Origin of the sequence: Frankia sp. R43 (genome assembly GCF_001306465.1) — a bacterium.
Classification (GTDB): domain Bacteria; phylum Actinomycetota; class Actinomycetes; order Frankiales; family Frankiaceae; genus Parafrankia; species Parafrankia irregularis.
On record NZ_LFCW01000001.1, the window covers coordinates 1671718 to 1729388 of the forward strand.

The 57671-nt window shown below is 72.0% G+C and carries 43 protein-coding genes (2 of these 43 only partly in view); 25 read left to right on the plus strand and 18 right to left on the minus strand.

Annotated elements, in window-relative coordinates; all coding sequences use genetic code 11:
• On the minus strand, positions 1-423 hold the beginning of the coding sequence (locus tag ACG83_RS06350; RefSeq protein ID WP_054565100.1) for a DNA methyltransferase. The gene continues 825 nt to the left of window position 1, outside the view; only the first 423 of its 1248 coding nucleotides appear in the window; the start codon lies at positions 421-423; the stop codon falls past the left edge of the window.
• A gap of 406 nt (positions 424-829) precedes the next feature.
• Between ACG83_RS06350 and ACG83_RS06355 the strand changes: the two genes are divergently transcribed.
• A complete protein-coding gene (locus ACG83_RS06355) occupies positions 830-1660 on the plus strand; it encodes a patatin-like phospholipase family protein (protein ID WP_054565101.1) in 831 nt (276 codons plus the stop codon).
• Between the two features lie 61 nt (positions 1661-1721).
• Here the strand turns inward: ACG83_RS06355 and ACG83_RS06360 are convergent, their stop codons facing one another.
• Complete coding sequence (locus ACG83_RS06360; protein ID WP_054565102.1) at positions 1722-2594, minus strand: LLM class F420-dependent oxidoreductase; 873 nt, start codon at positions 2592-2594, stop codon at positions 1722-1724.
• A 280-nt stretch (positions 2595-2874) separates the two neighbouring features.
• Between ACG83_RS06360 and ACG83_RS06365 the strand changes: the two genes are divergently transcribed.
• The 3 genes from ACG83_RS06365 to ACG83_RS06375 all read left to right on the plus strand — a co-directional run bounded on the left by ACG83_RS06365 (position 2875) and on the right by ACG83_RS06375 (position 7990).
• The gene (locus ACG83_RS06365; protein ID WP_369812865.1) at positions 2875-5172 is read left to right on the plus strand and encodes a putative bifunctional diguanylate cyclase/phosphodiesterase; all 2298 of its coding nucleotides are present in this window, start codon (positions 2875-2877) and stop codon (positions 5170-5172) included.
• A complete protein-coding gene (aat, locus tag ACG83_RS06370; RefSeq protein ID WP_054565103.1) occupies positions 5166-6044 on the plus strand; it encodes a leucyl/phenylalanyl-tRNA--protein transferase in 879 nt (292 codons plus the stop codon). Before ACG83_RS06365 ends, aat begins: the two co-directional genes overlap by 7 nt.
• A 668-nt stretch (positions 6045-6712) precedes the next feature.
• Positions 6713-7990 carry an ABC transporter substrate-binding protein gene (locus tag ACG83_RS06375; protein ID WP_054565104.1) on the plus strand — a complete coding sequence of 426 codons (1278 nt, stop codon included), beginning with the start codon at positions 6713-6715 and terminating at the stop codon, positions 7988-7990.
• 170 nt (positions 7991-8160) lie between these two features.
• Here the strand turns inward: ACG83_RS06375 and ACG83_RS06380 are convergent, their stop codons facing one another.
• Complete coding sequence (locus ACG83_RS06380; RefSeq protein WP_198955705.1) at positions 8161-8982, minus strand: class I SAM-dependent methyltransferase; 822 nt, start codon at positions 8980-8982, stop codon at positions 8161-8163.
• 592 nt (positions 8983-9574) lie between these two features.
• On the opposite strand from ACG83_RS06380, the gene ACG83_RS06385 reads away from it, so the two are divergent.
• The 4 genes from ACG83_RS06385 to ACG83_RS06400 are packed head-to-tail and all read left to right on the plus strand — an operon-like array spanning position 9575 to position 13557.
• On the plus strand, positions 9575-10936 hold the full coding sequence (locus ACG83_RS06385) for a pyridoxal phosphate-dependent aminotransferase family protein (RefSeq protein WP_054565105.1): 1362 nt from the start codon (positions 9575-9577) through the stop codon (positions 10934-10936).
• 57 nt (positions 10937-10993) lie between these two features.
• On the plus strand, positions 10994-11953 hold the full coding sequence (locus ACG83_RS06390) for an ABC transporter ATP-binding protein (RefSeq protein WP_054565106.1): 960 nt from the start codon (positions 10994-10996) through the stop codon (positions 11951-11953).
• Positions 11950-12771, plus strand: coding sequence for an ABC transporter permease (locus ACG83_RS06395; RefSeq protein ID WP_054565107.1), 822 nt, complete (start codon positions 11950-11952; stop codon positions 12769-12771). Before ACG83_RS06390 ends, ACG83_RS06395 begins: the two co-directional genes overlap by 4 nt.
• 12 nt (positions 12772-12783) lie before the next feature.
• On the plus strand, positions 12784-13557 hold the full coding sequence (locus tag ACG83_RS06400) for a MerR family transcriptional regulator (RefSeq protein WP_054565473.1): 774 nt from the start codon (positions 12784-12786) through the stop codon (positions 13555-13557).
• A gap of 788 nt (positions 13558-14345) precedes the next feature.
• Here the strand turns inward: ACG83_RS06400 and ACG83_RS06405 are convergent.
• A complete protein-coding gene (locus ACG83_RS06405; RefSeq protein ID WP_054565108.1) occupies positions 14346-17834 on the minus strand; it encodes a UvrD-helicase domain-containing protein in 3489 nt (1162 codons plus the stop codon).
• 379 nt (positions 17835-18213) lie between these two features.
• Here ACG83_RS06405 and ACG83_RS06410 point away from each other — a divergent pair, with 379 nt between their 5' ends.
• Positions 18214-25101: an AAA domain-containing protein gene (locus ACG83_RS06410; RefSeq protein ID WP_054565109.1), complete on the plus strand. Its 6888-nt coding sequence runs from the start codon at positions 18214-18216 to the stop codon at positions 25099-25101.
• Positions 25102-25403: 302 nt separating this feature from the next.
• Here the strand turns inward: ACG83_RS06410 and ACG83_RS06415 are convergent, their stop codons facing one another.
• Positions 25404-26738: an acetamidase/formamidase family protein gene (locus ACG83_RS06415; protein WP_054565110.1), complete on the minus strand. Its 1335-nt coding sequence runs from the start codon at positions 26736-26738 to the stop codon at positions 25404-25406.
• 342 nt (positions 26739-27080) lie between these two features.
• Between ACG83_RS06415 and ACG83_RS06420 the strand changes: the two genes are divergently transcribed.
• Entirely contained in the window at positions 27081-28292 is a 1212-nt protein-coding gene (locus ACG83_RS06420; protein WP_063792980.1) for a thiamine-monophosphate kinase, read from the plus strand.
• A 28-nt stretch (positions 28293-28320) separates the two neighbouring features.
• Here the strand turns inward: ACG83_RS06420 and ACG83_RS06425 are convergent, their stop codons facing one another.
• Together ACG83_RS06425 and ACG83_RS06430 are read right to left on the minus strand one after the other, a co-directional pair.
• A complete protein-coding gene (locus ACG83_RS06425) occupies positions 28321-28935 on the minus strand; it encodes a thymidylate kinase (RefSeq protein ID WP_054565111.1) in 615 nt (204 codons plus the stop codon).
• A gap of 590 nt (positions 28936-29525) precedes the next feature.
• On the minus strand, positions 29526-31685 hold the full coding sequence (locus tag ACG83_RS06430; protein WP_369812855.1) for a hydantoinase/oxoprolinase family protein: 2160 nt from the start codon (positions 31683-31685) through the stop codon (positions 29526-29528).
• Between the two features lie 406 nt (positions 31686-32091).
• On the opposite strand from ACG83_RS06430, the gene ACG83_RS06435 reads away from it, so the two are divergent.
• A complete protein-coding gene (locus tag ACG83_RS06435) occupies positions 32092-35844 on the plus strand; it encodes a multifunctional oxoglutarate decarboxylase/oxoglutarate dehydrogenase thiamine pyrophosphate-binding subunit/dihydrolipoyllysine-residue succinyltransferase subunit (protein ID WP_054565113.1) in 3753 nt (1250 codons plus the stop codon).
• A 295-nt stretch (positions 35845-36139) separates the two neighbouring features.
• A complete protein-coding gene (locus tag ACG83_RS06440; RefSeq protein WP_054565114.1) occupies positions 36140-36319 on the plus strand; it encodes a DUF6104 family protein in 180 nt (59 codons plus the stop codon).
• 49 nt (positions 36320-36368) lie between these two features.
• On the opposite strand, the gene ACG83_RS06445 is transcribed toward ACG83_RS06440, so the two are convergent.
• Positions 36369-37343, minus strand: coding sequence for a quinone oxidoreductase (locus ACG83_RS06445; protein ID WP_054565115.1), 975 nt, complete (start codon positions 37341-37343; stop codon positions 36369-36371).
• 297 nt (positions 37344-37640) lie between these two features.
• Between ACG83_RS06445 and ACG83_RS46500 the strand changes: the two genes are divergently transcribed.
• A complete protein-coding gene (locus tag ACG83_RS46500; protein WP_193209816.1) occupies positions 37641-37784 on the plus strand; it encodes a hypothetical protein in 144 nt (47 codons plus the stop codon).
• Between the two features lie 199 nt (positions 37785-37983).
• On the opposite strand, the gene ACG83_RS06455 is transcribed toward ACG83_RS46500, so the two are convergent.
• Positions 37984-39258, minus strand: a complete 1275-nt coding sequence (locus ACG83_RS06455; RefSeq protein ID WP_054565117.1) for an NADP-dependent malic enzyme — start codon at positions 39256-39258, stop codon at positions 37984-37986.
• A 1235-nt stretch (positions 39259-40493) separates the two neighbouring features.
• Between ACG83_RS06455 and ACG83_RS06460 the strand changes: the two genes are divergently transcribed.
• Positions 40494-41117, plus strand: coding sequence for a dTDP-4-dehydrorhamnose 3,5-epimerase family protein (locus ACG83_RS06460; protein ID WP_054565118.1), 624 nt, complete (start codon positions 40494-40496; stop codon positions 41115-41117).
• A 187-nt stretch (positions 41118-41304) separates the two neighbouring features.
• Here the strand turns inward: ACG83_RS06460 and ACG83_RS06465 are convergent, their stop codons facing one another.
• The gene (locus tag ACG83_RS06465) at positions 41305-41691 is read right to left on the minus strand and encodes a S24/S26 family peptidase (RefSeq protein ID WP_235497695.1); all 387 of its coding nucleotides are present in this window, start codon (positions 41689-41691) and stop codon (positions 41305-41307) included.
• Between the two features lie 112 nt (positions 41692-41803).
• Between ACG83_RS06465 and sodN the strand changes: the two genes are divergently transcribed.
• From sodN to ACG83_RS42060, 4 genes are all read left to right on the plus strand, one after another.
• Complete coding sequence (gene sodN, locus ACG83_RS06470) at positions 41804-42202, plus strand: superoxide dismutase, Ni (protein ID WP_054565120.1); 399 nt, start codon at positions 41804-41806, stop codon at positions 42200-42202.
• Between the two features lie 179 nt (positions 42203-42381).
• A complete protein-coding gene (locus ACG83_RS06475; RefSeq protein ID WP_054565121.1) occupies positions 42382-42873 on the plus strand; it encodes a GNAT family N-acetyltransferase in 492 nt (163 codons plus the stop codon).
• Positions 42874-43328: 455 nt separating this feature from the next.
• Positions 43329-43865, plus strand: coding sequence for an anti-sigma factor (locus ACG83_RS06485; protein ID WP_054565123.1), 537 nt, complete (start codon positions 43329-43331; stop codon positions 43863-43865).
• The gene (locus ACG83_RS42060; protein WP_083473039.1) at positions 43862-45037 is read left to right on the plus strand and encodes an RNA polymerase sigma factor SigF; all 1176 of its coding nucleotides are present in this window, start codon (positions 43862-43864) and stop codon (positions 45035-45037) included. Before ACG83_RS06485 ends, ACG83_RS42060 begins: the two co-directional genes overlap by 4 nt.
• A 37-nt stretch (positions 45038-45074) precedes the next feature.
• On the opposite strand, the gene ACG83_RS06495 is transcribed toward ACG83_RS42060, so the two are convergent.
• Positions 45075-45575 carry a hypothetical protein gene (locus ACG83_RS06495; protein WP_054565124.1) on the minus strand — a complete coding sequence of 167 codons (501 nt, stop codon included), beginning with the start codon at positions 45573-45575 and terminating at the stop codon, positions 45075-45077.
• A gap of 121 nt (positions 45576-45696) precedes the next feature.
• On the opposite strand from ACG83_RS06495, the gene ACG83_RS06500 reads away from it, so the two are divergent.
• On the plus strand, positions 45697-46692 hold the full coding sequence (locus ACG83_RS06500) for a diacylglycerol kinase family protein (protein ID WP_054565125.1): 996 nt from the start codon (positions 45697-45699) through the stop codon (positions 46690-46692).
• Between the two features lie 7 nt (positions 46693-46699).
• Here ACG83_RS06500 and ACG83_RS06505 read toward each other — a convergent pair whose 3' ends face one another.
• Positions 46700-47518, minus strand: a complete 819-nt coding sequence (locus tag ACG83_RS06505; protein ID WP_083473041.1) for a glycerophosphodiester phosphodiesterase — start codon at positions 47516-47518, stop codon at positions 46700-46702.
• A 645-nt stretch (positions 47519-48163) separates the two neighbouring features.
• Between ACG83_RS06505 and ACG83_RS42065 the strand changes: the two genes are divergently transcribed.
• A complete protein-coding gene (locus tag ACG83_RS42065; protein WP_006539780.1) occupies positions 48164-48412 on the plus strand; it encodes a WhiB family transcriptional regulator in 249 nt (82 codons plus the stop codon).
• A 411-nt stretch (positions 48413-48823) separates the two neighbouring features.
• On the opposite strand, the gene ACG83_RS06510 is transcribed toward ACG83_RS42065, so the two are convergent.
• Positions 48824-50293 (minus strand): sensor histidine kinase, encoded by a 1470-nt coding sequence (locus ACG83_RS06510; RefSeq protein WP_006539779.1) that lies wholly within the window; start codon positions 50291-50293, stop codon positions 48824-48826.
• 52 nt (positions 50294-50345) lie between these two features.
• Between ACG83_RS06510 and ACG83_RS06515 the strand changes: the two genes are divergently transcribed.
• From ACG83_RS06515 to bioB, 3 genes are all read left to right on the plus strand, one after another.
• Positions 50346-51641 carry an 8-amino-7-oxononanoate synthase gene (locus ACG83_RS06515; RefSeq protein ID WP_083473078.1) on the plus strand — a complete coding sequence of 432 codons (1296 nt, stop codon included), beginning with the start codon at positions 50346-50348 and terminating at the stop codon, positions 51639-51641.
• Complete coding sequence (bioD, locus tag ACG83_RS06520) at positions 51638-52354, plus strand: dethiobiotin synthase (protein WP_054565126.1); 717 nt, start codon at positions 51638-51640, stop codon at positions 52352-52354. Before ACG83_RS06515 ends, bioD begins: the two co-directional genes overlap by 4 nt.
• Before the next feature lie 241 nt (positions 52355-52595).
• Entirely contained in the window at positions 52596-53654 is a 1059-nt protein-coding gene (gene bioB / locus ACG83_RS06525) for a biotin synthase BioB (RefSeq protein ID WP_054565127.1), read from the plus strand.
• Between the two features lie 88 nt (positions 53655-53742).
• On the opposite strand, the gene ACG83_RS06530 is transcribed toward bioB, so the two are convergent.
• Both ACG83_RS06530 and ACG83_RS06535 read right to left on the minus strand, forming a co-directional pair.
• Complete coding sequence (locus ACG83_RS06530; protein ID WP_054565128.1) at positions 53743-53931, minus strand: hypothetical protein; 189 nt, start codon at positions 53929-53931, stop codon at positions 53743-53745.
• A gap of 84 nt (positions 53932-54015) precedes the next feature.
• Positions 54016-54234 (minus strand): biotin/lipoyl-binding carrier protein, encoded by a 219-nt coding sequence (locus tag ACG83_RS06535; protein ID WP_006539775.1) that lies wholly within the window; start codon positions 54232-54234, stop codon positions 54016-54018.
• A gap of 290 nt (positions 54235-54524) precedes the next feature.
• Between ACG83_RS06535 and ACG83_RS06540 the strand changes: the two genes are divergently transcribed.
• Together ACG83_RS06540 and ACG83_RS47875 are read left to right on the plus strand one after the other, a co-directional pair.
• Positions 54525-55484 carry a DUF5317 domain-containing protein gene (locus ACG83_RS06540; RefSeq protein WP_235497697.1) on the plus strand — a complete coding sequence of 320 codons (960 nt, stop codon included), beginning with the start codon at positions 54525-54527 and terminating at the stop codon, positions 55482-55484.
• A gap of 76 nt (positions 55485-55560) precedes the next feature.
• The gene (locus tag ACG83_RS47875; RefSeq protein WP_369809780.1) at positions 55561-55635 is read left to right on the plus strand and encodes a 50S ribosomal protein bL37; all 75 of its coding nucleotides are present in this window, start codon (positions 55561-55563) and stop codon (positions 55633-55635) included.
• A 267-nt stretch (positions 55636-55902) separates the two neighbouring features.
• Here the strand turns inward: ACG83_RS47875 and ACG83_RS06545 are convergent, their stop codons facing one another.
• The 3 genes from ACG83_RS06545 to ACG83_RS06555 form a co-directional block, all read right to left on the minus strand.
• The gene (locus ACG83_RS06545; protein ID WP_054565130.1) at positions 55903-56871 is read right to left on the minus strand and encodes an NAD-dependent epimerase/dehydratase family protein; all 969 of its coding nucleotides are present in this window, start codon (positions 56869-56871) and stop codon (positions 55903-55905) included.
• Positions 56872-57104: 233 nt separating this feature from the next.
• On the minus strand, positions 57105-57392 hold the full coding sequence (rsrA, locus tag ACG83_RS06550) for a mycothiol system anti-sigma-R factor (protein WP_006539772.1): 288 nt from the start codon (positions 57390-57392) through the stop codon (positions 57105-57107).
• Positions 57389-57671, minus strand: partial view of a sigma-70 family RNA polymerase sigma factor gene (locus ACG83_RS06555; RefSeq protein ID WP_235497699.1) — the final stretch only. The gene runs 530 nt beyond the window's last position; only the last 283 of its 813 coding nucleotides appear in the window; the start codon falls outside the window, past its right edge; it ends in the stop codon at positions 57389-57391. Before ACG83_RS06555 ends, rsrA begins: the two co-directional genes overlap by 4 nt.

The window sequence follows — 57671 nt, forward strand, 5'->3', positions numbered from 1 at the left end:
CTGCAGCTCACCGGGTCCCCACCAGCGCTCGATCCGGTGGATGTCCGGCTGCCACAGCGCCTTGTCTCGATCGCTGCGGGTGGCGCCGGCCGCCACGTCCCGGGCCGCGGCACTGGCCTGCTCGAGGGTGTCGTGCGGGTAGTGGCGGACCTTCGCCCGGCCCAGCCAGACCAGGAACGGGTTGACGTCGGTGCTCTGGCCGAGATGCCCGAGCTCGGCCGCGGCCAGCGGCGTGGTTCCGGTCCCCGAGAAGGGGTCCGTGACGACCGATCCGGCGGGCAGCGCACGTAGCCGAGCCCGCACGAGCCGAACCCCGAACGCGGGGGTGAGGCGAAGCCAGCCGTGCCGCCCGACGCCATGGTTCGCCCGAAATGTGAAGTGTTCGTTTCGCGCCAGGGACGTCCGGTCAATGGCCGCGGTCATATGACCTCCCGAAGATGCTCCGATGTTCGGCATGGCGACCTGCCCCGGAATGTCACCCTGGCAATGTCACCCTGGCACTGCAGACCCGGATCGGCCATCCCGGGACGTGAACCCCGACACCCCCTCACGATGCGGATCCGGAGGCCGCGACACGATTCGCACCGAACCCGGCTGGAGAAGGCTCCCCCACTGCCGCCCGCCGCACTTGCTCTAAAGCACAGGCGGGCCGCTGTCGATCGAGCCTGGTCACCGCCCCTTTATCTACACCGCAGCGATCTCCATGCCGCAATGGCATGGCACTGTCGGGTGATTTCGGCGGTGGCTTGCCACCTCCGGTGCGTACTTCCCAAAAGCCCTTCTGAAAGCGACGCGCCCTGACGAGGGCCGTCGCGGAGAGGTGTGTTGGATGCGGCACGCGCTGGTCCTCGGCGGCGGAGGCGTGGCCGGCATCGCCTGGGAGATCGGCCTGCTGGTCGGTCTCGCGGAGGCGGGCATCGATGTGACCGATGCCGATCTGGTCGTCGGAACCTCGGCAGGCTCTGCCGTGGGCACGATGATCAGCAGTGGCGCGGACCTGGACCTGCTGTATTCACGGCAGCTGGCTCCCGCCGACCCGGACGCTGAACCGACCGTCGAATTCGACTACAGCGAACTCATGTCCACCCTTGCCCAGGTCACCGCGGGCTCTCGGGGCGCACGCGACGCCCGGGCCCGGATCGGTGCGTACGCGCTGACTGCCGCGGTCCCCTCAGAAGAGGATCGCTGGCAGATCGTGGCCGGCCGGCTGCCCGTGCGCGAATGGCCCCGCCGCCGCCTGATGGTGGTGGCGGTGGAGGCCGAAACGGGTGACTGGGTGGCGTTCGACCGCGACTCGGGAGTCCACCTGGTCGACGCGGTGGCGGCGAGCTCCGCACTGCCCGGCGTGTTTCCGCCGGTGACCGTGGACCACCGCCGGTATGTCGACGGCGGAATGCGATCCGTGATCAATGCCGATCTGGCGGAGGGCCATGAACGGGTGCTGATTCTCGCCCCGGTCAACGGCCTGGGCATTCCGACCGAGGTGCGGCGCCTCGAACGCGCGGGCAGCCGGGTGCTCGTGGTCGCCGCGGACGAGACGTCCCGGGCCGCGTTCGGCTCGAACATTCTCGACCCGGCGATCCGTGCCGACGCCGCCCGGGCGGGACGGGCGCAGGCCGCCGCGGTCGCGGACAGCGTCCGCGACCTGTGGAAGGGCTGACCCGCCGCTACCCCGGCCCGGCGCCGGCGGCTGGTCTCGGCCGCCGGCGCCCGGCCCCGGGTCAGAGCTTGGCGGCCGCGGGGACCACCTGCTCGCCCAGGATCCGCAGCGGTTCGACGTCCCAGATGTCGGCGACGCTCCCGAGCGCGACCGAGACACCGAGGTCGGCAAGCGTTCCGAGATCGTCCAGGATGCGCCCGACGTTCTCGCCGGAGGAACCCACGTCGAACGAGTAGTAGCAGGTCTTGGTGATCTCGTCGTAGTCGCGCCCCTCGGCGTCACAGTGCCGGCGCAGGACGTCCAGCTTGTGGCGCAGCTCCGGACCGAAGAAGAGATTGCAGGCCTGCCCGTACCTCGCCACCAGCCGCAGCGTCTTCTTCTCTCCCCCACCGCCGATCATGATCGGCGGGTGCGGGCGGGTGAGTGGCGCGGGAACGTTCAGCGGCCGGGCCAGCTGGTAGTGCTTCCCGGACCAGGGGCTCTCGTCCTCCGACCACATCCGCAGGCAGATCTGCAGAGTCTCCTCGAGTCGCTCGAACCGCTCGGCGACGGGCGGAAAGGGAATGCCCAGCCCGACCGATTCCTCCTCGTTCCAGGCCGCGCCGATGCCGAGCATCGCCCGGCCGCCGGAGAGCACGTCGAGGGTGCTGATGATTTTGGCCAGAACTCCCGGTTCCCGGTAAACGGTCCCCGTGACCAGGGTCAGGAGGGTGACCCGGCTCGTGTTCGCCGCCAGAAAGCCGAGTGTCGTGTAGGCCTCCAGCATGTCGTGCTCGGGTGGGCCGACGAAGGCGATCTGGAAGAAGTGGTCCATCACCGCCAGATAGTCGAACCCCGCCGCGTCCACCTCCCGGGCGACCTCGGCGAGCGCGGGCCCGAGGTCCGCGGGCCCAGCGGGACGGGTGAAGTCCGGAATCTGAACGCCAAGTCGCACGTCGTCTCCTCTCAGGCGGCGCGGCCGTCCGGGACTCGGTTTGTTCCCGTCACCAGACCACGCGGCGACGCTGTCGACACCAGCATCCGCCCGTGCGACGTCCACCCCGGACAACGTCCACCCAGACCTCCCGCCACGGACCACCACCCATTGCAGCTCACGGGGGCGCGTGCAGCAGAATTTGGCCTATGTCCAGGCCAGCCACCAGCCGTGCCGTTTGCGGAGATCGGGCGAGTGGCGGTTGAACATCTCCCCACCAGCGCCCCGCCGATTCCGTGTGATCCGGCTGGCGCAGCTTTCGCTGCTGCTCGCCGCCGGGCTGTACGCGGTGCTCACGCTGGCCGGCACCTCCGGCGACGAGCCGGCCGTCCTGGCGCTGCGGGCGTCCATCATCGTCGCGTCGGGTCTGCTGTGCATCCTGCGCGCGGTACTGCTGCGTGGTGCGCGGGCGCCGTGGGCGCTCTTCGGCGCCGGGATCATCAGCTACGGTCTCGCCGGCGTCTATTTCAACCTGGTGGTCGACGGACCCTCGGGCGGTGGGAGCAGCATCGTCTCCGCGGCCGACATCGGCTGGCTTCTCTTCTACCCCGCCTGTTACGTCGCGGTCATCCTTTTGCTGCGGCAGCGGATCCTTCGCTTTCACCCGAGCGTGTGGCTCGACGCCCTGGTCGGTGTTCTCGGGGTGGCCGCGCTGTGCAGCGGAATCACCCCGTGGATCTCGGAGTCGGAGACGGATCCCGGTGACACCGCGACCATCGTGTTCGGGCTCATCTACCCGCTCGCCGACCTGCTGCTGCTCCTGCTGGTCGTCACGGCCTTCGGGCTGATGGACTGGCGCCCCGGGCAGGTGTGGTGGCTGCTCGGCACCGGGCTCGGCGGCTTCGCGCTGGCCGACTCCTACTTCCTGTTCCTGATCGCGAACGGCGAGATGCAGGGCGGCGTGCTGGACATCGTCTGGGTGCTGTCGCTGCTCACCCCCTCGTTCGCGGCCTGGCAGCGCCAGCCCTGGCGCAGACCGGCACGGATGTCCGGCTGGAGCGTCATCACCGTCCCGCTGGTGCTCAGCGTCGTGGCGATCGCGCTGCTCGTGCTCGGGTCGACCGTGCACCTTCCGCTGGTCACGGTGATCCTGGCGGCGACGACCGTGCTCGCCGCGCTCGCCCGCGCCGCGCTGACCTTCATCGAGGTCCAGCAGCTCGCCGAGAGCAGGGCGCTGGCCCACACCGACGACCTCACCGGGCTGACGAACCGGCGGGGTTTCCTCGAACGGCTCTCCCAGATGGAGATGAACTCCGGGCAGGGCGACTCGTCCGCACTGCTGCTGCTCGACCTGGACCGCTTCAAGGAGATCAACGACTCGTTCGGCCACCACCTGGGCGACGCGCTGCTCATAGAGGTCGGCGCCCGCATCTCGGGCGCCCTGCGGCCTGGTGATCTACAGGCTCGCCTCGGCGGGGATGAGTTCGCCGTGCTGCTGGAGGACGCCGACGCCGACGCCGCCCGGCTGGTGGCCGAGCGGGTGCTGCAGGCGCTGTCGGGCCCGTTCGAGGTCGGCGGGATGACCCTGCACGTCGGCGCGAGCATCGGCGCGGCCCTCTACCCGGAACACGCACTCGACGCACAGACGTTGCTCCAGCGTGCGGATGTCGCCATGTACGGTGCGAAGGCCGGCCGGACCGGCGTCGGCTACTACCGGCCCGGCGCGGAGGTCGACACGCTGCTGCGCCTCGACATGATCGAGTCGCTGCGCGCGGCCCTGGGAACCGGCCAGATCGAGGTCCACTACCAGGTGAAGGTCGATCTCGGCTCCGGGAGCCCGCACGGTGTGGAGGCCCTCGTCCGCTGGCGGCACCCGACCCGGGGCCTGCTCGCACCGGACGCCTTCGTGCCGCTCGCCGAGCAGGCGGGGCTGATGCGCAAGCTCACCATCGAGGTGCTGGAGCTGGCGCTCGCCCAGTGCCGGCGCTGGCGGGACGGCGGTGTCGACATGACGGTCGCCGTCAACCTCGCCGCCTCGGACCTGCTCGACCGCGCCTTCCCGGAGCAGGTCCGCGGGCTGCTGCAGCAGTACGGTCTGCCGCCCTCGGCGCTGGAGGTGGAGATCACCGAGACGACGCTGATGCGCGACCTCGTGCGTTCCGCCGCGGTGCTGGACGAGCTGCGCGAACTCGGAGTGAAGATCGCCGTCGACGACTACGGCACGGGCTACTCATCGCTCGCGTACCTCCAGGAGCTTCCGGTCGACATCCTGAAGCTGGACAAGTCGTTCGTCACGCGGCTGGAGGACGGGTCCGAGCGGCGCCGGCAGAAGGCGGAGGCGATCGTCCGGTCGACGATCGGGCTCGCGCATGCGCTGGGCCTGCGGATCGTGGTGGAGGGTGTGGACAGTGCGAGCGTGCTCGCCAAGCTGCGCAGCTACGGGTGTGACCTGGCCCAGGGCTACTTCCTGGGCCAGCCGCGGCCCGCGACCGAGCTGACGGCGACCCTGTCCGCGCTCGGCCACCAGGACTGCGCGCAGCAGCTGACCCCGGCGGCGACGGCGACGGCCCCGACTCCGATGGGTCCGCTGCGATGCTGACCCCGCCGAGCCCCGAACCGCCCTCCTCGGGCTGGGACCATCCGATCCTGGCCCGGTACCTGGATCAGGCCCCGCCGTACGGGCCGGTCGCCGCCGGCGGCGGGATGACCCCGGCGACCCTGGTCGGGGCCTACCGCCAGGGGGTCTTCCCGTGGCCGACCGACGATCCCGCCGAAGCCGACGAGCTGCGCGCGGCACTGGGCGTGGCCGTCGCCCGCGGGGCGATCCCACGGATCCCGGCCGCGCGGACCGGTCGCCGCCGCCGGACCGCCGGTGGGAGCCCGGAGCTGCTGGACCCGCCCTGGTGGTGCCCCGATCCGCGGACCGTGCTCGCGCCCGGCACGATGCGGGTCCGCCGCTCGCTGGTCAAACGTCTGCGCAACAGCAGCTGGACCAGCACCATGAACGAATCCTTCGTGGACGTCGTCCGCCACTGCCGGCGGGACGGCCCGCACCAGTGGATAACCGAGGACCTCATCGAGGGCTTCGCCGAGCTGCATGCCTGCGGCTGGGCCCACAGCATCGAGATCTGGGACGATGACCGCCTGGTCGGCGGGATGTACGGCGTGCTGGTCGGGCGGATCTTCTGCGGTGAGTCCATGTTCCACCGCGCCTCGGACGCCTCGAAGGTCGCCCTGGTCGACTTCCTGGACCGCTTCGGGCAGGCCGGCGGGGTGCTCCTCGACACGCAGCTCACCACCGAGCACCTGATCACGCTCGGCGTGCAGGAGATTCCGCGCTCGGAGTTCCTCGCGACCCTGCGGGCCGTCCGTGATGACCGCATCCGCCTCGAATGCGACCGGCTTCCGGTCTCCCGCCTCGCGCCGCCGCGCAGGCCACCGCAGAACCGGCCCCGGCCAACCGACGCCTGAGCGAACCGGACGCATCCGACTCGCCAGCCCGGCCCTGCCCCACATGCCGAAACCCGAGACGCATCCATACCCCTGATTCCGCGGGACGCGTTCTGATTCCGGCCGTGAATCATCAGGTCCGTGCCGAAGTCGAGGCCGGAGTCGAGGTCGAACCCGAACCCGGAGTCGGAGTCGGAGTCGGAATGAGCCGATACATCCGGTGCGCCCCGAAATTCTTGGTCGATGTCAGCTTTGACGTAACAAGTACACCTGAAGCATTCCATGCACAATCCGACAGCCATCTGTATTGTGGTCGAAATCGTCGACCGCATTGATCTTCTTCCATCGTTGACTCGGACCCGCGGCATCCCGGCCCCGGACCGTGAGATGGAAGAGGAACTTTGAACGACAGTTCATCAAATGAACGCCGGTTCACCGCGAACCTGGCGACCGGCAGTCGCCCAACCAAACAGAAGACCCGGGCAGCTCCAGCATGCCCGTACCCGAAAAGACAACCAGGCCGCCCGCACCCACCCAGAACGAGAATCACGAAGCACCCGGCCAGAAACGTTGTTCTCATGCCCTGGATCGCGGTCGCCACGGGCTCGAAGACGCCCGTTCGACATCCGGATCCAGGTCCCCGCCCAGGCCACCGATCCCGACCAATCGCATCCTGCGGAGGAGCACAGATGGCCCGTCGTCACCACCGGAAGCTACGAGTGGCAGGCGGGCTCGTCACGTCCGCCGTGATCGCCCTCGCCGGATGCTCCCTGGTCGGGTCCGCCGACGACGGCGCCAGTTCACAGAAGGCCGGCTGTGTCGCACCCGGCGTGACCGACGACGAGATCCAGATCGGGTTCGTCGTCCCGGACACGGGCCCGCTGGCGAAACCCCTGGCGGCGATGCGCAGCGGCTTCGACGCACGCATCGGCCTGGCGAATGCCGACGGTGGGATCCACGGCCGGCGCATCGTCGCCACCGCGCGGGATGACGAGTCAAGCCCGGCCACGAATAATGAGGTCGTCCGTGACCTCATCGATCGGAAAAACGTTTTCGGCCTGGTGGAGGCGACAACAGCGGCCTCCGGCGGCGCTGACTACCTGCACGACCTCAATATTCCGGTTGCCGGGCTGCCGGCCGAGGGCGTGTGGTCCGAATACCAGAACATGTTCGCGTACTCCTACGTGTTCGGCGAAGGCCCGTCCGTCGACACCTTCGGCCAGTACGTGAAAGCACGGGGAGGTACCACCGCCGCCGTCATCAGGACCGATATCGGTGACGCCCCCCAGGACTTCAGCAGCAAGATCGTGGACAGTCTCGTCGCCACCGGAATCAGAATCCTGCCCGGCCCGTTCATCTGGAACCTGAACACGACCACGCCCGAGGCGATGGCCCAGCAGCTCAAGGCCTCGGGCGCGGACACGATCATCGCGCCCATCTCCAGTGACGAACTCGCCGACATCATGCGGGTGGGGCAGCGGATCGGCCTGAAGCCGAAAGTCATGCTCGCCGCCAACGGCTATGATCCGAGCCTGCTGGCCCGGCAGGGCAACGCGCTGGCCGGCCTGACCACCTTCGTCAACTACGTGCCCTTCGAGGCACGCACCCCGTCACAGCAGATCTACCTGAACGCGATGAGCGAGTTCGCGCCCCAGCTGAGCCGGCCCGACCAGGAGCTCGCGCTGGTGTCCTACATCCTCACGGACGTCTTCCTGCACGGGCTCCAGCTCGCCGGCCCCTGCCCGACCCGCGCCGGTTTCATCGACACCCTGCGCGGGTCCAAGGGCTACAACGCCTCCGGGCTGCTGGCCGGCGACGTGGACTTCCGCAACGACTTCGGCAGGATCAGCAGCTGCTACAGCTTCGTTCAGGTCAACGACGCGGGCACCGGCTACGACATCGTCCGCAACGAGGCACCCGGCGCCCAGAACGCCTCCCTCTGGTGCGGCCAGCGCCTCGACCACTGAGCTGGCCGCAGCCGCGGGTCGCCGCCACTCCCGGCATTGCGGTCAGACAACAGTGGAGGATCTCGGTCGTCGGAACGACCGAGATCCTCCACTGGTCGGGCTCTTCGGACGGGCACTGCTCCCGGTCGACGGCGAAGCCCTGCTGAGACGCCGCGCCGGACGACGCCGCGCTAGACCTTGCGCAGGACCATCGCGAGGTTCCAGGTGACGACCTCGCGGGCGCCGGGAACGCGGAGGACGACCTTCGCCCAGTCCGGCAGGTAGCGCGGCATCGCGTCGACGACCACGACATCGTTGCGCTGGCGTGCCCAGGCGAGGGTGCCGGCGACGGAAACCGGGAACAGGGTCTCGCCGAACCGGTTCTTCGGCGCCTTGCCCTCACGCTTGCGGAACCGCTCGGCGGCCCGGTGGCCCCCGAGGTAGTGCCACGGCGCGGTCTCGTGGCCGCCCCACGGGGAGAGCCAGTTGGTGTAGCTGAGGAAGATGAGGCCACCGGGCTGGGTGACCCGCACCAGCTCCGAGCACATCCGCCACGGGTCGGGCACGTGCTCAAGGACGTTCGAGCTGTAGCAGAGGTCGATCGAGTCGGAGCGGAACGGCAGTTCGAGCGCGCTGCCGCGGATTCGCCCCGGAACGTCGATGCCGCCGGCCTCCATCTCGGAGACGTCCGGCTCAACCCAGTAATACCGGGCGCCCGCGTCCAGGAAGGCGGACCGGAAGTAGCCCGGGCCGCCGCCGACGTCGAGCACCAGCTGGCCGGCCAGGGAGGTGTACCGCTCCAGCTGGCGGACGGAGTCGGCCGCGATGAGCGAATAGAACCCGGCCGGGTCGACCGGCTCCTTGCGGTGCGCCTTGAAGAGCGTGACCGACCGGTTCAGGCCGAAGCCCGCGTACGGGAGGTCACGGAGGGGCGGCGGGCCCTCATACGCGGGCCTGGCCGAAGCCGGCGCGCTCGACGACGGGCTGTTCGAAGCGGACACGGTCTCGGACATGCCGGGCACGATAACACCACTGCCGCGCCGGGTTGTTCCCTGTGGCCGCGACGAAAGGCCTGCTCCCGCGGCAGGCGCCGACGGGCCCGCCCGCGGGTCGCCGCGCGGCCCGATCCGGTGCCCTCGTTCGCCCTGCCGTTCGGCCGGTCGTTGCGCTGCCGCGGGCCAGCCGGACGAGTGCCTGCACGCCAGCCGGACGAGTGCCTCCGCACCAGCCGGACGAGTGCCCGCGGACCGGCCGGACGAGGTGGCGGGGCGGGCCCGGATGCCCGCGGGAGGCCACCCCACGGACACCCGGAGAGGGCCCGGAGACCGCCCGGAGCGCCGGTCGTCGTAGGACGCCCGGCGCCACCCCCGCGATAGCGCCCAAGAAAACTGAAAGTGGTGGAAGGCACCGGTTCAACCCGCTATGTTCTTCCTTGGCTCTTCGTCAAGCGTCACCCTCACCTGACTTCCCGACGACTCGGGCAGCCTTTCGTCGATTTTTCTCGTTTCCCATGCCCGGAGACCGGACTTTCGGGCGTCCCGAAAGGTCGGTGCCGGCGATGACCCCGACGGCTCTGCGCCACCCGCAGAACGAAAGCTGGCCCGAGTGACCCAGATCTCGGATTCCGCCCCGGCCGGCGCCGAGTCGATCCGCGCCACGGCCACCGCCGACGATCCGCGGCTCGCGGCGCCGGCCGTGGCGCCGGCCCGGCAGGCCGACGGCGCAGGTCTTCGCCACGTGCTGGCCCGTCCGTACGGTGTCATGGCGGAAATGGCCCGGATGCGCCGCCAGTCACCGTTCTATGACTCGCGGGTCGACGAGATCGCGGGGCGACGCATTCGCATCGACGGCCGATGGCTGATCGACTTCGCGTCCTGCAACTATCTGGGTTTCGATCTGGACCGCGAAATCATCGAAGCCGTGCCGGAGTATCTCGACCGTTGGGGAACCCACCCCAGCTGGTCCCGGATCATCGCCAATCCACGGCTGTTCACCGAGATCGAGCAGAGCCTCTCCGAGCTTCTCGGCGCGCCCGACACCCTGCTGCTGCCGACGATCAGCCACATACATCTGTCCGTGCTGCCCGCGCTTGTCGGCCAAGGCGCCCTCTTCGTCGAGGTGCATGCCCACAGCTCGGTGCACGACGGGGCGGCGATGGCGTTGGGCCGAGGCGCCACCGTGCGCCGGTTCCGAGAGGCCCGGCTCGACCGGCTGGACCGCGCGCTGCGCGCGTGCCGGCTCTTCCCCCGGGTCATCGCGATCGACGGCGTGAACAGCATGACGGGCAACGGGCCGCGGCTGGCCGAGATCCTCGCCGTCGCCCGGTCGCACGAAGCCGTCGTCTACATCGATGACGCGCACGGGTTCGGCGTCATCGGCGAGCGCTCCCCGGCGGAGCTCACTCCGTACGGGCTGCGCGGGAACGGCATCGTCCGCCATCTCGGGCAGTCCTACGACGACGTCGTCATGGTCGGCGGCTTCTCGAAGTCGTATTCCTCGCTGCTCGCGTTCGCGACCTGCCCGACCGAGCTGAAGGACTACCTCAAGACCATGGCCAACCCTTACATCTTCTCCGGCCCGCCGCCGGTCGCGTCGCTCGCGACCGCGCAGGTCGGGCTACGGGTCAACGCCGAGCGCGGCGAACAGGCCCGGCTGGCCCTGCACACCCTGACCGCCAGGGCGCTGGCCGGGATCCGCTCGCTCGGGCTGGCCACCCTGAACAGCTCCGGCCATCCGATCATCGAGATTCCGCTCACCGACCCCGGCCCCGACCACGCGGACGCACTCGGCGCGTTCCTCTTCGAGCGGGGCATCTACGTGACGGTGGCGCCGTTCCCGCTGGTGCCCCGGGACCAGGTCGGTGTGCGCGTCCAGGTGACCGCCGCGAACACCGAGGCCGAAATCGACACGCTCCTGGACGTCCTGAGCGACGCGGCCCGGCGTTTTCCCCTGCGCCGCCTGGACTGATTTCTTTTCGGGCGGCGGCTTGACCTTGACCCTGCGTCAGGCCTCCAGCATGGCCCCATGACCGCCATCAGGCCCGCGATCGAGGTTTCCGGGCTTACCAAGTCCTACGGGCGACACGCTGTGCTCAACGGCGTCGACCTGACCGTCCCGCAGGGCTCCGTCTACGCGCTCCTCGGGCCCAACGGTGCCGGTAAGACGACCATCGTCAACATCCTCTCCACCCTGCTGGCCCCCGATGGCGGCGAGATCCGCGTCGGCGGCTTCGACATCCGACGCGAGCCCGCCGGGGTGCGTGCCGCGATCGGTGTGACCGGGCAGTTCTCCGCGATCGACGAGCTGCTCACCGGGCGTGAGAACCTGCGGCTGATGGCCGAGCTCGCCCACCTGGAGCGGGCGACCGCGACCGCGGCGGTGACGGTGCTGCTGGAGCGGTTCGACCTCGTCGCCGCGGCCGACCGGCGGGCGCAGACCTACTCGGGCGGCATGAAGCGTCGCCTCGACCTGGCGATGACGCTCATCACCCGGCCCCGGCTGATCTTCCTCGACGAGCCGACAGCCGGCCTCGACCCACGCAGCCGTCGCGACCTGTGGGCGATCGTGCGCGAGCAGGTCGCCGACGGCGTGACGGTGCTGCTGACGACGCAGTACCTCGACGAGGCCGACCAGCTGGCCGACCGGATCGGAGTGCTCGACGGTGGCCGCCTCGTCGCCGAGGGTACGGCCGCCGAGCTGAAGCGGCGGGTACCCGGTGGGCACGTGACGGTGCAGTTCACCGACGCCGCGGGGCTGGCCGCCGCGGCGGCCGCGCATCCGCAGGCCTCGTCCAACGTCGAGGCGCTCACCCTGCAGGTGCCGGGCGACGGCAGCGTCGCCGGGCTGCGCCGCCTGCTCGCCGGCCTCGACGACGACGCCGTCGCCGGCCTCACGGTGCAGTCCGCCGACCTCGACGACGTGTTCCTCGCGCTCACCGGCCGCACGGCCGCAGCGGCGCCCACCGCAGAGGGGATCCCCGCATGAGCACCGCCTACGCCGTCCGGGACTCGGCGACGATGCTGCGGCGCAATCTGCTGCACATCCGCCGCTACCCCTCACTGTCGATCATGCTGGTCGCGCAGCCGATCGTGTTCCTGCTGCTGTTCGTGTACGTGTTCGGCGGGACCCTGGGCGCCGGCCTGCCGGGCCAGGAGGGCGTGACGGGCGCGGTGGGCCGGGCCGGCACCGGGGACCGCGGCGACTACCTGGAGTTCATCACGCCGGGGATCCTGTTCATGACCGTCACCAGCATCGCGCTCGGCACCGCGATCTCGACCGCGACCGACATGACCACCGGGATCATCGCCCGGTTCCGCACGATGAACATCGCCCGGGTCTCGGTGCTCACCGGCCACGTGCTGGGCGCCGTCATCAGGACCGGTTTCGCCGTGGTGATCGTGGCGGCGGTCGCGTTCGGGCTCGGATTCCGCTCCGACGCCGGCCCGCTCGACTGGCTCGGTGCGATCGGGCTGCTGGTCGGTGTCTCGTTCGCGCTCACCTGGCTGACCGTCGGCATGGGCCTGGCGGCGGACAGCGTCGAGACAGCCAGCAACACGCCGCTGTTCCTGGTGATCCTGCCGTTCATCAGCAGCGGCTTCGTGCCGACCGACGCGATGCCCACCGGGCTGCGCCAGTTCGCGGAGCACCAGCCGTTCACCCCGATGATCGACACCCTGCGGGCCCTGGTCACGGGTACGTCGGCAGGCGCCGACCTGTGGCTCGCGATCGGCTGGTGCGCCCTGATCGCGCTGCTCGGCTTCCTGTGGTCACGTCGGCTGTTCCTGCGCGTGCCCACGAAATAGGAGACTGGCATGGTGCTCACGATCAGCCAGCTGGCGGCGTACGCGGGCGTCACCGTACGCGCGGTGCGGCACTACCACGCCAAGGGTCTGCTGGCGGAGCCGGAGCGAGACCACTCCGGCTACCGGCGCTACGACGCCCGCGCCGTCGTCGAGCTGGTCAAGATCCGCACGCTCGCCGAGGCCGGCGTGCCGCTCGCGCAGGTCCGCGAGCTGCTGGACGCGGGCGAGGAGGAGTTCAGCACCGCCGTCGCCGACATCGACCGGCGCCTGCGCGCGGAGATCAGGCTGCGGCAGCGGCATCGCGAGCGGATCGCCCAGCTGGCGGCCGGTGACAGCCTCGCCCTGCCGCCGGAGGCGGTGGCCTACCTCGACCGGCTGCGCGAGCTCGGGCTCCCGGAGCTGATGATCGCGGGCGAGCGGGACGCCTGGATCCTGGTCGCCGCCCAGCTCCCGGAGCGCATGCCACTGCTCATGAAGCTGAAGCGGCAACAGCTCGACGACCCGGCGATCGTCACGCTCTACCGCGATCTCGCCACAGTGATCGAATGGGATGCCGACGACCCGCGGGTGGCGGCCCTGGGCGACCGGCTCGTCGCCTCCTTCGAGGCCGCCGACACCACGGAAACGGAAGCGGGGAACCGGGACTGGGAGATCACCGACGAGCTCGCGGAGCTCCTCGACTCCGTCTTCCTCGAGTCGGTGCCGATCGCACGCAGGCTCCTGAAGCAGCTCGAGGAACGCGGCTGGCACGGCTGGACCAAGATCGAGCGAATCCAGCCGAAATAGTGGCGCGGCCGCCAGCGCCCATGGCCGTTCAGATCCGTGGACGGACCGGCTCCCCAGCCCTCGGCCCTCATCAGGCAAAGTGACGGAGGCGCCAGAAACCCGAATCGCTCCAATCCGTTGGATGAATGACGGGACACCCGGCGATCGGCCATCGCGGACAAATCGCCGCCACGGGCAGCCCGCACATCCGACATCGCCGGTCCGGCACCGCGTCACAGCAGCCAGCGAGACCCGAAGAACCCCCGCGACCTGCGGCTTCAGGGGCCGCGGACGGCGCCAACGACTCCCTGGAGGGACGGAATCCCACCCCCGCAGCTCCCGGCGAGGCGCGCGGGATCGGCAGCTAAAGGGCTCTTCGTTGCCCTTCCGATAAACACCCCTCGAAGACTTGCAAAACCGGCGAAGAAATGGATGTAAAGAGACCCGAAGAAAGAGAAACGCGGAGCCCTTTAGGATCGCGAACGGAACAGCCGTGCACTCGCCGAAAGCTGACCAGCACTGTCAGAAACCCAGAGGCTCCAATCAAGATCGCCAGCCTGTGGGTGAGGGTGCCCTCCATCAACGTGTCCGGGCCTCCGAGGGTCCGGTAGCCCGGCTTGGCGAGTCGCAAACGTGAAGGATTCTGGTTGTTCCGACGACCGAAATCCTTCACCCTTGCGGTTCGCCAGGCAATCCGGCACCCCTTTTGCGCCTTTCGAGGACGAACTGCCGGTGCTGCGCGGGATCCTCGATGGCAGCCGTGCGGGTGCGGTTCGCCTTCCGTCAGCACGCCTCAGCCTCGTTAACCGTCAGATCAGCCGAAGTTGGCGACCCTCGGACCGGCGCCGGGTCTGCGCGGCGGAGGGCACTGATCCGATCCGTTTTTCCAGGTACCGACCGTCGATGGCGGAGAGGAACGGCGAAGGCCCGGTCTGGACGACCTCCCCGCCGCGGCGACGTCGCGTGGCATGGGTGAGAACGAGTCGGGTACGCGCCCGGGTGATTCCCACGAACAGCAGGCGCCGCTCTTCCGCTTCGGCGTCGGCGGCGGCCTCAGCGGCACCGGCAGGCCCGGCGGCAACACCGCCAGGCCCGGAAGCAGCGGCAGCCCCGGCGGGCGCCGATCTGCCCCAGCGCAACGGCAGCAGCCCGTCCTCGCAGCCGACGATGATGACGAGCCCGAACTCCAGCCCTTTGGACGCATGCAGCGTGAGCAGGGAGATCCGGTCCGCCCGGGGATCCAGGTCGTCGACCTCCGTCCCCAGCGCGACCGCGGTGAGGAAGGAGTCGAGATCTGTTCCCGCGGCGGCGGCCGCCGGGGCCAGGAGCTCCACCGCCCGGCGTAGCTCCGCCGCACCGGGCGACCGACCGCCGCCGTCGGCGGCTTCGGCGCGCAGAACCGCCCCCAGCGCGGTGTCCGAACCGGCCGCGAGATCGGTCAGCCGCGCGGCGGCGTCCCGCAGGGCGGCCGACACGGAGCGCGGCGGTTCGCCGGACCGTTCCCGCAGGTCCGCGAGCAGGGCCCCCACCGCGGGCAGCTCCGCGAGCGGGGTGTGGCCGTGCTGGCGGAACGGAAACCCCCGGCGCAGCAGCGCGTCGACCACGGGCTCGGCCTGGCGGGCCGTGCGGTACAGCACCGCGATGTCGGCGAAGGAGAGCCTGCCCCGCTCCGATCCGTCCACCGCACCGGAGTCGAGGGAGTGGAACGAGGTGCCGCCCAGCGCCTCCTCGATGAGGTCGACGACGGCGATCGCCTCCTCCGCCTCGCTCCCACACGGCCGGATCACGACCGGACCGTCGGCGTCCTGGCCGGTGACCGCGCGCAGCTCCCGGTCGGGGACGAACGTGCTCGGTGCGATCGCGTCCAGCGCGGCCCCGACGATCGTCGGCGTCGACCGGTAGTTGCGGGTCAGCGAGACCCGTCGAGCGCCCGGACGGTCCTGCTCGAACCGCAGGAAGAAGCCGACCTCGGCGCCGCGGAAGCTGTAGATGGCCTGGTCCGGGTCACCGATCGCGCACAGGTCCCCGTCGGGCGGGCACAGCTCCCGCAGCAGCCCGTACTGCACCTCGTCGATGTCCTGGAACTCGTCGACCCAGACGTGCCGCCAGCGCCGCTGGTACTCCTGGGCCAGCTCGGGGGACGACCTCAGCAGCCCGAGCGGGAGGGTCACCAGGTCGTCCAGGTCGACCATGTTGCGGTCGCGCAGCGCGGCGTCGTAGCGCGCGAGCACCCCGGCCGACGGATGGTCCCGGTAGGACCGGCCCAACGCGCGCCGCCGTTTGAGGTCGGCCAGCTCGGCGACGACCCGGCTCCGGGCCTGCGGGCTCTCGGCGCCGTGCAGGGCCTCGTCCACCAGCTCGTCGCGGACGGCGTCGTCCGCCACCCGCACCTCGGCGGCCCGCGCGAGCGCCTCGTGCCGCTCGCGGATGATCGCGAGGCCGAGGCCGTGGAACGTCGTCGCGGTCACCGCGGATCCGGCCACGGATCCGGCCGTCGACCCGGCCGTGTCCGTGCCCGTGCCGAGCAGCAGATCGAGACGCTCCCGCAGCTCACCGGCGGCCCGGCGGGTGAAGGTCACGGCGAGGCACTGCTCGGCGGGCACCGCCAGCTCCCGCACCCGGTACGCGATGGCGTGCACCAGCGTCCGGGTCTTGCCCGTGCCGGGACCGGCGAGGACCAGCATCGGCCCACCGGCCTGCTCCGCCGCGCGCCGCTGGTCCGGATCCAGGCCGTCGAGAACGGAACGGCCGCCGGGAGCCGCATCCGGCGCGGAGCCGGAGCCGGGGTCGCCCGGTACCGAGCCGAGGACCTCCGGGGCGGGAGACTCCCGGGCAGGGACGGGGGCCGCCGGTCCAGGAGTGGCGGCCTCCGGTCCAGGAGTGGCGGCCTCCGGTCCAGGGGTGGCGGCCTCGGGAACCAGCGCGCTGCGCCGGGCGGAGCCCCGGGCCTTACGTCCGCCCGAACCGCCGGCGCCGCCGCTGCCGGTGGAGGTTGGCCGGGGAGCCGTCGGGTGCACGTCGAACAGCGTGCCCGCGTCCGCGCTCAGCTCGTCCGGCTGGAAGAGCCGGATGACGCCGTACTCACCGTCGTACCCCGCCTGGCGGATCACCTCGCCCCGGCGCAGGCGCCCGATGCCCTCCACCAGCGTCGGTGAGCCGACCTCGGCGATCGCGTCGAGCGGGACGTCCGAGAGGATGCCCAGCTCCGGGCCCAGCCGCGAGACCAGCGTCGTCACCTGGGAGGCGACCGCCTTGCTCTTCGGGCCGACGCCGAGGATCTCGCCGACGATCTCCGGCAGCGCGACGAGCGAGGTGACGTCCCCCGCGGTCTCGGGGCGGGTGGACTCGGTCCGGTCGGCCAGCGTGTCGACCCGGTTCAGCACGCCGACGGTCAGGCCGCGACCGCACTCCGGGCAGAGCCCGCCGAGCTCACGGGTCTGCTCCGGGGTCAGCGCGACCCCGCACTTGCGGTGCCCGTCGTGGTGGTACTTCCCCTCCTCGGGAAAGAACTCGACGGTGCCGCCGAAACCGTCCCCGGTGCGCAGCGCGGCGAGAATCGAGAAGTAGTCCGGATCGCAGGTGAAGGCCGTCGCCTCGCGGCCGAGCATCGGCGGCGAATGCGCGTCGGAGTTGCTGACCAGCCGGTACCGGTCCAGCCCGGAGATCCGCCAGAACATCTCCGGGTCGGCGGAGAGCCCGGTCTCCAGCGCGAAGACGTGGTCGGCGAGATCGGCGTAGCAGTCCTCGACCGCGTCGAACCCCGACTTCGAGCCGAGAACGGCGAACCACGGGGTCCACACGTGGGCGGGGACGAGGTAGCAGCCATCGCCCGCGGCGAGCGTTATCTCCAGCAGGTCGCGGGAGTCCAGGCCGAGTATCGGACGTCCGTCGGCGGCCAGGTTGCCGATTCGGGCCAGTGCGGACGTGATCCGACCGGCCGACTCCCGATCGGGTGCGTAGAGGAGGTGATGGACCTTTCTGGTGCGCTCACCACGCTTGTAGATCGTGGAGATCTCGGTGGAGATCATGAATCGCGTCGCCGTCCGGCACGAGGCCGGCAGCGTCGCGAGCACGTCGCGCTCCAGATCGGGGCGCAGCCGGAACAGCCCCGGCTCCGCCGGCACCAGCTTGGTCGCCAGCTCCTGCGACCACGCCGGATGGGTGAAGTCGCCGGTGCCGACGACGCTGATGCCTTTTCTGGCCGCCCACCACGCCAGATGCTCCAGGTCGCAGTCGCGGCTGCAGGCCCGCGAGTACCTGGAGTGCACGTGGGTGTCGGCAAAGAACCGTGACCTCACGGATGCGTATGTTGTCGCATCCCACCTTCGGGCCGGGCAGCGGCACGCCGGTGGACACGCCACCGAACACGCGGAATCCCGCATCCGACCACGGACCGACCACGGCCAACCATGCCCAGCCGCAGGCGACTTCCGTCCACCACGGCCGGCCACCGCCGGGCCATCGATTTCAGCCGCTACACCCCCTGGGCCAACTCCGCATACGGACGAGTGCCGCAAACAGTGGGTCGCGGCGCCACCGTCCTGGTTCGTCCGGGAGGCTTGCACTAGTTCTGGTATCGGGTGTTCCGGTCCCGGAACGATCGGAACAGGGCGTTCGCGACGCCCCGTCACGAGTTCCGCCGCCGGCACGCGCCGGCCGGAATCGGGGAGAGACTAGATGACGACGGACTCGGGTTCGGTGGACTCCGGAGTGGCTCACGCAGGGGCCACGGACACGGCGGACGTCGGCACAGACGGGGCGGAGCGCCGTCCGGCACGGGTGACCGCCCGGACCACGGCCCGTGCCAGCTCCGACGCGCCACGGCCGGGCATCGGCGCCGATCACGCGGCGGGCCGCGGCGGAGCCGAGAGCCGCGGTCGCACCGAGAGCCACAGCAGCACCGGCACTGGCACCGGCACCGGCCGCCCTGGCCCGGACGTCGGTGACGCCGGTGACGGTGGCAGCGGCGACGCCGCCGCGGCTGACGCCGCTGACGCCGCTGACGCCAGGGCGCTGGACCTCGCCCGTCGTGAGCGCTACGCCGCACTGACCGACCGCTGCCACCGGCTCGTGCGCTTCCTGCACGAGGTGGCGGTCTCCCAGTCCGAGCAGATCGTCGACGTCGACGAGAACCCGCTGGTGATCTGGCTCGCCGGCCTGCCCTCCGGCCTGTCGCTGTTCGAGGCCGCCGGTGCCGGCGAGGTCCTGCTCGAGGCACCCGCCGCCGCGCTTCTTCCGCCCGCGCCACCGCTGCCCGAGATCCTCCGTGGCCGGGTCCGGCTGCCCGTCCGTGGCTCGGAGGCGTCCGCCGGCCGGTCGGAGCACGGGATCGTCCTGCACGGCCCCGTGCCCCCGGCCGACGTGGACCTGAGCGCGGCCCCGCTGCTCGTCTACGATCTGCCCGCCGTGAGCCCGGCGGAGCGGGCCGCGGCCCACCCCACCGACGATGCCGGCCACGGCGACGACCAGCCCGGCCGGGATGACGCGGCGGGCCCGGGTGACGCGCCATCGGGTGCCCTGAACGGTTCCTCGCCGACGTCCAACGGCGCCGCGCCGTCATCCAACGGCAGGGGACCTTCGCCCAACGGCACCGCCCCCTCCGCCGCCAACGGCACGGCGCCCTCCGCCAACGGCACCGGGCCAAGCTCGAACGGCCAGGGACCGACCTCGAACGGCTCGGGGCCGGCCTCCAAGGGCGGCTCGCCGACGTCCAACGGCCGTCGTTCCAACGGCACCCGGCCGCGCACCGGTGAGGTGACCGGCCCGCGGCAGCCGAGCACAGCCGGCGCCGCCGGCAACGGGCGCGCCGGCACCTCCGGCGAGCCGGCGACCACCTATCCGAGCGCGACGCCGGTTCCGGCGGACGTCGCGGCCGCGTTCGCGGAGTGGGCGCGGGCGTGGCAGGTGTGGAGCTCACGGGCGCGGGCCGACGCCGACCGACGCCACCTGCACACGACGCTGTACGGCGTCGCGCAGCGCCTGGCCCAGGAAGGCGACACCCTGGAGCTGGTGCTCGCCACCGGCCTGCTGACCTGGAAGCTGCCCCGCCCGGTCCGACGGCATCTGCTCGTCACCCGGCTCGTGGTCGAGACCGATCCGATGACGTCGGCCATCCGGCTGCGGGTGCCGGCGGGTACCTCCACCCGGCTGGAGGACAGCGCCTTCCTCGACCGGGTCCCGGCGTTCCGGCCGGAACGGACCAACGCGCTGCACGAGCGACTCCGCTCACGTGACGCGGCGCCGCTGGGCGCCGACGACGAGCGACTCCTGCGGGACTGGCTCACGCTCGCCGTCGACGGCCCGACCGAGGGCTACCGCCCGAACTGGCCACCGCCCGGCCCGGCCGGCCCCAGCGCCTCGCTCACCCTCGCGCCGGCGCTCATCCTGCGCTCCCGCGGGCATGCCGCGCTGCTCAACTACTACGAGCAGATGCTGGACGCGCTGCGCGGCGACGGCCTGCCGCCGCTGGGACTCGCCCAGCTGGTGGAAACCCTCGACACGTCCGAGCGCCTCGCCTGGCTCGCCACGGCGGAGGGCACCGAACCAGGCCGCCTGGCCCTCGCCCCCCGCCCCACGGGCACCCTCGCCGGCCCCACCGACTCCACCGGCTCCGGCTCTCCCGGCTCCGGCTCATCCAGCTCCCCCGGCTCGCCGGATGCGTCCGATGCCGACGTGGCCGGGGACTGGCTCTCGCCGCTCCCGATCAGCCCGGAACAGACCCGGGTGATGCGCAGGCTGCGGCTGGACAACGGGGTCGTCGTCGAGGGCCCACCGGGCACCGGCAAGACCCACACCATCGCGAACCTGATCAGCGCGCTGCTCGCCGAAGGCCGCCGGGTCCTGGTGACCAGCCAGAAGGGCCAGGCCCTGCGGGTGCTGCAGGAGAAGCTCCCGCCCGAGCTTCGCCGGCTGTGCGTCTCGCTCACCGAGGACGCCGAGAGCGGTGCCGGCGAGCTCGCCACCAGCGTCAGCGCGCTGGCCGCCCAGAAGGCCGTCTACGACGCCGGATCCCAGGACGAGCGGATTCGGACGGCACGCCAGCGCCGGGATTCGGCGGTCTCCGAGCGGGAACGGATCGCCACCGCGGTGGCGGCACGGCGGGCGGCCGAGTGGCGCCGGCACGGCACGTACGAGGTCGGCGCCGGCTGGTCGGGCACCCGCGCCGAGATCGCCGCGCGGCTGCGCGACGAGGCCTCCGAACACGGATGGATTCCCGTTCCCGTCCCCGGGCCGGAGGGTGGTGGCTGGCCACGCCCGCCGCTCAACGACTCCGAAGCCGCCGAACTGTGGCGCCTGCTGACGACACCCGACCCCGTCTCCTCGGCGATGCGCGGCTTCGGTGGCCCCGGACAGCAGCACGGCGGGCCGGGCGACCCGTCCAGCGCGCCGACCACACCGCTGCGGATCACCATCGGGGGACGGCTCGTCCGGACCATTCCCGCCACCCTCCCAGCACCGCCCGCACCACCCGCGTTGCCCGCCGCGCCCGTGCCGGCGGACGGCCAGGCGCACCCCGCCCAGCCGGGACAGTCCCCGCAGCCCGGACATTCCGCGCGGCCAGGTCAACCCGCCCAGCCGGGCCATGGTGGCGGTGGCGCCGGGCCGGAACGTGCCTCGGACGCGGCTGGAGCAGGACGCCAGGGTGGTCCAAGTGCTTCAGCCGGGACGGGGGCACCGGCCGGTCAGGCTGGTCAGGCTGGTCAGGCCGTCGGGGCGGAGTCCACGGGACCATCCGACCCGCCGACCGTTCCATCCCCGATCACCTCGGCGATCGCGCTGTCCGCACTGCGTGAGCAGCGGGCGTTCGGGCTGCCACCGGAGCTCGGCGAACTACCCACCCGCTCCGAGCTGACCGCGCTGGCCTACGCCGAGCAGGGTGCCCTGCACGCCGCCGAGACCGCCGAGCAGGCGCTGTCCCGCCAGGCGGCGGCCATGGTTCCCGTGCTGGCGCACGCGCTCGCCCTGGCCGGCGACGAGGCGGCCGACCGGCTGGCCGCCGCCGTCGACGGTGTGCTGCGCGCGGCGGAGATCATCGCCCGGCTCGCCGTCCGGCAGCCGTGGGCGGCGGACGCGCTCGCCGACGCCTTCGCCGGCCGGGCCGCGGTGCTGTGGACGAAGGTCGCCGCCGCCGCGCCCGCGATCGCGGAGGCGACCGCGGCGGTGGTCGAGCTCGGCCTGCACCAGGTGGAGCTCCCCCGCTACCCCGACGGCCGCGGGCCCGACGCGATCGCGCTGCTGTCCTCCGCCATCGCGCTGCGCGAGCACATGGACGCCGGCGGCACGCTGCGCCGGTTCTTCCGGTCGAAGGCGCAGAAGGACGCCCGGGTCCTGCTCGAGGAGACGAGCGTCGACGGGGTCCCGCCCCGCACCCCGGAGCTGCTGGACCTGGCGCTTTTCCGGCTGCGCGCGGAGGTCGCGCTCGACGCGGCGACCCGCGCCTGGTCCCTGCTCAGCGTCGCCCCGGACCCGTCCGCGGAGCTGGAGGTCCGGCTGGCCCGCCTCACCGAGGCGCAGGACGTGGCGCGGGCCATCGACGTCGCCGTGGCGGCCCGCGGCCGGCTGGCGGCGCTGCTCGACGCGCTCGGCGCGCACGGGATCCCGCTGGACTCCCCGACGGCGTGCTACGACGTGGGCGCGGCCGCGAACGCGTACCGGCTGCGGCAGGCCGCCACGGCCGCGGGCACCGGGCTGCGGGACCTCACCGCCGAGCTCGTCGCCGCCGCCGCCCAGCCGGATGCCGTCGACGAGCTGGCCCTGCTCGCCATGGCGGTCGAGGCCCGCGACCCGGCCGGCTATGTCGCGGCCCTGGAGGCCACGGCGGACGCGCTGAACGGCCGCGCCCGCGCCCGCCGCCGCGACGAGCTGCTCGGCCGGGTCCGGGAGGCCCACCCCGTCCTGGCCGACCTGCTGCAGGCGGGACGTCTGTTCGCCGGCCAGGGCGCGGCCAGCCACGGGACGTCCGGCCAGGCAGGTCACACGGGTCAGGCAGGTCAGGGCGGTCAGGGCGCCACCGGCCCGGCGGCCCTCGGCGAGCTGTTCGAGTCCTTCGGCAAGGCGTGGTCGCACGCCGTCGCCGCGACCTGGCTCGCCCGCGTCCGCGCCACCGACCAGAGCGACCTGGACGCCGACCTCGACGCCGCCGACGAGCTGGTCGCCTCCGCGACCGCCGAGCTGGCCGGATCGCTGGCCTGGAAGCACTGCCTGGAACGGATGGGCACCGAGCAGTCGGCGGCCCTGCGCGCCTACGCCGACGCGATGGCCGCCGGCGGCCGTTTCACCGGCCGGCACGCCGAGCGCTACCGGCAGGCCGCCCGGGAGGCGATGCGGATCGCGCAGACCGCCGTCCCGGCCTGGGTGATGCCGATCAGCGAGGTGCTGTCGACCATCCCGGCGGTACGGGACAGCTTCGACGTGGTGATCGTCGACGAGGGAAGCCAGGCCGGCCTCGAAAGCCTCTTCCTGCTCTGGCTCGCACCGCGGGTGATCGTCGTCGGCGACGACCGGCAGTGCACGCCGCCGGACGCCTCCGCCGAGGAGCTCGAACCGGTCTTCAACCGGCTCGACACCCTGCTGCCGGACATCCCCAGCTGGCTGCGGGTCGGCTTCACCCCGCGGTCCAGCCTGTTCTCCCTGCTGCGGACCAGGTTCGGCGACGTCGTCCGGCTGCGCGAGCACTTCCGCTGCATGCCGGAGATCATCGAGTGGTCGTCGGCGATGTTCTACCGCGACGCACCGCTGATCCCGCTGCGGCAGTTCGGCGTCGACCGGCTCACCCCGCTGCGGGCCCAGTACGTCCCGCACGCCTACACCACCCCGACGGCGGACGGCCCGCGCAACCCCGTCGAGGCGGAGGCGCTGGTCACCCAGGTGCTGAAATGCGCCGAGGATCCGCGTTACCGGGGCCTGACCTTCGGCATCGTCGTACTGCAGGGCACCGCCCAGGCCGAGCTCATCCGCTCCGAGCTCGTCTCCCGGATGTCCGCCGCCGAGCAGCAGCGGCGCCGGCTGCGGGTCGGATCGCCGCCCGACTTCCAGGGCGACGAGCGGGACGTCATCTTCCTCTCCCTGGTCATCGCGCCCGGCACGTCGACCACCTCGCTGACCCGCCTGGAGTACCAGCGCAGGTTCAACGTGGCCGCGTCCCGGGCCCGCGACCAGGTCTGGCTGTTCCACTCGGTCTCGGCCTCCGACCTGGAACCCGTCGACCTGCGGCACAGCTACCTCAGCTACGTGCTGGCACATTCGGGGTCGACGCCGACGGCCATCTCGGCGGCGCCGGTCGCCGCGTCCGAGGTCAGCCCGGTCCTGCCGCATCCGCGTTTCGACTCGCTGTTCGAGCAGCGGGTCTTCCTCGCCCTGGCCACCCGCGGCTACCACGTGACACCGCAGGTCGAGATCAACGGCCGCCGGTTCGACCTGGTCGTGTCCGGGGGGCGGGCCCGGCTCGCCGTCGAGTGCGACGGGGACACCACCCGTTCCACCGACGACGTCGAGCGCGACCTGACCCGTGAGCGGGAGCTGCGCCGGGTCGGCTGGCGGATCTGGCGGATTCGCCGGTCCGAGTTCGAGATCGACCCGGAGGCGGCGCTCGCCCCGCTGTGGCCCCGGCTCGCCGCCGCGGGAATCCTGCCGATCGCCACCCCGGCGCACCTGCCGGTGACGCCGAACCATCCCGACCCGGCGATGCACGTGACCCAGCTGCTGACCGCGCCCGAGTACGCGAGCCCGGTGCCCGCCGGCACCACCCTGCCCTCGGCCCCGGCACCGAGAGCCCTCCCACCGGGGGCTTCGGCGACGTCCATCGCGGCACCGTCCACTCCCACGACATCCACTCCCGCGACGCCCGCCCCCGCGGCGTTCACTCCGGCGGGGTCGACGGCCGCGGCCGCGGAGGCCCCGTCGGCGGCCACGGCCGGCTCGGTGCGGCCGGAGAGCGAGTCGAGGCCGGCGCCACGGCCCACCGGTGACACCACCGCACCCGGGCGGGATTCAGCTCCCGTGCGCCCCTCGGCCCTGCCGGTGCCGGAACCACGGGACGCGGGGAGGTCCACGGCGCGGGACCTGTTCCCGAGCACACCGGGCCTGCCGCGGCCGTCCGCGGGCGGCACGACCAGCTCCGGCACGACCGGCTCGGGCGCTGCCGGCGCCTGGACGACATCCGGCGGCTCGCCCACCGGCTGGGCGTCCGTGGGGACGTCACCCAGCGGCTTCCCCGCCATGCACGACCTCCCCTCCGGGCCGGATCAGTGGTCGGAGGACGCTGTCTCGCCCGGCGCACCGGTCGTCCCGGACGCGAGCATCGCGGCGGTGCCGACCGGCGGGCAGACCGACGCCGGACCGGCGGCCTCCGCCACCGCGGCCGGTGGGGCGACCGGTGGCACGGCTGACACGGACGACCTCGCGTCCAGCCGTCCGTCGGCCGGCCACGCTCCCGCCGCATCCGACACCGCTGGTCCCGGTGTGGCCTCGGTGCACGCCGACCCGGACGAACGCCGCCAGCGTTGGCGTCCCATCCAGCTTTCCGAGCTGGAGGGCCTCGACGACGTTCCTCCGACGGCGCTCTGACCCCGGCGGTCCGGCAGACCCCCGACCGGGTGGTCTGCCGGACCGCCGGGCGCACGGCCACCCCCATTGGGGATTCCGCGCCGCCGGGCAGCACCAGCAATTCACCTCAAGAGGAACAAAAGGGGCGCAGGGCCACCTGGCGACCCGCAAGAAGTGAGGATTTTGGTCGTTGGCACGACCAAAATCGTTCACTCCTGCGACGCGCCAAACCGGGCAACCGGCTTCTCGGACCGGTGGCGGCCCTCAGCCGCGTAGCGCGTAGCCGCGTAGCCGCGTCCGTCCGATTGCCGACCTACGCCGAACTAGGTGGCCGGTTCGTCGGTCCCGGCCTGGCCGGCGGCGGTCACCGCCTCCTGGGTCGGCTCCGGCACGATGATCTGACGGTCAGCGCCGGGACGTCCCACCTCGGCTTCGGGCATCGACCCGGCTTCGGGTGTCGAGTCGGAGTCGGGCGTCGAGTCGGAGTCGGAGGCACCGACGATCCGGGCGAAGCCGCCGCGCGGCAGCCGTGACTTGACCGGTGCCGGCTCGTTGAAGTCCGAACGGCGGATCCGGCAGAAGCCGGTCCCGTGGCCGTCGGTCAGCCGGCCGATACCGAAGTCCGCCGCCGCCGCGAGGTAGGCGGCCGCGTCCGCGCGCTGCAGGCCGCCCCTGGTCTGCAGGAACCTCACCGCGGCCCGCGCCGCCCGGCGCACCGCCTCCCGCGGATCAGGGTCGAAGCCCGTGGTGATCCACAGCTCCTCGGTCTCGACGAACGGCTCACGCAGCGCGCCGAGCGCGGCGGTCGCCGCCGCGTCCCGCAGGGTGACCAGGCGCAGGGTGGCCCGCAGCGGACCCTCCAGCGCGGTCGCCCCGATCATCCCGTCGCCCACGGAATAGTGGGGGTCGCCAACCACGAAAAGCGCCCCCGCCACCTGGACGGGCAGGTACAGATGCGCGCCGGGCCCGAGTTCCCGGCAGTCCAGCGCACCGCCGAAGGCACCGGTCGAGCGCGACGTGATCGCATCGTCCGTCACGTCGGCCGCGACAGCCATGATCCCCAGGCACGGGTTCAACGGAAAGCGGATGCGCCCTTGGCTCCCGCTCGGCATGGCCCCGAACAGCCGCCCCCGGCGGCGCTCCACCGCGCAGAAGGACGTCACCGTGCGATAGCCCTGCCAGCGCCGCGCGTCGGCGTCGAGGGCCGGTGCCGGCGTCTCCGGGAACTCCCCGGCGAGCAGGCCCGCGCCGTGCCGGGTGGAGATCACGCCATATCGGGCCCGCGGGTGCAGCGTGAGGATGTCGATCCGCAGCATGTCGCCGGGGATGGCGCCACGTACGTGGATCGGGCCCGTCACCACATCCGAGCCGTCTGTGCCGAACCGGTGTGGAACGCCGGACGCGGCGATGGCCCGCGCGTCCTCCAACACCTCCGAGGGGACGACCCCGAAACCCCCGAGAAAGGCATCGGGATCGCGGCCCTGGTCCTCGAGAATGCCTTCCTGGCTGACCGTGTCTATGGTGACGGTCGTGCCAGAGTCCACGCTGAGCACCGGTCGCGTCCGCGCGTTCGGGAGGGCACCCCAGCTGATCGTCTCCGGGGTGGACGGCAGATAGTGCCGGCCCTCGATCTTTCCTCGTCCCGGCTGCAGGGCCACTCGCGCCCTACCCGTGCCGACGCCCGGCGAGGCCGGGTCGGCGCCCTGTGCACACCCGCGGGAGCCCGGTCATCGCTCGCCGCCCGCATTGGGACGGACGCCGACGCGAGGCCCCACGGGCTCACGGACGACGCGCACGGCTATCGGACGAGCCGGCCGCCGACAACGGCGCTGAGGGTGATGCACGCGCGTCAGAGTCGCAGCGGAAGATGACGTCACGATGTCGTGGATGTTGCAGTCGGCGTCAATTACCTCGTTAACAGCGCCGAATCCCGACTGAATCCCGGCAGAACACCGACCCGCGCGGCAACCCCAGCCCGGACCGATAGCGTGGGCCGGGCCATGAGCACCAGCAGACCCGACACCGATGACACCGCGGATGTCCCCGCAGCGGATGCGCCCGCACCCGACACGGCGGCACCGGGTACAACCGCCACGGCCACCGGCGACGGGTCCGGACCGACTGTCGCGGATCTCGGCGAGTTCGGGCTGATCCGGGCGATCACCCGACGCCTGCCGGCCGGCCCGGACGTCCTGCTCGGGCCCGGCGACGACGCCGCCGTGGTGGCCAGCGCCGACGGCCGGGTCGTCATCACGACCGACCTGCTCCTCGAAGGCCGGCATTTCCGGCGGGACTGGTCCTCCGCCTATGACGTGGGCCGCAAGGCCGCGGCACAGAACCTCTCCGACGTGGTCGCGATGGGTGCCCGGCCGACCGCCCTGGTCGTCGGCCTGGGTGCTCCGCGGAGCCTGCCGATCGCCTGGGCCGAGCAGTTCGCCGACGGCCTGCGCGACGAGTGCGAGCTGGTCGGCGCCTCGGTCGCCGGCGGCGACATCAGCTCGTCCGACAACATCGTGCTCGGGATCACCGCGCTCGGCGATCTGGCCGGCCGCGCACCGGTACGCCGGGACACCGCACGCGGCGGGGATCTCGTCGTCCTGGCCGGCCGGCTCGGCTGGGCCCAGGCCGGCCTCGCGCTGCTCCGCGCCACCACTGCCACCACTGCCACCACTGGTGCCGCCAGTGCCGCCAGTGCCACCGCGACCGGCACCGCTGCTACCGCCACCGGCTCCACCGCTGCTACCGGCGGCACCGCGGCGGCACCCGCCGTGCGCCTGGACGATCCCGAATACGCCGAGCTGGTCGCCGCCCACCGGCGGCCGCAGCCGCCCTATCCACTCGGCCCGCAGCTGGCCGCGGCCGGCGCGCACGCCATGTGCGACGTGTCCGACGGCCTGCTCGCCGATCTCGGTCACATCGCGGCGGCCTCATCGGTGTGGGTCGACCTCGACACCGCCCTCATCCCGGTTCCCGCTCGGATCAGCACCGCCGCCGCGGCACTGGGCGCGGATCCACTCGGCTGGGTGCTGACCGGCGGGGACGATCACGCACTGGTCGCCTGCGTCGCCCCCGGCACGGAGCTTCCGGCGGGCTGCACCGTGATCGGACGTGTCCTGAACGAGCGGCCGGCCGACGCCGGCACGCGCGACCACGGCGTCCTCGTCAACGGCCGGGACCAGCACGACCAGCCCGGCTGGGACCACTTCGCCTGATCCGAAGACCGCGGCGTCCTCCGGGGACTCAGTCCGCCCGGAACCGGGCGACCACCGGTTGGACGGTCACCCGCAAGGCCGTCTGGACCTCCTCGCATGCCCCCTCGGCCGAGACGACGGCGAACGACGAGGCCTCCGGCAGGGAGCGGTACGCCTCGTCGAAGGCGACGAGGTAGTCGAGCTCCTCATGGTCGCGCCCGCGCTGCTCCACCCGCCGCTGCGCAAGCCCAGCCGGGACGGACAGGTAGCACACCAGGTCAGGCGCAGGGAACCGGCGAAACGCGGCACGCACCCGGCGTTCGCCACGATCGCCGCGGGCACGCATGATCGCATACTGGCAGTAGGCGTAGCGGTCCATCACCGCTACCCGGCCGGTCAGCCAGGACAGCGCGAGCGCCCGGCTGACCGCCACCCAGCGCATGGAGGCCTCGATCACGACGTACGCGCGGCGGCCGAACAGCGCCTGCCCGTCGGTGCGGCCGAGCAGCCTCGCCAACGCATCCCAGATCGGGCGACCGCCGGCGTTCTCGAAGTAGCGGGCCGGCACACCCTGCCCGTTCAACCAGGCCGCGAGCCGTCTGGCCTGGGTCGTCTTACCCGACCCGTCCACCCCGAGCAGAGCGATGATCGGCCGGCGTCGCACCCGACAAGCGTAGATGTCCGGCCGTCACAGGATCCGTGGTGCCGGCGCGCACGACGCCAAAATCATCAGAACCCCGAAGCCCCGCCGACCGAGCCTCGGGCTTCCGCTGCCGCCGACTGCCACAAAGCAAGAACTGAGGATCCTGGCCGCCACACCAACCGAAACCCTCACTCCTTGCCGATCAGCAAGCGACTCTGTGCCACATTTCGCGTCAGTCGGCGGAATTACACCGACACTGTGGCGACGCCGGATCCCTGCTGGGTCACCACGCAGCGGGAAAGCGCAGACCGCCAGATCAATATCGGCGCCCCAGGGAGAGCCCCCTCAAAACGCAGGGACACACTCACACCCCCAACCTCGCCAGCCGTGGGGGGCTCGGGGGGGCTCGGCCCCACCGGCCAACATCCCACAACCCACCAGGGAGCCCGCAAAAACGGGCGAACACGCAAAACCAGGATTGTGGGTGCCGGCCCGCCAGGTCGCCTCACGGCGTGATGTCGCACGTAGCGACTCAATATGGGTCCGGGGGCCATGATACGGACCGGCACTGCTCATCCTAACGCGGCACTGCGCCCGCCTGTTCCCGTCCGTTACAACTGACGGGTGAGGACGAGGGTCCCGATGTCGTCGACGGTGCCCGTCCAGCCGGGGCGGAGCAGGCAGGTGGCCTCGGCGAACTCGACCACCGCCGGGCCCGCGACGACGTCGCCGGCGCCCAGCGCGGCCCGCGGGGCCACCTCGACGTCCCGCCACGCACCGTCCAGCCAGGCCTGCCGGCGTCCGCGTCGAGCGGTCGGGTCGGCGGGTGGGGCGACGGGGACGGGCCTCGGACCGCGCACGGTCACCACCAGGCGCACCGCGACCGTCTCGATCTCGCGCTCCGGGGCGATGTGCCCGTATCTGCGCAGATGCTCGGCTTCGAAGGCGGCACGCACGGCCTGGGCCATCGAGGCGGCGTCGACCGAGGCGTCCCCGGGCCCGTCCCCGGCAGCGTCCCCGGGCTCGGCGACGTCGATGGTCAGTTCGTGGGACTGGCCCGCGTACCGGCAGTCGACGCGCCGTTGGAGGACGGCCGGCGATCCCGCGGAGGCCTGCCCCGGCTCGGCGTCCGCGGCCGGTCCAGCATCTGCAGCAGCGGCCAGGTCGGCCTCCGCAGCCGCGGTCGCGGCCAGGTCGGCGAAGGCGCGGGCGAGATCGACCTCGCCGAGCCGGCCGATAAGCGGGCGGGCGTGGTCACGCCGGACGTCCCCGATCGCCAGCCCGAGCGCCGACAGCACCCCGGCGGCCAGCGGGACCAGCACCCGGGACATGCCGAGTTCCTCGGCCAGCGCGCAGGCGTGCGTCCCACCGGCCCCGCCGAAGGCCACCAGGACCAGCTCACGCGGGTCGATGCCACGTTCGACGGAGACGACCCGCAGCGCCCGGGTCATCTCCGCGTCGGCGACGGCCACCACCCCGGCGGCGGCCTGTGCCGGGGTGAGGCCCAGCTCGGCACCGAGCCCGCTCAGCGCCGCCTCGGCCGCCGCCCGGGAGAGCGTGACCTCGCCGCCGAGCCCGGCACCGTCGGCCAGGTAGCCCAGGTAGAGGTCGGCGTCGGTGACCGTCGGCAGGGTGCCGCCGCGCCCGTAGCAGGCCGGGCCGGGGTCGGCTCCGGCCGAACGTGGGCCGACCCGCAGGGCGCCACCGGCGTCCGCCCAGGCGATCGAGCCGCCGCCCGCGCTGACCGAGTGGACGTCCACCGTTGGCAGCATGATCGGCACCCCGGCGAGCACCGACTCGGACGTGGTGAGCGCCCGCCCGCCGAGCACGGGCGCGACATCGGTGGACGTCCCGCCCATGTCAAAGGTGAGCAGGTCACGGACCCCGGACAGGCCGGCGACGTAGGCGGCGCCGACGACGCCCCCGGCCGGGCCGGACAGCACACAGCGGGCGGCGTGCCCGGCCGCCTCGGCGAGCTCGGTGACACCGCCCGACGACTGCATGATCATCGGGACGGTGAGCGACCGCCGCGCGCACCGGTGCTCCAGGCGCCGCAGATAGGTGGAGAGTCCGGGGGTCAGATAGGCGTCGGCGACAGCGGTGGTGAAGCGCTCGTATTCGCGGAACACCGGCAGCACCTCGCTGGAGGCGACCACCGTGACGCCCGGCAGCCGCCGCCGCAGCGCCGTGGCGACGGCCTGCTCATGGGCCGGGAAGGCGAAGGAGAACAGCAGGCAGACGGCGACGGCCGCGAGGTCGGGGACGGCCGCAACCTCCTCGACGACCCGGGCGACGTCGTCGTCGCGCAGCGGCTCGATCACCCCGGTCGGCCCGCACCGCTCGGCGACGGTGAAGCGCAGCTCGCGCGGGACGAGGCTGGGCGGGCGGTCCCTGGTCAGGTCGTAGAGGGACGGCCTGTTCTGCCGGCCGATCTCGATCACGTCCCGGAAGCCCCGGGTGGTCACCAGCGCGGTGCGGGCCCCGGCGCGTTCCAGCAGCGTGTTGGTGGCCACCGTGGTCCCGTGGGCGAAGGTGCCGACCTGTGCCGGGGCGAGGCCGGCCGCGGCCACCGCGGCCAGCACCGCGTCGGACGGGTCGGTGGGAACGGAGGGAACCTTGGCGAACCGCACCCCACCGTCCGGATCCACCGCCACCAGGTCGGTGAAGGTGCCGCCGACATCCACTCCGAGCCGGACCCGCTCGCCGGACGGCTCCTGCTGATCGGGCACTCGGCCTCCTGCTTCCCTGACTTCCGACGGCGTCCCTGACATGCTGGCGCCCTGGCCGGCCGGTGGCAGCACCGGCCACCCAGAGCACTGATTACCCAGAGCAACAACGCGAAGCGGTACCGGGCGGCCGGTAAGGCTGAGCCGGCACCAGGTACGAAACCACCTGTTGGGTCTTAATGTGACCTCACGCGCAGCGCCGTAGGCCGGCGGGGAATCGCGTGGACAACCCGTCTTTGCCAGCGGCACAGGCGAGATCACCATCGGGCCGAGCGAGTGGATCGTGGCGCCGGCAGGAGGCGATCAGCCCTGACACAACGGGACGAATGTGACGCGACGCCGGGGAGGGCAGCTTCGGGGTGTCCGTCCACAACGGGTAACCTGAGCAGACGGTAGCGAAGGGCCTGCGAACAGGCTGAGATGTACACCGTGGATAGAGGCGATTGGCTCCGTGACAGCACCGACGGTACCCGCGTCAGAACCTGACTTCGGCCCTAACGAGTGGCTGGTCTTCGAGATCTACCAGCAGTATCTCGAGGACCCGGAGAGCGTCTCCCCCGAATGGCGCGAGTTCCTCTCCGACTACCGCCCCGCGAACCCGGCTGCCGGGAACGCGCAGGCGAGCGGTGCCACCGCCCCCAGTCCCGCGTCAACGCCGACGCCTTCGACCCCCTCCGCTCCGGCTGCCACCGCGAGCGTGGCACCGGTCCCGGCCCCGGCGCCAGCGGTCCCGGCGGCTCCCGCGCCGGCGGCACCGGCCGCGGCGCCTGCCGCCGCGAGCACGGATGCGGTCGCGAAGCCGGCTTCCGCGCCGGCCAAGCCCGCGACCCCGGTCGCGGCCGGGGAGCGCACCCCGTTGCGCGGCGCGTCCGCCCGGGTGGTCTCCAACATGGAGACCTCGCTGCACGTCCCGACCGCGACGTCCGTGCGTGCGGTGCCGGCGAAGCTGCTGGCCGACAACCGCATCGTCATCAACCGGCACCTCGCGCGGTCCAGCGGCGGGAAGATCTCCTTCACCCATGTGATCGGCTACGCCATGGTGAAGGCCCTGATCGACCACCCGGCGATGAACGCGTCCTACGCCGAGATCGACGGCAAGCCGACGCTCGTCCAGCCGGAGCACATCAACCTCGGCCTCGCGATCGACCTGGTCACGCCCAAGGGGCGCCAGCTCGTCGTCGCCGCGGTGAAGAAGGCCGAGACCCTCGACTTCAGCCAGTTCTGGCTGGCGTATGAGGACCTCGTCCGCCGGGCCCGCACGAACAAGCTGACCATGGACGACTTCACCGGCGTCACGATCAGCCTGACCAACCCCGGCGGCATCGGGACGGTGCACTCCGTCCCGCGCCTCATGGAGGGCCAGGGCACGATCATCGGCGTCGGTGCCATGGAGTACCCGGCCGAGTTCCAGGGCGCCTCCGAGCAGACCCTGACGAAGCTCGCGATCTCCAAGATCATGACGCTGACCAGCACCTACGACCACCGGATCATCCAGGGCGCGCAGTCCGGCGAGTACCTGCGGCGCATCCACGAGCTGCTGCTGGGCGCCGACGGGTTCTACGACGAGATCTTCGCGTCGCTGCGGGTCCCCTACGTGCCGATCCGCTGGCTGCCCGACATCTCCGCCCACCACGAGGGCGACCTCGACCACGGCGCCCGGGTGATGGAGCTCATCCACGCCTACCGGGTGCGTGGTCACCTGATGGCCGACACGAACCCGCTCGAGTTCGCCATCCGCAGCCACCCCGACCTGGACATCATCGGCCACGGCCTGACCCTGTGGGACCTCGACCGCGAGTTCGCGGTGGGTGGCTTTGCCGGGCAGCGCACGATGCGGCTGCGGGACATCCTCGGCGTCCTGCGTGACTCCTACTGCCGTCGGGTCGGCATCGAGTACATGCACATCCAGGAGCCGGAGGAGCGCACCTGGATCCAGGCCCGCGTCGAGCGCTCCGCGGAGCGGCCCGACCCGGCCGAGCAGCTGTACGTCCTGGAGCGCCTCGGCGCCGCCGAGGCCTTCGAGTCGTTCCTGCAGACCAAGTACGTCGGCCAGCGCCGGTTCTCGCTCGAGGGCGCCGAGTCGACGATCCCGCTGCTGGACGAGATCCTCGGCCGGGCGGCGGAGGCCACGCTCGACGAGGTCGTCATCGGCATGGCGCACCGCGGGCGGCTCAACGTGCTCGCGAACATCGTCGGCAAGTCGTACCGGCAGATCTTCGACGAGTTCGAGGGCTACGTCGACCCGCAGACCGCGCACGGCTCGGGTGACGTCAAGTACCACCTGGGTGCCGACGGCGTCTACACCGACCAGGAGGGGCGCACCGTCCCCGTCTCGGTGGTCGCCAACCCGTCGCACCTCGAGGCGGTCGACGGCGTCCTCGAAGGTGTCGCCCGGGCGAAGCAGGACGTCCTGGACAAGGGCTTCGAAGGCTTCACGGTGCTGCCGGTGCTGATCCACGGTGACGCCGCGTTCGCCGGCCAGGGTGTGGTCGCCGAGACGCTGAACCTCTCCCAGCTGCGCGGCTACCGCACCGGTGGCACCGTGCACGTGGTCATCAACAACCAGGTCGGCTTCACCACCTCACCGACGTCCAGCCGCTCCTCGGTCTACGCGACCGACGTGGCGCGCATGGTGCAGGCGCCGATCTTCCACGTCAACGGGGACGACCCGGAGGCGTGCGTCCGGGTGGCGGCGCTGGCGTTCGCCTACCGGCAGGAGTTCAACAAGGACGTCGTCATCGACCTGGTCTGCTACCGCCGGCGGGGTCACAACGAGATGGACGAGCCGTCCTTCACCCAGCCGCTGATGTACGACACGATCGCTTCCAAGCGGTCGGTGCGCAAGGTCTACACCGAGGCCTTGATCGGCCGTGGGGACATCACCCGCGACGAGGCCGAGCTGGCGATGAAGAGCTACCGGGCCGAGCTGGAGAAGGCGTTCGCCGAGACCAGGGAGACCACGACCCGGCCCACGCCGCAGCCGCGGATCGTCACCACCCCGGCCGAGGCCGCCGCAGCCGCCGCGGTCACCACCGCGGTGCCGCTGGAGATCGTCAAGAAGATCGTCGACACCCAGGTCAACCTGCCGGACGGCTTCGTGATGCACCCGCGCCTGCGGCCGCAGATCGAACGCCGCCCGCAGATGGTCGAGACCGGGGCCATCGACTGGGCGCTCGCCGAGATGATCGCGTTCGGCAGCCTGCTGCTGGGCGGCACCTCGGTGCGGCTCACCGGCCAGGACAGCCGCCGCGGCACCTTCGGCCAGCGGCACTCCGTGCTGGTCGACCGCTACACCGCGGAGGACCACACGCCGCTGCGCACCCTACGCAACGACGACGGCTCCCGGGTCGGCACCTTCTACACCTACGACTCGCTGCTCTCCGAGTTCGCCGCGATGGGCTTCGAGTACGGCTACTCGGTGGCCCGGGACGACACCCTGGTGCTGTGGGAGGCGCAGTTCGGCGACTTCGCCAACGGCGCACAGTCGATCATCGACGAGTTCATCTCGGCCGGTGAGGCGAAGTGGGGCCAGCGTTCCTCGCTGACCCTGCTGCTGCCGCACGGGTACGAGGGCCAGGGGCCGGACCACTCCTCGGCCCGTATCGAGCGGTTCCTCTCGCTGTGCGCCGACGGCAACATGACCGTCTCCGCCCCGTCCAGCCCGGCCAGCTACTTCCACCTGCTGCGCCGGCAGGCGCTGTCACCGGTGCGCCGGCCGCTGATCGTCTTCACGCCGAAGTCGATGCTGCGGCTGAAGGCCGCCGCCTGCACCGTCGAGGAGCTCACCGGCGGCGCCTGGCAGCCGATCATCGACGACGCCTCGGTCAGCGACCCGGCCAGCGTGCGGCGGGTGCTGCTGTCGGCCGGCAAGGTCTACTACGACCTCGCCGCCGCCAAGGAGAAGCGCAACGACGCCCAGCGCTTCGCCCTGCTGCGCGTCGAGCAGCTCTACCCGACCCCCGGGCCGGAGCTCGCCGCGCTGCTGAGCCGGTACCCGAACCTGACCGACCTCGTCTGGGTCCAGGAGGAGCCGGCGAACCAGGGCGCCTACCCGCACATGGCGCTGAACCTGCCCGAGTCGCTGCCCGAGGGCCTGCGGCTGCGGCGGGTCTCGCGGCGGGCCTCGGCCGCCCCGGCCTCCGGCTCGTCCCGGGTGCACGAGCGGGAGCAGGCAGCTCTCGTCGAGGCGGCCTTCAGCGACTGACGCCTGACCGTGCCACTGCGGCCGCCTGGCGCCAGGCGGCCGCAGTGCACGATCGGCGCGGCTCCGACCCGCCAGCCTGCTGCGGGCCGCAGCACCTGAGCTGGTCCGCAGTAGGCGACCGGGCGGCTACATAGCAGCAAGCGTACGCACAGCGACGCATAGCAGGACACGCGACGACAGCGGCCCAAGCCGGCGGTGGGCCGAGCCCTGACTGCCACGGGCCCGGCCCACCGCCGGATCTCGTTTCGCGACCTTGCACGCCTGCGCGACTCGTACGACCCGATACCGTCCAGGCATGTACTTCACCGACCGTGGCATCGAGGAGCTCGCCAACCGGCGCGGCGAGGAGTCGGTGTCCTTCGAATGGCTCGCCGACGCGCTGCGCACCTTCGTCGACCTGCACCCACAGTTCGAGGACGCCGTCGAACAGCTCGCGACCTGGCTCGCCCGGCCCGACGACGACCCCGACCTCTAGCGCCGCACCCGCGCAACGCCCGCCGCACCGCTCCCCGGAGAACCCGGCCTTAGACGGTGAGGACGAGCTTGCCGAACACCTCACCCTGGGCGAGACGTTCGAACGAGGCTCGCGCGTCCGCGAGCGGGCGGACGTCGTCGACCAGCGGGCGGGTGCCGGTTCGGTCCAGGAGGCTCACCAGGTCGGCCAGCTCACCGCGGGTGCCCATCGTCGAGCCGACGACCGAGAGCTGGAGAAAGAAGATCCGGTTCAGCTCCGCCGGCGGGTTCGGCCCGCTGGTCGCCCCGGAGCAGACGATCCGGCCGCCCGGGCGCAGCGAACGCACCGAATGCGACCAGGTGGCGGCACCGACCGTCTCGATCACCGCGTCGACGCGGGCCGGCAGGCGCTCCCCCGTCGCGACCGCGAGGTCGGCGCCCAGATCGAGCGCACGACGACGCTTCGCCTCGTCCCGCGAGGTGACGAAGACGGTGTGCCCGACCGCCTTACCGATCATCAGGGCCGCCGTCGCCACCCCGCCGCCGGCCCCCTGGACCAGCATCGTGCCACCGCCGCTCGCGGGCAGGCCCGAGCGGCTGACCACCATGCGGTAGGCGGTCAGCCAGGCGGTCGGCAGGCAGGCCGCCTCCTCCCACGACAGCGACGCCGGTTTCGGCACGAGATTCGGCCGTGGGACGGCCACCTGCTCGGCCAGTGTTCCCGGATGCAGCTCGGAAAGCAGCGTCCGGGACGGGTCCAGGGTCTCGTCGCCACCGCCCCGGGCCGGGTCGCCGATGACCGCGTGGACGATGACGTCCGCACCGTCGGCGCTGACCCCGGCGGCATCGCAGCCCAGGATCATCGGCAGCCGCTCGGCGGGCAGGCCCACACCGCGCAGGCTGAAAAGATCGTGATGGTTGAGCGCGGCGGCCCGCACCGAGACCGTGGTCCAGCCCTCCGGGACCACCGGCGCGGGCTGATCACCGACGCGCAGGCCTGAGAGCGGGTCGTCCGGGTTGATCGCGACTGCGGCAGCGGCAAGCACGAGCCCGACCCTATTGCGCCGGTGACGCCTGGCGCTCGGACGCTCCGTGCCCTCTCGGTGCCTCGGAGTTCGTCCGGGTTCGGGTGGCTTCAACCCGCACCCGACGAGCCTCTGCGCAGCCCGGCGGCCCGTGACCGCACGATCCAAAGGCCCCGGCCGTCGCGCCGACCCCGCGGATGTGTTGAACTCAGTCCCGTGGCAACACAGGGAGGAACGCCGGCTGCGGTCGGCCGTGACGGGGGCGGTCGCCGATTCGGCTGGCGTCGGCGTCGGCCGGTGCCGGCCCCCGAGCCGCCGATGACGCTCGCGACCGACGGCGACCCGATCATCATCGTCCCGTCGGCGGATTTTGTGTGCTGCTCCTACAAGGGCTGCGGCGCGCTGCGTCCGCTGGCCGAGGTGAACGAGAACCGGCCCTGTCTGGGCTGCGGCCGGGTCTGACCGTTCCAGGCAGGGTCGCGGGCCCGTCTCGGCTGGGCCTGTGGGCCGGCCAGCGGCCCCGGCAGGAGCCCGCCGAACAGGCGCCGCCCCGGCAGGAGCCTGCGAGCAGGCGCCCTGACAGGGGCCTGGGAGCTGGCCGGAGACGACGATGGCCGCCGAGGGTGGGAAACCCTCGGCGGCCATCCTCAGGCGCGCCTGATCAGCGGCGCGCGACTCCGTCGGCACGGGCCGCTTCGGCCACCGCCGCCGAGACGGCGGGGGCGACCCGCGCGTCGAAGACGCTCGGGATGATGTTGTCCTCGCTGAGCTCGTCCGCGATCACGTCGGCGAGCGCCCGGGCGGCCGCCAGCTTCATGCCCTCGGTGACCCGGCTCGCGCGGACATCCAGCGCACCGCGGAAAACACCGGGGAACGCCAGGACGTTGTTGATCTGGTTGGGGTAGTCGCTGCGACCGGTCGCGACGATGCGGGCGTACTTGTGCGCGACCTCGGGGTCGATCTCGGGGTCGGGGTTCGCCATCGCGAAGATGATCGCCTCCGGCGCCATCGTCGCCACGACCTCCTCGGGCACCTTGCCGGCGGAGAGGCCGAGGTAGACGTCCGCGCCGGCGAGGGCCTCGTTGATCGAGCCCTGCTTGCCGGCCTTGTTCGTGTCCGCGGCGAGCGCGGCCTTGATCGGCGTCAGGCCATCGCGGCCGGCGTAGATCATGCCGCGGCTGTCGCCGACGGCGATGTCACCGATCCCTGCCGCGAGCAGGATGCGGGTCACGGCGATCCCGGCGGCGCCCGCCCCCGACACCACGGCCCGCAGGTCCGAGAGGTTCCGGCCGGTGAGCCGCGCGGCGTTCTCCAGCGCGGCGAGCGCCACGATCGCGGTGCCGTGCTGGTCGTCATGGAAGACGGGGATGTCGACACGCTCCTGGAGCAGCGCCTCGATCTCGAAGCAGCGCGGCGCCGAGATGTCCTCCAGGTTGACACCGCCGAAGCCCGGGGCGAGCCTCGCGACGGTGGCGACGATCTCCTCGACGTCGGTGCAGTCGAGGCAGATCGGCACCGCGTCCACGCCGCCGAAGTGCTTGAACAGCGCGGCCTTGCCCTCCATGACCGGCAGCGCCGCGGCAGGCCCGATGTCGCCGAGGCCGAGCACCGCGGTTCCGTCGGTCACAACGGCGACCGTGTTGGCGCGCCAGGTGTAATCGTCAGCCAGTGCCGGCGCCTCGGCGATCGCCATGCACACCCTGGCCACGCCCGGCGTGTAGGCGAGGGAGAGGTCTTCACGGTTGTTCAGCGGCGCGGTCAGGCCGATCCCGATCTTTCCGCCACGGTGCAGCGCGAAGGCGGGATCGTCGTCGGAGGGGCGCGGGCTCGGCCCGTCGAAGCCCGGCGACACTGCCGGCGACTGCGGCGAGGCCGCGCCCTGGACCGGGGCGGCGATGGACTGGTCGAGGGTCGTGTGGTCGGTCGTTGCGGTCACGAAAGGGGCTCCTCGGACAAGCCACGGCGGTACCGTCCGGCGAACGGTGTCACTGCCCGGACGTGGCTAGGACGTTCCCGGGACCCCGGCGAAGATCACGCGTTCGCGGGGCGGCGGGCCTTGCGCTGTCGCCTCGGCGTGTGAGGCGGCTGGTTGTGCCACATGTCTGCGGCGGGGGTGGCCCGGCGCAGCTTCCAATATGGCACGTGCAGCGCCCCGAGCCCGGCTGTCTGGTTCGCCACTGACCGGCCGCGGATGTCTCCTGCGCGAAACCGACAGACGGGAACCGAGGCCACCGACGTAGCGTGCTCGTGACATGACTGTGCTTGTAGGCGTCTCGGGCGGCCCGCGACACCGTCGCGCGCCGCGGCGACAGGCCGCCCGGCGGCGGTACCTGTCGCCCATCCGACTCGATTCGGGCCGGTCACGAGCGTCACAACCGCCACCGGTCCGGCACACCCGGCGCGGTGGCGGCGCCGCCGCCGGCCTTCGCGGCGCCGCCGCGAGCATCGTCCGGCGGGCCGGGGAACACGTCGTCTGATCACGATGGAACCGTGAGACGGACATCACGGCGCAGGTCACGAATCACCTCATGCCCTGAACCAATCGCGATGTCCGGAACCATGTCTGGAACCCGCCTCGATGCCCAGATGCAGCGGCGATGCCCGGAACCGGTCGTGGCTGCGCCCGCGCCGGGTTCCGGAGGCCGCTCCGCCGGGTCCCGGAGGCCACCGCACCAGATTCCGGAGGCCACCACACCGGGCCCGGCAACCGACCGGGTCGCCGGGAGAGACCGCGCCGCGGCCGCGCGCCTTCCCCGCCGCCAGGCCTCCCGGCACCCATGTCATCCGGGTTTCCCAATCGGGCCGAAAGCCCGGGCGCATCGGCGGGGCTGATTCCGGTGCGTTTCCTGCTTGTTTCCCGTCGAGATCAGCCCAATGATCACGGGTTCGCGACACACGCAGCACAGATGAATCGTGAGACGATTCACGCCCGCACAAATGTTGTTCGTCCGTGGATTGGTGGAGTGCGGGAGGCGACACAAAGAGGATCTAGGAACAGGTCCAGCGTCAACACCGTAACCCCCCGTACGGCACGGCGACATATTTCGGGAGATCCCCGACAACCCGCCGTCGAGATGATAACCAAAGGTGTCATCTCGTTCACCCAGAGCACGCCTTCCCGGACGAGCCTCACGAGGAATCGGCGAGCTAAACCTAGTAGCGTATGTTCTCGTGGAGGTCACCGAGCTGCCGATAGCCGATACCTGGTTGTTCACCCCGCGCAAGCACTCCGACCCTCGCGGGACATTCCTCGAATGGTTCCGCACCGACACGCTGGAATCAGTGGCCGGGCACCGTCTCGAACTCGCCCAGGCGAACGCGAGCGTCAGCCGCGCGGGAACTCTGCGCGGAGTGCACTATGCCCAGGTGCCGCCCAGCCAGGCAAAGTACGTGACCTGCGTGAGTGGTCGCGTTCTGGACTGTGTGGTCGACATACGGCTCGGCTCGCCGACCTTCGGCGCGCACGCGGCCGTCATCCTCGACGACGTCGACCGTCGCGGGCTGTACATCGCGGAAGGCCTGGGGCATGCCTTCATGGCCCTCACCGACAACGCGGTGATCACCTATCTGTGCTCGGCCCCCTACACGCCGGCCCGTGAGTACGGGATCAACCCGCTCGACCCCGACCTCGACCTGCCCTGGCCACCCGACATCACGCCGCTGCTGTCCGAGAAGGACGTCGCGGCGCCGAGCCTGTCGCAGGCCGCCGCCGCCGGAATCCTTCCCGACTACGCCGACTGCAGGGCCTTCTACGAATCGCTGCGACCGCTCGGCAGCGGCGTCGGCCGCGGCTGAACCAGCCGCGCGCCCGGCCGGCAGGCCATCTCCGCGGCCCCAGAACGGCTCCGGCGGCCCCGGCGGCTCCGACCTGCCCCACCACCGGCAGCCCCGCACCACGGCCGTGGCCGCGCTCCGACGTGGCCGCGCTATGTACGACCGTGGCCGTACGAAGACAGGGGCCGCACGAAGGACAGGGGCCGTATCAGGGCGCGGGCCGCACGCGGCGACGACGCAGCGGACGCGGCCGCGGCCAGTACCGGGCGACCACCCGGCCCAGGATGTCGGTCGCCGCGACCATGCCGAACGTCACGCTGTCGGTTCCGACCCCCACGTTGTCCGAACGCAGCCACCATGAACCGTCCGGGTCCGCGAACTCGGCCCGTTTGATTCCGAGTCCTCGTTCCGGCAACCGGGCGACCACCACGTCTCCCGGCCTGGGTGGCGCTCCCCACAACACGAGGCACGCATCGCCATCGCGCAGTGTCGGACGCATGGACTCGCCGCGAACGGACACCGCCCGCAGAGAAATGCTCGGCCTCACAGGGGTAGGTTGCCAGAAGGCGGAAATCCGGGCCCGCGAGCTGCACATCCGCGGCCCGGATCCCGCGATCGCACCCACCCGGGCCGGCCTGTCCCGCCGTACGGAGGACACGGCCGCCCTGGGGCGACCTGAGACCCGAGGCGTAAAGAGAGGAAGCGGAATGAGCCTGCTCAAGCCCGCCATCAGCGTCAACGCCCACTGCGACCTGCCCTGCGGCGTCTACGACCCCGCGCAGGCGAAGGTCGAGGCCCAGTCGGTCAAGGCCATCCAGGAGAAGTACCAGGGCAACACCGACCCCGAGTTCCGGGCCCGCGCGCTGGCCATCAAGGAGGAGCGCGCGGAGCTCGTCAAGCACCACCTCTGGGTGCTCTGGACCGACTACTTCAAGCCGAACCACATCGAGAAGTACCCGCAGCTGCACGAACTGTTCTGGAAGGCCACGAAGGCCGCCGGCGCCGCCGGTGCGAAGGGCTCGGTCGACCCGGCCCAGGGCCAGCAGCTTCTGGACCTGATCGACGAGATCTCGACGATCTTCTGGGAGACGAAGGCCGCCGCCTGACGGTCACCCGACCAGCACGACGGACGTCCCCGCCGGAGGCGCACAGCGCCACCTGGTGGGGACGTCCCACGTCAGGGCCCTTTCGGCGGACCTCGCCCACCCGCCCAGCGCCGTGCCTGCCACCGGCCGCCGCCACCTGGCACCGCCTGACGCCACCTGACGCCACCTTCGGAGCCGACATGATCAGAGCAGCGCAGCACACGGACGTCGCTGCCGTTCTGGCCCTGGTCCATGGCCTCGCCGCCTACGAGCGGGAACCGGACGCCGTGTCGATGACCGCCGAGGATCTCGTCACCGCGCTGTTCGGTGACCCGCCCGCGGCGTACTGCCTGGTCGCCCTCGACGCCGGCACGGTCGTCGGGTGCGCGCTGTGGCACCCGACCTTCTCGACCTGGACCGGCAAGGCCGGCATGTACCTGATCGACCTGTTCGTACGGCCCGAGCACCGCCGCCACGGGCACGGCCGGGCCCTGCTCGCGGAACTGGCCCAGCTCTGCGTCCAGCACGGGTACCAGCGCCTCGAATGGGCTGTGCTGGACTGGAACACCCCCGCGCACGTCTTCTACCGGTCGGTGGGGGCGGCACCCACCTCCGAGTGGACCACCTGGCGCCTGGATGCCACCGCGATCACCGCGCTGGCCGGCCCGCGCCAGTCCCCCGATATCGGCTGACGTGCCCTTTCGCCGGCCGCGCCGGACTCGTCCTGGGCTCGCACCCGTATCACCCCGGCTGGCCGCCCATCCACGCTGACCTGTCAGCCGGCCGGCATCCGGCCGAGCCGCGCGATGAATTCCCAGTTGACCGAGTATGAATCGGCCATCCGCGACCAGTCGGACCCCAGGCGGCGCGTTCTGATCACCCGACCTGCGACACCCCAGGGAGGCTGGGTACGGTGGTGAACCACGGGAGGCCGCGCCAGGTGTTCCTCCCGGGCAGAACCATCAGCAGGACCATCATCGGAGTACCGCCCCGCGGAACGGGGCATGGGTCAGCACCGGAGTGTCGTCCGGAAACGGACACGGCGCCCCGGATGACATGACTGGTCGCGGCGACGGCGCCCGGCACGACGACATACATCATCGACGAGGACCTTCCTCGCACGACCCGGGCTCTTGGGGGTAGGAACGTGAATCCGACGCCTTCTACCGGCGGCGCGGAGAACTCCGACGGCATCTCGGGCGAAGCCACCCACGAGGGCGGCCCGCACGACGTCGTCCAGCTCACCCTGCCCGCCGCGAGCGCCTATCTGACCGTCCTGCGGACGGCCACGGCGTCCCTCGCGGCCCGCTTGGACTTCACTCTCGACGACATCGAGGATCTTCGTATCGCGGTGGACGAGGCCTGCGCACTGCTGCTCGTCTCCGCCGTTCCCGGTTCGTCGCTGGAATGCAGATTCGCCCTGGAACCTGGCGTTATGAAGGTCCTGGTCACAGTCGAAAGCCTGGACGGCGAGCCGCCGTCCAGGGAGACGTTCGCCTGGACGGTCCTGACCGCGCTGGCCGGTGACGTCTCCAGCTCGACGGGCCCGGGTTCCCGGGTCAGCATTGCCCTTCAGAAGCGTCGCGGCGTCCGGGCCGACCTGGGTGAGCCCCCGGCCGGGCACGTACGCGGCTCAGGCGCGGCCTCCGCAGCGGCCCTCGGCGACACGGTAGGCACGTTGTGACTTCAGCCGGCAGAACACCCACCACACCTCGATCAGCGCCCGCGGGCCACGCGGGCGGCCTCGACTCCGCGGGCGCGGGCGACCCCGTCACCGCGATCAGCCAGCGCAGCGCCGACGACGTCGCCGGCGTGACCGCGCTGTCCGGGGCTGGAACCGACCGCGGCGGCCTCGGCCACGCCGAGCCAACCGTCGGCCCACGCTCCGAGCGCGGGTCCGCGGCGGGCGGGCCACCCGCCTCGTCCGCATCGACGGCCTCGGCCCTGGGCGAGCAGGCCAATCCGGACGATGCCGTCGACGCGGCCGGGCCAGCCGGCCCGGGCGAACCCGGTTCAACCCGGTCGGATGCCGAACCGGGTTCGGACCCGGACTCGGACCCGGAGGGAGCCGACAGCTCCGAGCGGTCCGGCAGCACCTCGCCGGACCGGGTCCGGGCCCGCCTCCTGTTCGCCCGCCTGGTCTCCCTGCCCGAGGGCGACCCCGAGCGGGCGGCGCTGCGCGACCAGCTCGTCCGCATGCACCTTCCGCTGGTCGAATACCTCGCTCGTCGGTTCCGAAACCGCGGCGAGCCGCTCGACGACCTGGTGCAGGTCGCGACGATCGGCCTCATCAAGTCGGTGGACCGGTTCGATCCGGAGCGTGGCGTCGAGTTCTCGACCTACGCGACACCGACGATCGTCGGTGAGATCAAGCGGCACTTCCGGGACAAGGGCTGGGCCATCCGGGTTCCGCGCCGGCTCCAGGAGCTGAAGCTCTCGCTGACGAAGGCGACCTCCGAGCTGTCCCAGTCGCTCGGACGGTCGCCGACCGTCAGCGAGATCGCCCGCCATCTGGAGATGACCGAGGAGGAGGTGCTCGAGGGCCTGGAGTCCGCGAACGCCTACTCCGCGGTCTCGCTCGACGCCCCGGACTCCGGCGACGACGAGGCCCCGGCGGTCGCCGACACGCTCGGGGTGCAGGACGAGTCCCTGGAGGGCGTGGAGTACCGCGAGTCCCTCAAGCCGCTCCTGGAGAAGCTGCCGCCGCGCGAGAAGCGCATCCTGCTGCTCCGCTTCTTCGGCAACATGACGCAGTCGCAGATCGCGAACGAGCTCGGGATCTCGCAGATGCACGTGTCCCGGCTGCTTGCCCGCACCCTGGCCCAGCTGCGCCGCGGGCTGCTGGAGGACGGCTGATCCTCGGGCGCCGGCCGACCCCCGGGCCCGGGTCGGCTCAGGTCGACGTCCGTCTGGGCGCCCGCTGGCCACCGTCGGGCTGATGGGCGGCCGGCTGATCGGCGTCATCGCCCGACCGGAAGTACCCGCCGCCAAGCCCCAGGGCGATGACGATGGTGATCGGCACCGCCACCAGCGGCACGCCGTAGCCGTACAGGCCGCCCTGGAGCAGCCCCCAGGCAACAGGAAGACACAGGATCTGGGTCACGAGAGCCGGGGTCCGGAACCCCTCCCGGCCTCGGAACACTCCCCACGTGACGAGACCGAGGCAGGCCGCGCCCACCAGCGCCAGCAGCCCGCCGGTCTCCGCCCGCCCGACATCGTCGATGTCGGACCCGAAGCCACGAACCACCAGCAGCACGCCCAGGCCGGCCAGAACCGCCGTCTCGATGCCCAGCAACGCCCCTGCCACAAGCACTGGCCGCGGCCTCGCGCGCACCTGCGCCGCCGGCTCCGGCCCACGGCCGGACTCCCCCACGGCGCCACGGTTGGTACCCATCCGCCAAGATTACGTGCCGGACAGCGCCACACCCGGGCGCTGCGTCACGGCCGTCGGACGCACGGTGTGAGAGTTTTCCCTCCCCACTGCCCCGAATGTTTGCGCAGGCTACCGTATTCGTATGCACGGGCTGCTGGTCGTCAATCCGGTCGCGACCACGACCACCGAGCGGGTCCGAGACGTGCTCGCCACCGCTCTGACCGCGGACGTCGCCCTGGAGACGGTCGTCACCAAGGGGCGCGGCCACGGCGTCGAGCTCGGTGTCCACGCCCGCGAGCTGGGCGTCGACGTGGTGATCGTGCTCGGTGGCGACGGAACCGTCAACGAGGTCGTCAACGGCCTGGTCAGCAGCGGCCCGGCGAGCGACGGCCCCGCACTCGCCGTGGTGCCCGGCGGCAGCACCAACGTGTTCGCGCGCGCCCTCGGGTACTCCCCGTCCCCCGTCGAGGCGACCGGCGAGCTGCTCGCCGCGCTGCGCGAAGGCCGTTCCCGCGACGTCAGCGTCGGGCTGGCCCACTACGGCGACCAGCAGCGCTACTTCGCCTTCTGCCTGGGCATGGGCCTGGACGCCGATGTGGTGGCCGCGGTCGAACGCCGTCGCCAGAAGGGGCGCCGCAGCACGCCCGGGCTGTTCCTGCGCTGCGCAATCGCCGAGATGGTGAAGCGGACCGGGCGCTCCGGCCCGACCATCAAGGTCACGACGGCAGCCACCCCGGCCGAGGGCGCCACACCGGCCGAGGGGGCCGCGGCGGCCGAGGGCACGGCGGACGACGCCGCTCCCGCCGAGGTGTCGCTGGCGATCGTGTGCAACACCCGGCCCTGGACCTACCTGAACGACCAGCCGGTAGCCGCGTGCCCCCAGGCGTCCTTCGACACCGGCCTGGACCTGGTGGGCCTGCGGCGGGCCCGGCTGACCAGCGTGGTACGCACCGGCCTGCAGATGCTCGGCGACAATCCCGATCCGCGCGGGCGCAACGTCGTCAGGCTCCATGACGCGTCATCCATCACGCTGGACGCTGACCGCCCGGTCACGGTGCAGATGGACGGCGAGGTACTCGGGCTCTTCGAGTCCGTGGAGCTCGCCAACGAGGCGAGCGCGCTGCGGGTGATCGCCTGACGCGCGCTCAGCGCGCGTCCTTCCCCCCGTCGGCCCCGCTGCCGTGGGGCCCGCTGCCTTCGGCTCCGTTGCCATCAGGCCGACCGCCGGTCGGTTCTCCTCGCCCGAGCGCACGGCGGATGGCGGTCGGGTCGTCGCAGATGATGGCGTCGACTCCGGCGTCCTGAAGCTCCAGCGCGGCCGCAGGGTCGGTGACGGTCCAGGTGACCAGCCGAATGCCGGCCCGACGCGCCCGCGTCACGGCGTCCGGCGCACGGCGCACGGCGGACAGGTGCGCGTGCAGCTCCGCGTGGCCGGCCGCGCGGACGTAGGCGATCCCGCCGCTGACCGACATGCGCGGCATTGTCAGAAACGCGGTCCCGACACCGATCCCGGCGTCCCGGACCGCCTCGATCGCGAACCAGTCGAAGGACGACACCGTGATCCCCGCCGCCGTGGCATCAGCGTGGCCGTCGCCCCTGGCGCGCAGGAGCTCGATCAGCGCCTGGGCCGTCCGCTCCCGCGGCGCGTCGAAGTCCGGCTGGCCCGGCTGGTTCTTGATCTCCAGAATGAGCCGCCCGCGGCCGCCCCAGGCGTCGAGCATCTCGGTGAGCGCGGGGATGCCCTGACTGGCCAGCTCCCGCGTCGACCGGCGAATGACCGCACGCCCACCGAGGCCGCCCACACGCGGCAGCCGAGCGTCGTGCACGCACACCAGGTCGCCGTCGGCGCTGCGGCGGACGTCCAGCTCGACTCCGTCCGCACCGGCTCGTAACGCGGCATCCACGGCCTCGACCGTGTTCTCCGGGCCGGGCGACCGGCTGCCACGATGCCCCAGAACCTCCATCGCTCCATCCTGCACGGAGGCACCCGCGATCGGTAGCCGGCGGCACGCCGGGCTGCCACGGCCCGCCTCAGGGCGCCGGTGACCTCGATCTCAGTGGGCGCCGGCAGCGTGCCCAGGCGTGGACGTGGTTCGGGGCGCAGACGTCTTGCACGGGCGGCGTATGCACGGCGAGAATCAACACCAAAGCGACAGCCTAGCACAGAATGACCAAGCGTCATGGTCCGCATTCACAAGATCAGCTAGCCTGGCAGCGACGCGCGGGGCCGAGTCACCCCACAACGGTCAGACATGATCCGGTAGGCCAAAAAGAGCTACGAGACAAGGGATTCTCTCCCCACGGCCAATCCTGGGTGAAGGGTCGGCTCAGCCGTGGTCCGCCCGTGTCCCTGGTGGACAGGTACCGGCCAGACCCGGTGTGAAGACGCATGCAGGTTCTTGCGCACCTGCCCGTTCCGGTGGGAGGGTGGCGAATGTCCGAGGTAGATGCACGTGCACCTGGGACCACGCGCATGCACTCGCACAAGCCCCGATCGTCACGCCCCAACCAGACATCCGAAATTTTCTTCTGGGACGCGACGCAACCAAGGCGGCTCACCGAGCGTCTGATGTGCAGTGTGGTCCGAGACGAGAGAGGGAGTAGTACGCATGGACTGGCGCCACCGCGCGCTCTGCCGTGACGAGGATCCCGAGCTCTTCTTCCCGATCGGTACGACCGGTCCGGCAGAACGCCAGGTCGAAGAAGCGAAGGCAGTCTGCAGGCGATGCGCAGTCACAAGTGACTGTCTCAACTGGGCTCTTGACACCGGGCAGGACTCCGGAGTCTGGGGCGGTCTCAGCGAGGATGAACGTCGGGCGCTCAAGCGCCAGGAACGCCTGCGAGTTCGCACCGCCTGAGCTCGGTAGCGCCCTGGCCTGGGCGACACCGCGCCAGTCGGCGCCAGCACGGAACGTGCCTGCTTCAGGCAGGCCGACCACAACCAAACAATGATCTCTGACAGCCTCGACGTACACGGATGAGCTGGATCTCGCCCCCGGTGGGAGAGGTCGCCCGCGTCCGCTACCGGGGCGTGGTCCCCGCGCGCGCTCGGCGCGGGAGCCGCGAAGAGTAACACCATCGGCCGCTCTGTCCGCTGGTCCGCCGCAGTCGCCTGCACGGACACGGACGGAGCGGCCGAAAAATCTTTCTGGGCCACATTCCCACCCGACGACCCCGCCGACGGAGACGACTCGACCAGCACACGTCGGCCGTGGACGGAGGTCACGCAGTGGGGTCTACCCCGCCACGCAAGCCCCAAACACACGACTTCAGGAAAGTGGAATCGAAAGCAGCGCCTCGGTCCCCCGCTCCGGACCGGCCTGCAGCCGGATGGTCCCCCGCATCTCGCCGAGCACCAGCTGCCGCACGATCTGCAGCCCGAGCCGGGGCGAGTGCTCGAGCTGGAAGTCATCCGGCAGGCCCGCGCCGTCGTCGGCGATGACGATGTCGAGGCGGTCACCCTCACGCCGCACCCGGAGCTCGATCGCCCCCGAGGATCCGTCGAACGCATGTTCGACAGCATTCTGCAGAAGCTCCGAAAGCACAAGTGCCAACGGCGTGGCGAGTTCACCGGGCAGCCGTCCGAACGACCCGGTCCGCCGCGTCGTCGCACGTGTCCCGGTCGAGGCGAGATCCACCGTCACCGAGGTGATCTGGTCCGCGATCTCGTCGAAGGGCACCGACTCGCCGAGGGTCTGGGAGAGCGTCTCGTGCACGACAGCGATCGAGGTGACCCGGCGCACGGACTCCCGCAGCGCGTCCCTGGCCTCGTCCGCCTTGGTGCGCCGCATCTGCAGGCGCAGCAGCGCGGCCACCGTCTGCAGGTTGTTCTTGACCCGATGATGGATCTCGCGGATCGTCGCGTCCTTGCTCAGCAGCTGGGCCTCGCGGCGCCGCAACTCCGAGACGTCCCGGACGAGGACCAGAACCTCCCGGATCGCGCCCGGGTACAGCGGGATCGCCCGGAGCAGCACCACCGTGCTGCCCACCTCCAGCTCGACCTCGACCGGCCGGCGCCGGCTGATCGCGTGCCACACCGCGGGTGTGGTCGCCGGCAGGTTCAGCGCCCGGTGCACGGTGCGCAGGTCCTCCCCGGTGACGTTCCCGGTGTAGCCGAGGCGCCGGTAGGCCGACAACGCGTTCGGGCTGGCGAAGATGACCTTGCCGGCGCCGTCCAGGCGCATCATCCCGTCGCCGACCCGCGGCGGCTCGGGCAGCTCCGCGGAGCCGCCCAGGAACGGGAACGCCCCCTCGGCGATCATCAGTGCCAGGTTGTTCGCCGCCTGCAGGTACGCGGACTCCAGCGCGCTCGGCGTACGCGTCGTCGCGAGGTTGGTGTCACGCGCCAGGACCGCGATCACCCGGTTGCCGTGCCGGACCGGAATCGCCTCGGTGCGAACCGGGACGCCACCGTCCCACTCGGGCTCGCCCTCCCGGGCGATGCGGTGCTCACGCCAGGCGTTCTGCACCACCCAGCGGTTGATGACGACGCTGCCCACCTCGTCGTTGTGGTACGCCGTCGGCCCGGTCGTCGGACGCACCTGGGCCACGACCTGGAACTCCATGCCACCGGCGTGACCCGCGCGTACCGAACCGGACCGGGCGGGCACGAGCAGTAGCAGGTCCGCGAAGGACAGGTCGGCCAGCAGCGCCCAGTCCGCGACGAGCGCGTGGAGGTGGTCGATGTCGTCGTCGCTGAGATCGGTGCCCGCTCGCAGGGCGTCGGCCAGGGTTCCCACGGGACGCAGACTGCCAGACGCCCGCGGTGGCGTGCCGGGCGGCCGGGTCGGAATGCGTACGCTCGCCGACGTGATGCCCGAACGCACCAGCACCACGTCACCAGGCAACCAGCCCGACGGACCCCCCGACGCCGATCCACTCGGCTGGTTGGCGGCGGCGGCACGGCAGCGATCCGAGGCCGGGCTGCACCGGGTCCTGCGCCCCCGGGCACCGCGCCCGCGGCCGGGCGACACGCCAGGCGACACGCCGGGGAACGCGGGGCTGCCGGCCCAGGGCTCCCTGCAGCCCTGGACGGACGGCGACCTCCTGCTCGACCTGGCCGGCAACGACTACCTCGGGCTCGCCCGCCATCCCGCCGTGATCGAGGGTGGGATCGCGGCGTTGCGCGCGTTCGGCGCCGGGTCCACCGGCAGCCGCCTGGTGAGCGGCACCACGACGCTGCACGGCGATCTCGAGGCCGCGCTGGCCGAGCATCTCGGCTTCGCCTCGGCGCTGGTCTTCTCCTCCGGGTACGCCGCCAACCTCGCGATGATCACCGCGCTGACCGGCCCCGGCGACCTGGTGGTCTCGGACGAGCACAACCATGCCTCGCTGGTGGACGCCTGCCGGCTGTCCCGCGCCGACGTCGTGGTCACCCCGCACGCGGACGTGGAGGCGGTCGACAAGGCGCTCGCGACCGGCACCTGGCGGCGCGCGTTCGTCCTCAGCGACTCGGTCTTCTCCGCCGACGGCGACCTGGCACCGCTGGCCGCCCTGCACGGAGTTGTCAGACGGCACGGCGCCGTGCTGCTCGTCGACGAGGCGCACGGGCTCGGCGTGGTGGGCGACGGCGGCCGGGGCGCCCTGGCCGCCGCCGGGCTCGCCGGCCAGCCCGACGTGATCGCCACCGTCACCCTCTCCAAGTCGTTGGGCAGCCAGGGTGGCGCCGTCCTCGGCCCGGCCGCGCTGCGCGACCACCTCATCGACACCGCCCGGACCTTCATCTTCGACACCGGCCTGGCACCGGCCTGCGCGGGCTCGGCACTCGCCGCGCTGCGGCTGCTCACCGAGCGGCCGCAGCTTCCGGAGCAGGTCCGGCGGCGCGCCCACGAGATCGCGGCGGCGACGGGGGCTCCGGAACCGGCCGGAGCTGTGGTCTCCGTGGTGCTCGGCGACCCCGAACGGGCGGTCGGCGTCGCCGCGGCCTGCCGCGAGGCCGGCGTCGCCGTCGGGTGCTTCCGCCCGCCGACGGTCCCCGCCGGCACGAGCCGGCTGCGGGTCGCCGCCCGGGCCGATCTCACCGACGCCGACGTGGCCCGGGCGGTCGGGGTGATCACCGGATCGATCGCACGCTTCCCCGCACGATGAGCGTGATAATCGTCACAGGAACCGGGACCGAGGTGGGCAAGACCGTGGTGACGGCCGCGCTGGCGGCACTCGCCGCGGACCGCGGAACCACGGTGGCCGTCGTCAAACCGGCGCAGACCGGCGTCCGCGCCGACGAGCTCGGCGATGTGGATCTGGTCCGGGACCTCTCCGGGGTCGGGGACGTCCACGAGCTCGTGCGCTACGGCGACCCGCTGGCGCCGGTCAGCGCCGCGCGCCGGGCCGGCCGGCCCACCCTCGACCTCGCCACAGTGGCCGACACCGTCCACACGTTGCGGGCCGACCGCCGCCTCGTTCTCGTCGAGGGCGCCGGCGGCCTGCTGGTCCGCTACGACGAGGCCGGCGCCACCGTCGCCGACCTCGCCCGCATGCTGAAGGCGCCCGTGCTCGTGGTCACCACCGCCGGGCTGGGCAGCCTCAACGCGACCGCGCTCACCCTGGAGGCCATGGCGCACCGCGGCCTCGACCTGGCCGGTGTCGTGATCGGCTCCTGGCCGGCGAGGCCCGACCTGGCCGCCTGCAGCAACATCACCGACCTGGAGCTGCTGGCGGCGCGCCCGCTCGCCGGCGCCGTCCCGGCCGGCGCGGGCCTGCTCGACCCGCAGCGGTTCCTGGGCGTGGCGCGGGCCTCGCTCGAACCAGCACTCGGCGGCGCTTTCGACGCCGCCGCGTTCCGGGCCCGGCACGCCGCATGACGGCACCACATGACGGCCGCACGCCAGCACCATCTGACGGCCACGCCGGCGCCACATGACGGCCGCACGCCGGCGCCGCATGACGGCCGCGCGCCGACACCGCATGACGGCACCGACAGACACTCGTCACAACACCGGCACGATCAGCACGGATGACTGAACAATGGTGGCGGCACGGACACCACGGCCCATGCCGAAGCCTCCGGCTCCACGCCCACCGGCAGCCACACCCGACTTTGCGATGGGGATCCCTGTGACCGCACCTGTGACCACGCCAGTGGAAACGTCCCCGGCCGTCGATGCTCCCGACGACGACCTGCTCGCCCGCGCACGCGAACAGGTCCTCGAGGCCGGCCGAGGGCTCGACGAGCAGGACGTGCTGGCGGTCCTCCGGCTGCCGGACGAATCCCTCAACGACCTGCTCGCGCTGGCCCACGAGGTCCGGCTGCGCTGGTGCGGCCCCGAGGTCGAGGTCGAGGGCATCATCAGCCTCAAGACCGGCGGCTGCCCCGAGGACTGCCATTTCTGCTCGCAGTCCGGGCGCTTCGACTCGCCGGTGCGGTCGGCCTGGCTGGACATCCCCTCGCTCGTCGACGCCGCCAAGGCCACAGCCGCGACCGGTGCCACCGAGTTCTGCATCGTCGCCGCCGTCCGCGGGCCCGACGAGCGGCTGATGGCGCAGATCCGCGAAGGTGTGGCCGCGATCCGCGAAGCCGTCGACATCCAGGTGGCCTGCTCGCTCGGCATGCTCACCCAGGAGCAGGTGGACGAGCTCGCCGAGCTCGGCGTGCACCGCTACAACCACAACCTGGAAACGGCGCGCTCGTACTTCCCCCAGGTCGTGACGACCCACAGCTGGGAGGAGCGGTGGGAGACGTGTGAGCTCGTCCGCGCCGCCGGCATGGAGCTGTGCTGCGGGGCGATCATCGGGGTGGGCGAGTCACTGGAGCAGCGCGCCGAGCTCGCCGCCCAGCTGGCGATGCTGGAGCCCGACGAGGTGCCGCTGAACTTCCTGAACCCGCGGCCGGGCACTCCCTTCGGGGACCTGCCGCCGGTCGACGCCCGTGACGCGCTGCGCACCATCGCCGCCTTCCGGCTCGCGCTGCCGCGCACGATCCTGCGCTACGCGGGGGGACGGGAGATCACCCTGGGCGATCTCGACGTGCGCGGCATGCTCGGCGGCATCAACGCGGTGATCGTCGGGAACTACCTGACCACACTGGGCAAGGACCCCGGCAGCGACCTGGAGATGCTCGCCGACCTGCGCATGCCGATCAAGTCGTTGCAGGCCACCCTGTAGCACCCCGAAGACACGGGCCCGGGCCGGGCCGCCCGCCGCGCGGCGTGACGCCGCCGGCGTTGCGCCGCCGGCCCGGGCAGCCCGCCCGTCAGTTCGACACGGACGTCCCGTGCTCAGCGCACCGGGCGCTCCACCCCAGCGGGGTCACCTGGACGACCAGGCGGCGCCGGCAGGACTGGCAGTACCGCGGCGGTTCGAGCACCCGGGCCCGCGCGCAGGCCTCGTGGCTCCCGATGCTCGCAAGCTGGCCACAGCGGTCACAGAACGAGGCGTCCATAGGGCACCAGCGTAGGGCAGAGCCACCCGCCCGTGCCCTCCCCGGACGCCGCGCCACACCTGGTGGCGAGTCAGGACTCGCGGGTCAGGACTCCACGACGGCGATCAGGTCCCCGTCCTGCACGACATCACCCTCGTTGACGGCGATGCTCGCGACCGTGCCACCCTCCTCGCTGATCACCGGGATCTCCATCTTCATGGAGTCGAGAATGACCAGCGCGTCACCGGCCGCGACGGAGTCACCGACACCGACGACGACCTTCCAGACGTTGGCAACCATCTCGGCACGGACTTCCTCAGCCATCAGGCTTCCCTTCCCTCGCCTCGACCACGCTGCGGCGCTGCTGGTATCAGCGTAGTGGTGACCCGGTGCGCTTCCGTCAGCGCGCCACGAGTGGGCCATGGCGCGCCCCGGGGGCACCCGCGGGCCCGATCGGGTGTCCCGACGCGAGCGCCGCTCAGCGGCGTGTGGGACGCGCCGTGTCCCCGCGGACAGGTCACACCGGCGGCCGGTGGTGTGCGCCCGGGCCACCACCGGCCACACTTACGGATGTGCTCGTACTCCTCCTACTGACCCTTCTGTGCGGGTTGGCCGTGGGTCTCGCGAGGGGCGGAACCCTGGACGCCCTCAGCCGCGTGTACGTCGCCCGGCCCCCGCTGTTCGTCGCAGCGGTGGCCGTCCTGGCGGTTGGCCGGCTCATCGGCCCACTGCACGGCCCCGCATGGATCCTCGCGTCGGCCTGTCTGGTGGTCTTCACCCTGACGAACCGCCGGCTACCCGGGCTGGGGCTGCTCTGTGCCGGCGTCATCCTCAACGCTGCCGTGATCAACGCCAACGGCGGGGACATGCCGGTCTCGGCCTGGGCCGCGGACCGGGCGGGGGTGCCCATCGAGGAGATCACGGCCTCGCATTTCCACACCGTGGCGGACTCGCAGACCTCGCTGCGCCTCCTCAGCGACATCCTGCCGCTGCCCATGCCCGGGTCCGCGGCGGTGGTGAGCTTCGGGGACGTCCTGATGGCCGCGGGGCTGGGCCTGTTCGGCGGCGTCGGCCCGGCGCGGGCACGCCGGACCCTGCAGGCGCGGATGGTCGCCGGCCTCGACCGGCCACGCAGAACGGCGAACGCGGACTCCGCGGAGCGCGGTACGCGGGCCGGCGGGGCCGCCACGGCGGCAGAGCCCGGCCGGGGCACTGTGGCGGACGAACCCGTGCAGGACGGCGGCCGCCTCGCGGCGGCGGTCGCCGTCCACACCGAGCCGGTCGGCGACCTCGCCGGGGATGACGACTTCCCCGAGGGCGACGATTTCGCCTTCCCCGAGGGCGACGACTTCACCGAGAGCGACGACCTCACCGAGGACGGCTGGGCCGACGACGTGACCGTGGCGGACGCGCCCGCGGCCCAGGCCGCCGGCGCCGGCGCCGGCGCGACCGGAGCCGCGGGGGACGGCGCGGCCATCGAGGCCGCAGAGGCCGAGGCCCAGGCCGCCGGGACCGACACGGCCGCGGACCGCGTCACCGGGAGCGGCCCCCGTCACCCGGTCGACACCCCCTGATCGTCGACCGAACCGTCACGACGACGTGCGCCGACGGGCTGGCAGTATGTGGCCGAAGGAATGAGAGGAGGGCGTCATGGCGAAGAAGAAGCGCAAGCGGCGCGCCAGGGCCAAGCACAAGGCCAACCACGGCAAGCGCCCGAACACCTGACAGGTGGTCCGGGTGGGCCGGCGGCGGGCGCTGATGCGTCTCCCACCGGGCCACCCGGACCCTGGGGGCCTGCTCCCGGGCGGCTGGGTCCCTGATCCCGCCCGCACCGCCACGCCGCACAAGCGATTCACCGCAAAAGGGGCAGAAGAGGCGCGGAGGCGCCTGGCGACCCGCAAGAAGTAAGGATTCTGGTCGTTGCAACGACCAGAATCGTTCACTCCTGCGACTCGCCAACCGGGCTAGGCGCGCCAGGCGCGGCGGCCGGGGCTAGGCGCTGGCGGTCGCGGCCGTGCTGCTGAGCCGGCCCCGGATCCAGTCGATGGTGTGCCCGAGCCCGGCATCCAGGCTGACCTGCGGGCGCCAGCCGATCGCCTGCTGGGCGAGGGCGACGTCCAGCGCGATGTGCTGGAGCTCCCCGGGCCGCGGCGCGGCGAACTGCGGATCGTCCGGCACACCCACCAGGCGCGCGACACGGCTGTGCAGGTCCCGCACCGTGGTCTCGACCGCCGTCCCGATGTTGAGCCGCAGGCCGTTGGCGGCCTCGGCCGGCACGCATCGGGCGAAGGCGTCCGCGACGTCCGCGACGTAGACGTAGTCCCGGCTGGTCGTGCCGTCACCGAAGATCTTGGTCGGGCGGCCCTCCAGCAGCGCGGTGCCGAAGATCGCGACAACACCGGCCTCGCCGTGCGGATCCTGCCGCGGGCCGAAGACGTTGCCCAGCGCCAGCGCGGTGCTGGCCAGGCCGTAGGTCGCGCGGTAGACGTTGAGGTAGAGCTCGCCCGCGGCCTTGCCGGCCGCGTACGGCGACTCTGGGGACGGCGCGACGGCCTCGCTGACCGGCAGCACGGCCGGGGTGCCGTAGATCGACCCGCCCGACGACGTGTGGATCACCTTCGACGCACCCGCCAGTCGCGCCGCCTCCAGCACGTTGATCGTGCCCAGCACATTGAGGCGTGCGTCGCGCAGCGGATCGGCCACACTCACCCGGACGTCGATCTGCGCGGCGAGATGAGCCACGACATCCGGCCGCACCCGCGCGACGAAGTCGGTGAGGCCGGTGGCCGTGATATCGCCCTTCTCGAAGGAGAAACGGGCATCCGACCCCGCCTGCGCGAGATTCTCCATTCGCCCGGACGACAGGTCGTCAAGCCCGACGACCGAATGACCATCAGCAAGCATCCGGTCAACGACCGTGGAACCGATGAAACCGGCTGCGCCGGTCACGAGGATACGCACACACAGAAGCCTAACCGCAGCAGCTGTGAGCCCGATAAGCGCCGCACCTGAAAAGCACCGCTTCCGCGCTCACGCCCGCCGGCGGCCTGCCGGCCGGCTGGCCCGGCCAGGCACCTGCTTGCCCCGCTCCACGCCGGGCCGCCCGGGAGTGTCGGAGAGTCCCGGGGCGCACCGGGACGGCGCCGCACACGCAGCCGCAGGCACCCCGCTCCAGACCCGCCGGCGGCTGCCCCCTACTCCGGCTGGAACTCGGCGGCCGCGTCGGTATCGGAGCGGGCCGCCCGCAGGCGCGCGAGCACGCTCAACCGCAGCGAATCCGGCGCCCGCTCACCGCCGCACTTGCGGGCGACCAGCATTTTCACCTCGTGTTCCACGCCGAACTCCCGCAGGCACGGTGAACACTCGTCGAGATGCGACCGGATGAGATTCTGCTGTGAACCGTTGCACTCGCCGTCCAGGTAGAGAAAAACGGCGTCGAGCACCTTCCGGCAGTCAATGTTGTGGCTTGCTCCACAGCTCACGACCCACCGCCCTCGTTCTCGGCGGACCCGGCCGGAACAAGCCCGCGCTCCTGCGCGTACTGCTCCAGCGACTTCCGCAGACCACGCCGCCCACGGTGCAACCGGGACATGACCGTTCCGATCGGCGTGCCCATGATCTCAGCGATCTCCTTGTAGGAGAACCCTTCGACATCGGCCAGGTAGACCGCCATCCGGAAATCCTCGGGCAGGGCCTGCAGCGCCTCGGTGATGTCGCTGTCAGGCAGATGCTCCAGCGCCTCCGCCTCGGCGCTTTTGAGG

Excerpts from the sequence above, each read along its gene's own strand:
- ACG83_RS06355 (WP_054565101.1), top strand. The coding sequence starts at position 830 with ATGCGGCACGCGCTGGTCCTCGGCGGCGGAGGCGTGGCCGGCATCGCC.
- aat (WP_054565103.1), top strand. The coding sequence starts at position 5,166 with ATGCTGACCCCGCCGAGCCCCGAACCGCCCTCCTCGGGCTGGGACCAT.
- ACG83_RS06375 (WP_054565104.1), top strand. The coding sequence starts at position 6,713 with ATGGCCCGTCGTCACCACCGGAAGCTACGAGTGGCAGGCGGGCTCGTC.
- ACG83_RS06380 (WP_198955705.1), bottom strand. The coding sequence starts at position 8,982 with ATGTCCGAGACCGTGTCCGCTTCGAACAGCCCGTCGTCGAGCGCGCCG.
- ACG83_RS06390 (WP_054565106.1), top strand. The coding sequence starts at position 10,994 with ATGACCGCCATCAGGCCCGCGATCGAGGTTTCCGGGCTTACCAAGTCC.
- ACG83_RS06395 (WP_054565107.1), top strand. The coding sequence starts at position 11,950 with ATGAGCACCGCCTACGCCGTCCGGGACTCGGCGACGATGCTGCGGCGC.
- ACG83_RS06410 (WP_054565109.1), top strand. The coding sequence starts at position 18,214 with ATGACGACGGACTCGGGTTCGGTGGACTCCGGAGTGGCTCACGCAGGG.
- ACG83_RS06420 (WP_063792980.1), top strand. The coding sequence starts at position 27,081 with ATGAGCACCAGCAGACCCGACACCGATGACACCGCGGATGTCCCCGCA.
- ACG83_RS06430 (WP_369812855.1), bottom strand. The coding sequence starts at position 31,685 with ATGTCAGGGACGCCGTCGGAAGTCAGGGAAGCAGGAGGCCGAGTGCCC.
- ACG83_RS06440 (WP_054565114.1), top strand. The coding sequence starts at position 36,140 with ATGTACTTCACCGACCGTGGCATCGAGGAGCTCGCCAACCGGCGCGGC.
- ACG83_RS46500 (WP_193209816.1), top strand. The coding sequence starts at position 37,641 with ATGACGCTCGCGACCGACGGCGACCCGATCATCATCGTCCCGTCGGCG.
- ACG83_RS06465 (WP_235497695.1), bottom strand. The coding sequence starts at position 41,691 with ATGTGCAGCTCGCGGGCCCGGATTTCCGCCTTCTGGCAACCTACCCCT.
- sodN (WP_054565120.1), top strand. The coding sequence starts at position 41,804 with ATGAGCCTGCTCAAGCCCGCCATCAGCGTCAACGCCCACTGCGACCTG.
- ACG83_RS06475 (WP_054565121.1), top strand. The coding sequence starts at position 42,382 with ATGATCAGAGCAGCGCAGCACACGGACGTCGCTGCCGTTCTGGCCCTG.
- ACG83_RS06495 (WP_054565124.1), bottom strand. The coding sequence starts at position 45,575 with ATGGGTACCAACCGTGGCGCCGTGGGGGAGTCCGGCCGTGGGCCGGAG.
- ACG83_RS06500 (WP_054565125.1), top strand. The coding sequence starts at position 45,697 with ATGCACGGGCTGCTGGTCGTCAATCCGGTCGCGACCACGACCACCGAG.
- ACG83_RS06505 (WP_083473041.1), bottom strand. The coding sequence starts at position 47,518 with ATGGAGGTTCTGGGGCATCGTGGCAGCCGGTCGCCCGGCCCGGAGAAC.
- ACG83_RS42065 (WP_006539780.1), top strand. The coding sequence starts at position 48,164 with ATGGACTGGCGCCACCGCGCGCTCTGCCGTGACGAGGATCCCGAGCTC.
- ACG83_RS06515 (WP_083473078.1), top strand. The coding sequence starts at position 50,346 with ATGCGTACGCTCGCCGACGTGATGCCCGAACGCACCAGCACCACGTCA.
- bioD (WP_054565126.1), top strand. The coding sequence starts at position 51,638 with ATGAGCGTGATAATCGTCACAGGAACCGGGACCGAGGTGGGCAAGACC.
- bioB (WP_054565127.1), top strand. The coding sequence starts at position 52,596 with ATGGGGATCCCTGTGACCGCACCTGTGACCACGCCAGTGGAAACGTCC.
- ACG83_RS06530 (WP_054565128.1), bottom strand. The coding sequence starts at position 53,931 with ATGGACGCCTCGTTCTGTGACCGCTGTGGCCAGCTTGCGAGCATCGGG.
- ACG83_RS06535 (WP_006539775.1), bottom strand. The coding sequence starts at position 54,234 with ATGGCTGAGGAAGTCCGTGCCGAGATGGTTGCCAACGTCTGGAAGGTC.